The 57671-nt window shown below is 72.1% G+C and carries 50 protein-coding genes and 1 pseudogene (1 of these 51 running past the window's edge); 31 read left to right on the top strand and 20 right to left on the bottom strand.

What is annotated here, in order from left to right; all coding sequences use genetic code 11:
- Positions 1–417, bottom strand: partial view of a ribonuclease HI gene (rnhA, locus tag AB0I91_RS33840; protein WP_498782453.1) — the 5' portion only. It extends 69 nt beyond the left edge of the window; the window shows 417 of its 486 coding nt (coding positions 1–417); it begins with the start codon at positions 415–417; its stop codon lies beyond the left edge, outside the window.
- 85 nt (positions 418–502) lie between these two features.
- On the opposite strand from rnhA, the gene AB0I91_RS33835 reads away from it, so the two are divergent.
- The 3 genes from AB0I91_RS33835 to AB0I91_RS33825 all read left to right on the top strand — a co-directional run bounded on the left by AB0I91_RS33835 (position 503) and on the right by AB0I91_RS33825 (position 2126).
- Complete coding sequence (locus AB0I91_RS33835) at positions 503–1333, top strand: class I SAM-dependent methyltransferase (protein ID WP_498782455.1); 831 nt, start codon at positions 503–505, stop codon at positions 1331–1333.
- A gap of 78 nt (positions 1334–1411) precedes the next feature.
- Positions 1412–1810 (top strand): hypothetical protein, encoded by a 399-nt coding sequence (locus tag AB0I91_RS33830; RefSeq protein WP_499640587.1) that lies wholly within the window; start codon positions 1412–1414, stop codon positions 1808–1810.
- A gap of 37 nt (positions 1811–1847) precedes the next feature.
- Positions 1848–2126: a DUF7336 domain-containing protein gene (locus AB0I91_RS33825; RefSeq protein WP_499640586.1), complete on the top strand. Its 279-nt coding sequence runs from the start codon at positions 1848–1850 to the stop codon at positions 2124–2126.
- Between the two features lie 290 nt (positions 2127–2416).
- Here AB0I91_RS33825 and AB0I91_RS33820 read toward each other — a convergent pair whose 3' ends face one another.
- Positions 2417–3514 carry a beta family protein gene (locus AB0I91_RS33820; RefSeq protein ID WP_498782461.1) on the bottom strand — a complete coding sequence of 366 codons (1098 nt, stop codon included), beginning with the start codon at positions 3512–3514 and terminating at the stop codon, positions 2417–2419.
- A gap of 240 nt (positions 3515–3754) precedes the next feature.
- Between AB0I91_RS33820 and AB0I91_RS33815 the strand changes: the two genes are divergently transcribed.
- A complete protein-coding gene (locus AB0I91_RS33815) occupies positions 3755–4576 on the top strand; it encodes a DUF4365 domain-containing protein (protein WP_499640584.1) in 822 nt (273 codons plus the stop codon).
- 61 nt (positions 4577–4637) lie between these two features.
- Here the strand turns inward: AB0I91_RS33815 and AB0I91_RS33810 are convergent, their stop codons facing one another.
- Positions 4638–5315, bottom strand: a complete 678-nt coding sequence (locus tag AB0I91_RS33810) for an MBL fold metallo-hydrolase (protein WP_498782465.1) — start codon at positions 5313–5315, stop codon at positions 4638–4640.
- 117 nt (positions 5316–5432) lie between these two features.
- Between AB0I91_RS33810 and AB0I91_RS33805 the strand changes: the two are divergent.
- A pseudogene (locus AB0I91_RS33805) lies at positions 5433–6371 on the top strand (acyltransferase family protein); the annotation flags it as partial.
- A 101-nt stretch (positions 6372–6472) separates the two neighbouring features.
- On the opposite strand, the gene AB0I91_RS33800 reads toward AB0I91_RS33805, so the two are convergent.
- Entirely contained in the window at positions 6473–7264 is a 792-nt protein-coding gene (locus AB0I91_RS33800; protein ID WP_498782467.1) for a maleylpyruvate isomerase family mycothiol-dependent enzyme, read from the bottom strand.
- 247 nt (positions 7265–7511) lie between these two features.
- On the opposite strand from AB0I91_RS33800, the gene uvrA reads away from it, so the two are divergent.
- Positions 7512–10385 carry an excinuclease ABC subunit UvrA gene (gene uvrA, locus AB0I91_RS33795; protein WP_498782469.1) on the top strand — a complete coding sequence of 958 codons (2874 nt, stop codon included), beginning with the start codon at positions 7512–7514 and terminating at the stop codon, positions 10383–10385.
- 300 nt (positions 10386–10685) lie between these two features.
- Positions 10686–11207: an SRPBCC family protein gene (locus AB0I91_RS33790; protein WP_499614346.1), complete on the top strand. Its 522-nt coding sequence runs from the start codon at positions 10686–10688 to the stop codon at positions 11205–11207.
- 138 nt (positions 11208–11345) lie between these two features.
- Here AB0I91_RS33790 and AB0I91_RS33785 read toward each other — a convergent pair whose 3' ends face one another.
- The 7 genes from AB0I91_RS33785 to AB0I91_RS33755 form a co-directional block, all read right to left on the bottom strand.
- Complete coding sequence (locus AB0I91_RS33785; RefSeq protein ID WP_499640582.1) at positions 11346–12719, bottom strand: hypothetical protein; 1374 nt, start codon at positions 12717–12719, stop codon at positions 11346–11348.
- Positions 12716–14089: a hypothetical protein gene (locus AB0I91_RS33780; RefSeq protein ID WP_498782475.1), complete on the bottom strand. Its 1374-nt coding sequence runs from the start codon at positions 14087–14089 to the stop codon at positions 12716–12718. The genes AB0I91_RS33785 and AB0I91_RS33780 overlap by 4 nt, the downstream gene beginning before the upstream one ends.
- 5 nt (positions 14090–14094) lie before the next feature.
- On the bottom strand, positions 14095–14745 hold the full coding sequence (locus tag AB0I91_RS33775; RefSeq protein WP_498782477.1) for a hypothetical protein: 651 nt from the start codon (positions 14743–14745) through the stop codon (positions 14095–14097).
- A complete protein-coding gene (locus tag AB0I91_RS33770) occupies positions 14742–15353 on the bottom strand; it encodes a response regulator transcription factor (protein ID WP_498782479.1) in 612 nt (203 codons plus the stop codon). The genes AB0I91_RS33775 and AB0I91_RS33770 overlap by 4 nt, the downstream gene beginning before the upstream one ends.
- Positions 15354–15738: 385 nt before the next feature.
- Positions 15739–17133 (bottom strand): GntP family permease, encoded by a 1395-nt coding sequence (locus AB0I91_RS33765; protein WP_499614338.1) that lies wholly within the window; start codon positions 17131–17133, stop codon positions 15739–15741.
- Complete coding sequence (locus AB0I91_RS33760; RefSeq protein ID WP_499640581.1) at positions 17130–18719, bottom strand: N-acyl-D-amino-acid deacylase family protein; 1590 nt, start codon at positions 18717–18719, stop codon at positions 17130–17132. Before AB0I91_RS33760 ends, AB0I91_RS33765 begins: the two co-directional genes overlap by 4 nt.
- 10 nt (positions 18720–18729) lie before the next feature.
- Positions 18730–19983 carry an amino acid deaminase gene (locus tag AB0I91_RS33755; RefSeq protein ID WP_499640580.1) on the bottom strand — a complete coding sequence of 418 codons (1254 nt, stop codon included), beginning with the start codon at positions 19981–19983 and terminating at the stop codon, positions 18730–18732.
- Between the two features lie 102 nt (positions 19984–20085).
- Here AB0I91_RS33755 and AB0I91_RS33750 point away from each other — a divergent pair, with 102 nt between their 5' ends.
- The 3 genes from AB0I91_RS33750 to AB0I91_RS33740 are packed head-to-tail and all read left to right on the top strand — an operon-like array spanning position 20086 to position 22213.
- Positions 20086–21054, top strand: coding sequence for a sugar kinase (locus AB0I91_RS33750; RefSeq protein ID WP_499640579.1), 969 nt, complete (start codon positions 20086–20088; stop codon positions 21052–21054).
- A complete protein-coding gene (locus AB0I91_RS33745) occupies positions 21051–21800 on the top strand; it encodes an IclR family transcriptional regulator (RefSeq protein WP_498782489.1) in 750 nt (249 codons plus the stop codon). The genes AB0I91_RS33750 and AB0I91_RS33745 overlap by 4 nt, the downstream gene beginning before the upstream one ends.
- A 29-nt stretch (positions 21801–21829) precedes the next feature.
- Positions 21830–22213 (top strand): RidA family protein, encoded by a 384-nt coding sequence (locus tag AB0I91_RS33740; RefSeq protein ID WP_498782491.1) that lies wholly within the window; start codon positions 21830–21832, stop codon positions 22211–22213.
- Positions 22214–22645: 432 nt separating this feature from the next.
- Here the strand turns inward: AB0I91_RS33740 and AB0I91_RS33735 are convergent, their stop codons facing one another.
- On the bottom strand, positions 22646–24922 hold the full coding sequence (locus tag AB0I91_RS33735) for an ATP-binding protein (protein ID WP_498782545.1): 2277 nt from the start codon (positions 24920–24922) through the stop codon (positions 22646–22648).
- Positions 24923–25029: 107 nt separating this feature from the next.
- Between AB0I91_RS33735 and AB0I91_RS33730 the strand changes: the two genes are divergently transcribed.
- On the top strand, positions 25030–25626 hold the full coding sequence (locus AB0I91_RS33730) for a hypothetical protein (RefSeq protein WP_499640578.1): 597 nt from the start codon (positions 25030–25032) through the stop codon (positions 25624–25626).
- Positions 25627–25663: 37 nt separating this feature from the next.
- Here AB0I91_RS33730 and AB0I91_RS33725 read toward each other — a convergent pair whose 3' ends face one another.
- Positions 25664–27193 carry a S8 family serine peptidase gene (locus tag AB0I91_RS33725; RefSeq protein ID WP_499640577.1) on the bottom strand — a complete coding sequence of 510 codons (1530 nt, stop codon included), beginning with the start codon at positions 27191–27193 and terminating at the stop codon, positions 25664–25666.
- A 245-nt stretch (positions 27194–27438) separates the two neighbouring features.
- On the opposite strand from AB0I91_RS33725, the gene AB0I91_RS33720 reads away from it, so the two are divergent.
- Positions 27439–29670 (top strand): ATP-binding protein, encoded by a 2232-nt coding sequence (locus tag AB0I91_RS33720; RefSeq protein WP_499640575.1) that lies wholly within the window; start codon positions 27439–27441, stop codon positions 29668–29670.
- Between the two features lie 4 nt (positions 29671–29674).
- Here the strand turns inward: AB0I91_RS33720 and AB0I91_RS33715 are convergent, their stop codons facing one another.
- On the bottom strand, positions 29675–30025 hold the full coding sequence (locus tag AB0I91_RS33715; protein WP_053722440.1) for a DUF1844 domain-containing protein: 351 nt from the start codon (positions 30023–30025) through the stop codon (positions 29675–29677).
- Positions 30026–30292: 267 nt separating this feature from the next.
- On the opposite strand from AB0I91_RS33715, the gene infC reads away from it, so the two are divergent.
- The 4 genes from infC (at position 30293) to AB0I91_RS33695 (ending at position 32500) form a co-directional block, all read left to right on the top strand.
- Entirely contained in the window at positions 30293–30898 is a 606-nt protein-coding gene (infC, locus tag AB0I91_RS33710) for a translation initiation factor IF-3 (protein ID WP_498782499.1), read from the top strand.
- A gap of 73 nt (positions 30899–30971) precedes the next feature.
- Positions 30972–31166, top strand: a complete 195-nt coding sequence (rpmI, locus tag AB0I91_RS33705) for a 50S ribosomal protein L35 (RefSeq protein WP_123746324.1) — start codon at positions 30972–30974, stop codon at positions 31164–31166.
- A gap of 99 nt (positions 31167–31265) precedes the next feature.
- The gene (rplT, locus tag AB0I91_RS33700) at positions 31266–31655 is read left to right on the top strand and encodes a 50S ribosomal protein L20 (protein ID WP_073892005.1); all 390 of its coding nucleotides are present in this window, start codon (positions 31266–31268) and stop codon (positions 31653–31655) included.
- The gene (locus AB0I91_RS33695; RefSeq protein WP_498782546.1) at positions 31652–32500 is read left to right on the top strand and encodes a TrmH family RNA methyltransferase; all 849 of its coding nucleotides are present in this window, start codon (positions 31652–31654) and stop codon (positions 32498–32500) included. Before rplT ends, AB0I91_RS33695 begins: the two co-directional genes overlap by 4 nt.
- 533 nt (positions 32501–33033) lie before the next feature.
- Here the strand turns inward: AB0I91_RS33695 and AB0I91_RS33690 are convergent.
- On the bottom strand, positions 33034–35835 hold the full coding sequence (locus tag AB0I91_RS33690; protein ID WP_499640573.1) for a hypothetical protein: 2802 nt from the start codon (positions 35833–35835) through the stop codon (positions 33034–33036).
- A complete protein-coding gene (locus AB0I91_RS33685; protein WP_499640571.1) occupies positions 35832–37601 on the bottom strand; it encodes an HSP90 family protein in 1770 nt (589 codons plus the stop codon). The genes AB0I91_RS33690 and AB0I91_RS33685 overlap by 4 nt, the downstream gene beginning before the upstream one ends.
- Positions 37602–38090: 489 nt before the next feature.
- On the opposite strand from AB0I91_RS33685, the gene pheS reads away from it, so the two are divergent.
- From pheS to sthA, 4 genes are all read left to right on the top strand, one after another.
- On the top strand, positions 38091–39158 hold the full coding sequence (pheS, locus tag AB0I91_RS33680) for a phenylalanine--tRNA ligase subunit alpha (protein WP_498782505.1): 1068 nt from the start codon (positions 38091–38093) through the stop codon (positions 39156–39158).
- A gap of 3 nt (positions 39159–39161) precedes the next feature.
- Entirely contained in the window at positions 39162–41639 is a 2478-nt protein-coding gene (pheT, locus tag AB0I91_RS33675; RefSeq protein ID WP_498782507.1) for a phenylalanine--tRNA ligase subunit beta, read from the top strand.
- Between the two features lie 306 nt (positions 41640–41945).
- The gene (locus tag AB0I91_RS33670; RefSeq protein ID WP_498782509.1) at positions 41946–42437 is read left to right on the top strand and encodes a hypothetical protein; all 492 of its coding nucleotides are present in this window, start codon (positions 41946–41948) and stop codon (positions 42435–42437) included.
- A gap of 55 nt (positions 42438–42492) precedes the next feature.
- A complete protein-coding gene (gene sthA, locus AB0I91_RS33665; protein WP_498782511.1) occupies positions 42493–43920 on the top strand; it encodes a Si-specific NAD(P)(+) transhydrogenase in 1428 nt (475 codons plus the stop codon).
- Here the strand turns inward: sthA and AB0I91_RS33660 are convergent, their stop codons facing one another.
- On the bottom strand, positions 43921–44550 hold the full coding sequence (locus AB0I91_RS33660; protein WP_499640569.1) for an HAD family hydrolase: 630 nt from the start codon (positions 44548–44550) through the stop codon (positions 43921–43923). It lies immediately after the preceding gene.
- Between the two features lie 118 nt (positions 44551–44668).
- On the opposite strand from AB0I91_RS33660, the gene AB0I91_RS33655 reads away from it, so the two are divergent.
- Positions 44669–45862 (top strand): cytochrome P450, encoded by a 1194-nt coding sequence (locus tag AB0I91_RS33655; RefSeq protein WP_498782515.1) that lies wholly within the window; start codon positions 44669–44671, stop codon positions 45860–45862.
- On the opposite strand, the gene AB0I91_RS33650 is transcribed toward AB0I91_RS33655, so the two are convergent.
- A complete protein-coding gene (locus AB0I91_RS33650; RefSeq protein ID WP_498782517.1) occupies positions 45808–46251 on the bottom strand; it encodes a hypothetical protein in 444 nt (147 codons plus the stop codon). The two genes, AB0I91_RS33655 and AB0I91_RS33650, sit on opposite strands and share 55 nt — an antisense overlap.
- Before the next feature lie 111 nt (positions 46252–46362).
- Between AB0I91_RS33650 and argC the strand changes: the two genes are divergently transcribed.
- The 9 genes from argC to AB0I91_RS33605 are packed head-to-tail and all read left to right on the top strand — an operon-like array spanning position 46363 to position 54486.
- A complete protein-coding gene (gene argC / locus AB0I91_RS33645) occupies positions 46363–47379 on the top strand; it encodes an N-acetyl-gamma-glutamyl-phosphate reductase (RefSeq protein ID WP_499614306.1) in 1017 nt (338 codons plus the stop codon).
- Positions 47376–48572, top strand: coding sequence for a bifunctional glutamate N-acetyltransferase/amino-acid acetyltransferase ArgJ (gene argJ / locus AB0I91_RS33640; protein WP_498782521.1), 1197 nt, complete (start codon positions 47376–47378; stop codon positions 48570–48572). Before argC ends, argJ begins: the two co-directional genes overlap by 4 nt.
- Positions 48569–49456: an acetylglutamate kinase gene (gene argB / locus AB0I91_RS33635; protein WP_498782523.1), complete on the top strand. Its 888-nt coding sequence runs from the start codon at positions 48569–48571 to the stop codon at positions 49454–49456. The genes argJ and argB overlap by 4 nt, the downstream gene beginning before the upstream one ends.
- Entirely contained in the window at positions 49453–50640 is a 1188-nt protein-coding gene (locus tag AB0I91_RS33630) for an acetylornithine transaminase (RefSeq protein WP_498782525.1), read from the top strand. Before argB ends, AB0I91_RS33630 begins: the two co-directional genes overlap by 4 nt.
- Complete coding sequence (argF, locus tag AB0I91_RS33625; RefSeq protein WP_498782527.1) at positions 50640–51566, top strand: ornithine carbamoyltransferase; 927 nt, start codon at positions 50640–50642, stop codon at positions 51564–51566. The genes AB0I91_RS33630 and argF overlap by 1 nt, the downstream gene beginning before the upstream one ends.
- Positions 51563–52069, top strand: a complete 507-nt coding sequence (locus tag AB0I91_RS33620) for an arginine repressor (protein ID WP_498782529.1) — start codon at positions 51563–51565, stop codon at positions 52067–52069. The genes argF and AB0I91_RS33620 overlap by 4 nt, the downstream gene beginning before the upstream one ends.
- Positions 52062–52469: a hypothetical protein gene (locus AB0I91_RS33615; protein WP_498782531.1), complete on the top strand. Its 408-nt coding sequence runs from the start codon at positions 52062–52064 to the stop codon at positions 52467–52469. The genes AB0I91_RS33620 and AB0I91_RS33615 overlap by 8 nt, the downstream gene beginning before the upstream one ends.
- Before the next feature lie 12 nt (positions 52470–52481).
- Positions 52482–53873 carry an argininosuccinate lyase gene (gene argH / locus AB0I91_RS33610; protein ID WP_498782533.1) on the top strand — a complete coding sequence of 464 codons (1392 nt, stop codon included), beginning with the start codon at positions 52482–52484 and terminating at the stop codon, positions 53871–53873.
- Positions 53857–54486 carry a DNA-3-methyladenine glycosylase gene (locus AB0I91_RS33605; protein WP_498782535.1) on the top strand — a complete coding sequence of 210 codons (630 nt, stop codon included), beginning with the start codon at positions 53857–53859 and terminating at the stop codon, positions 54484–54486. The genes argH and AB0I91_RS33605 overlap by 17 nt, the downstream gene beginning before the upstream one ends.
- 145 nt (positions 54487–54631) lie before the next feature.
- On the opposite strand, the gene AB0I91_RS33600 is transcribed toward AB0I91_RS33605, so the two are convergent.
- Complete coding sequence (locus tag AB0I91_RS33600; RefSeq protein WP_498782537.1) at positions 54632–55153, bottom strand: EF-hand domain-containing protein; 522 nt, start codon at positions 55151–55153, stop codon at positions 54632–54634.
- A gap of 156 nt (positions 55154–55309) precedes the next feature.
- The gene (locus tag AB0I91_RS33595; protein WP_499614293.1) at positions 55310–55768 is read right to left on the bottom strand and encodes a hypothetical protein; all 459 of its coding nucleotides are present in this window, start codon (positions 55766–55768) and stop codon (positions 55310–55312) included.
- 93 nt (positions 55769–55861) lie between these two features.
- Here AB0I91_RS33595 and tyrS point away from each other — a divergent pair, with 93 nt between their 5' ends.
- On the top strand, positions 55862–57136 hold the full coding sequence (gene tyrS / locus AB0I91_RS33590; protein WP_498782541.1) for a tyrosine--tRNA ligase: 1275 nt from the start codon (positions 55862–55864) through the stop codon (positions 57134–57136).
- The last annotated feature ends 535 nt before the right edge of the window (positions 57137–57671 follow it).

The following is a 57671-nucleotide window of genomic DNA, read 5'->3' as shown; positions in this document are numbered from 1 at the left end:
GACCGCCAGCCGGTCCGCGCGTTCGTTCTCCGGGTGCCCGGCGTGGCCCTTCACCCAGTGCCACTCGACCTCGTGGGGCGTGGTGGCGGCGTCGAGGCGCTGCCACAGGTCGACGTTCTTGACCGGCTGCCTGCCCGAGGTCAGCCAGCCGTTGGCCTTCCACTTGGTCATCCACGACAGCACGCCGTTGCGGACGTACGTGCTGTCGGTGTAGATCCGCACCACCGACGGCCGCTTCAAGGTCTCCAACGCGCGGATCGGCGCCATCAGCTCCATGCGGTTGTTGGTGGTGGCCGACGACTCCCCGCCGAACAGGTCGCGCTCGTGCGACCCGTACCGCAGCACCGCGCCCCACCCGCCCGGTCCGGGGTTGCCGCTGCACGCGCCGTCGGTGTAGATCTCCACCACCTGCTCCATGCGGGGAACATACCGACCGGTTCGAGCAGGCCGGGACACGGCTTGTGCGGCGGGACGTCACCCGGGAGGTGGTGGTCGTTCCGCCGTGAGCGCAATCGCTTTCGCCCGGACGACGGCCGTGGGCACGCTGTCCGGCATGGCGCAGGGATTCCGGGGTGACGTGGCCGAGTTCTACCACCGCTACCGGCGGGGGTACCCGCCGGCGGTGTTCGACGCGGTGGTCGAGGTGTTCGGGCTGACACCGGACGACGTCGCGGTGGACCTCGGCTGCGGCACGGGCCAGGTGACCGTGCCGCTGGCGGCCCGGGTCCGCGCCGTGATCGGCGTCGACCCGGAGCCGGACATGCTGGCGCACGGCCGCCGCGCGGGGGAGGAGCGGGACGCCGCGAACCTGGCGTGGGTGGTCGGGACGGACGCGGACGTGCCCGCGTTGCGCGCGGTGCTCGGCGACGGGTCGGTCGGCGTGGTCACGATCGGCCAGGCGCTGCACTGGATGCGGCACGACGAGCTGTTCCGGGCGGTGCACCCGCTGGTCAGGCCCGGCGGTGGGGTGGCGGTGCTGACCAACGGCACGCCCCTGTGGTTGCAGGACGAGGACTGGTCGCGGGCGTTGCGCGAGTGCCTGGAGCAGTGGCTGGGCACGCCCGCCGGCAGCGCGTGCGGCACCGACGAGGAGAGCCAGGCGCGGTACCGGGAAAGCCTGGCCGCGGCCGGGTTCCGGGTCGACGTGCGCGGCGTCGACTACACCGACACCCTGGACCTGGAGTCCATTGTGGGCGGTGTCCTCTCGGCGCTGCCCGTCGACCGGCTGCCCGCGGACCGCGAGGCGTTCACCGACCTGGTCCGCGACGCGTTGGAGCCGCACGCGCCGTTCACCGAACACGTCCGCGTCACCGTGCTGACCGGGCGGCGGTGACCTGGTCGGCGGTGACCTGGTCGGCGGGACCCGCGGATCCCCACCTCGATCCCGCCGCTCGCACCTAGGCTCGGCGGGGTGGACGAACCGAGCAGCCCCGTGGCCGGGATGACGATCAGCGTGCGGACCCGCCGGGACGTCGTGGTGGTCGACCCGGAGCGGTTCCTGGCCGCCGCGCGGGCGGCCTACCGGGAGCTGAACCCGGGCCTCACCGACGCCGAGGTGGCCGAGGCGGTCGCCGACGTCACCGACGCCGCGTACGCGTTGATCGACCGCGACGGCGACCTCGTCCCCGATCCCGCCCACGCCGGGCGCCCGCCACTGCCCGGCGTTCGCGTCCCGGACCGCCCGGACGGCCTGTCACCCGCCGGCCGCGTCCAGGAGCTCGTCCTGGACGAGCCGCAGCCGTTGCAGGACTACGGCTGCTTCCTCCCGGAGGACGTGTTCGCCCGCCCCACCGCGGCCCACGACGAGTAGCCACGCGCCCGGGGCTCGTCCTCGTACAGTCGGGTGCGTGGAAGTCTTCCTGCTCTGGCACGTCCGCCACGCCCGGAACCTCGACGGCTCCCCGGTCGAGCACGTCGACGAGGACGGCGAGCTGACCTGGGACGAGTGGGACGGCGACAACCTGAAGTTGTTGGGCGTCTACTCGACGGAGAGCCGCGCCCAGGAGCGGATCGAGCGCGCGAAGTCGACGCCCGGCTTCGCCGACGAGCCGGACTGCTTCCTGGTCGACCCGCACGAGATCGACCAGGACGCGTGGACCGATGGGTTCATCACGATCGTCGAGTGACCACGGGCGGGGCCGCCGCCAGTCCCCGGAAGTCCCCGCAGTCACGGTGTCCTTCGCCTTGGCCTCGACGCCGACCGCATTGCCGATCTTGGGAGCGGTGCGGGGCGCTCCCCCTGTGACTCCGTCCGCGAGACGAGGCCGCCGGGCGAGCAGGCAGCCGCGTCCCGCGGACGGGCAGTACACCTGGTCTGGTCACAAGCGTGCCGTGTCGACTCCGCTCGGGCCGGGCAACCATGCGTGTCCTTCTGGCCAAGTGGTCAAGCACGGGCCGTCAGCCCTCAAGGCCGGCATCAGAGGTCGGATGGCGCCCGGCGCGTCACGTGCTCGATGTGGTGCGACGTGGCGATGGCTATCCAGCGGGGTACGGTGCCCGCGGTTCTCCCGCCCCCTCGCCTGCAACGGGTCAGCTCGTGGTCACCCCACGAGAAGTCCCTGCCGGCGAACTCCGGCCGTGCCAGCAGCTCCTCCGCCAAGGCGGTGAAGGCCTCGACGGCGGCACCCTGCACCGGCTTGCCGTCTTCCCGGGCGAGCTGTCTGCGCAGCGCGACCACGGAACCCGGAGCCGTGTAGTAGAGGTACGGGTTGACGGTTCTCGGGCCGGGGTCCCCGCCTTTGGGTGGCACCGGGTGAACCACGCCGTAGTCCCCGTAGTTCACCGCCCCGCCCACCTGCTCGGCGACCGCATGCCACAGAGGCACTTCGGGGCGATGACGGGTAGTTGTGGCGAAGCTGTTCCGGTTGGCCGGGATCGAACCGGCCAGCAACGTCGTCGTCGACGGCCCGATGCCGTCGACGACAGTGCCGATCAGCCGTGCGGTCCGTGTCACATGGGCGGGCTGCACGGTCTCGATGAAGCCGAGGTCGATCACAGCGTGCAGCTGCCCCGCCTCGACACCGGTCCGGCTGACGACGCGCCGGAGCCGGGCGACGATCTCTGCCGGCGGGGTGGCGACCCCGCGCACCCGCACCACGACGTCCCGCGGCCGGTGCTGCCGGAGCAGGGAGATCGTCCTGAGCTCGTCGTCCGTCGCCGAGTCGCCAACGACTGGGGTCAACGCGGTGACGTCGAGCGCCAGAAGCCCGAGTTCGTCGTGCAGCGTGTTCTCGATCTGCTTGTCGAGGAACTCCAACGGGCCGCCCGGCTGCCGGGCCAGCGAACTGGTCGCGCTGAGCAGGTGCGCGTCGATCCACAGCGGATTGTCGTGCGCCGCAGCGTCCACCGCGGCTCTGACGAGCGCGGGCAGGAGTTGCCCTCTTTCCGCTACTCCGACGGAGTCCAGCAATTCCACGAGGATCGCCGGTCGTGACCCGGGGCTCGCCGGAAGGTGGAGGAGCGCGTCGAGTTCGCCCTTTTTGCTCTTCAACGCGACCAGTGGGGTGAAGGTCATCGCGCGACTCCCTGCCGAACAGTGCCTGTGGTCGCAAGCCGGGCAACTTCGATCCTGGGAGTTCGACCGGTCCGCTGACGCCCGCCGATCGGGTGATCTTCAGCTCCGCTCTCGCGCCGAGAGGCCCGGTGACCCGTGCGGGATCCAGGCCACCGCATAAGTGCGGTCAAGCTACGTGCCCGGCGATGGCGGCGGTGCGGTGGTGGCCCGGTTTTCCGGAGGTCGTGGTATTCGTGGTGCATGGCAAGCGTGAGTCCCGACCGCCGAACAGGGCGTGTGGGATTGAACCGGGTGACGGCGTTGTTCGAACGGCATCACCACATCGTGCAGCCGATCGACGGTTCCAACGACTTCGGCGTAGACCTTTACGTCACCTTCGTGTCGGATTTCAAGACCACGGGTGACACGATCGCGGTGCAGGTCAAGGCCGGAAAATCCTACCGCTCCGCAGGCGGTTACCGGGTGCGGGTCGGCGAGCACCGCGACGACTGGTCCAAGCCGAACATCCCGGTGGTCTGCGTTGTCCACGATCCTGAAGCCGACACCCTCCACTGGGCGAACGCCACCGCGCAGTTGCGAAACGCGAGTCGATTCGGCGATGAACTCAAATCGATCCGGGTTCCCCGTGAGTCGGTGCTGGCCGACGACACGTTACCCGAATTCGTCGACGAACTCCGCCTCCACCTCTCCTCGCGCACCGATCTCATTCACGCCCTGGCCGATCACGTCGGTGCCAGTGTGGAGTCCACCGACTACGTGGCCCATTTCATCAACGAGTTCGGCGATCTTCTCTTCTTCCAGCAGCAACTCGGCGTGCCGTGGGCGGTGTTGCGCCACAGCAGGGGAGGAGGGGTCACTCTCTTCGTCGAGAATCCAGATTCCCTGGCCATAACCGACTACGGCGAGGCGGCCTGGGTGGAGGGAGGCAGGATGGTGGACGACTTCTTGGAACACCATGACACCCCTGGCCGTGTGGTCTTGACCGTGGACGAGCGGATGTGGATGCGATTGTGCGCGACCGCGAGCGCGTGGTGGCGCAAAGCGCCGGCGCGGAAGGGCTGAGCGAAGCAGGTCGTGCGGGTGGACGGGCTGCTCGTTCTCACCGAACAGCCCGTCTGCCGGCTCACCAACCTCGCGCGCGCCACTCGTCCAGGTGAGGTCGCTCACGCCCCAGGGTGGTGTCGTCGCCGTGACCTGGGTAGACCCACGTGTCGTCGGGCAGCTCGGCGAAGATCCGGGTCTCCACGTCGTCGATCAGCGAAGTGAAGGTTTCGGGCGACGTGGTTTTGCCGACCCCTCCCGGGAACAGCGAGTCCCCGGTGAAGAGGTGGGGGTGGCCGGTTGGGTCGCGGTACAGCAGGGCGATCGAGCCCGGCGTGTGGCCGCGCAGGTGGATCACCGTCAACGGGACCTCGCCGACGTGCACCGTGTCGCCGTGCCCCACCAGCACGTCCGGCGGGATCGGCAGCACCTCCGCGTCCGCCTCGTGCGCGATGGTGTTGGAGCCGTTCGCGCCCGCGACCGCGCCGAGGGCGCCCCAGTGGTCCTGGTGCCGGTGCGTGGTCACGACCGTCTTCAGCCTCGGCCGCTGCACGTCGTGGCCGACCACGTCCGACAGCCGCTCCGGGTCGGCCGCCGCGTCGATGAGCAGACCCTCGTTCGTCGCGCGGCAGACCAGCAGGTACGCGTTGTTGTCCATCGGGCCGACCGAGACCTTGGTGATGGTCAGCGCGTCGAGGGTGCGCCGTGCCGCCGGGCCGCCCGGCGACACGTGCCCCTGGTAGTCCTCTAGTACGTCCACAATGGCCGACCGTATCCGACCCGGCACCCTTCAGGGCTCCCACAGGTCGACCCCATAGGGTTGGTAACGGTCACCGCCGCTCCCGGCGATAACGTCTGATTAGGGTTCTTCTTCCTCGTGCCTACCAAACGTCGGATCAACTGGGACGTCCTGCGCATCCTCGCCGTGCTGTGCGTGCTCCTCCAGCACGCCACCCGCGTCGGCCCGGCCAACCACCCCGAGCTCAGCCGGCCGTCGTTCGTGTTCGGCTTCGAGTTCGGCGCGAGCACGCTCGTGGTGATCTCCGCCTTCTTCGCCTGCGCCTCGCTGGCCAAGGGCGAACCCGGCCGCTTCCTGCACAACCGCCTGGCCCGCCTGCTGCCCGCCTACCTGGTCGCCGTCGTGGGCACCTACACCGTGCTGCGCCACCTCGCACCGGACGGCTGGAGCGAGCTCGAACCGCGCGACCTGCTCGTCAACGTCCTCATGCTCCAGAGCTGGTTCCCGGAGGCACGCCTGGTCGACGCCGCCTACTGGACCCTCCCGATCCAGGTCACGGGCTTCATCGCGGGCGCCCTGCTGGTGTCGCGGATCCGCGGCCGGGCGGTCAAGCCGCTGCTCTGGGTCCTCATCGTCGTCCCCCTGGTCATCCGGGACTGGACCGCCGACCCCGGCCTCGTCCACGCCCTGTACAACGGCCTCGGCGCCCAGCGCGCGCAGCTGTTCGCCATCGGCGTCGCCATCTGGCTGTGGTCCAAGGGGCGCCTCGGCGACCGGCACCTGTTCGCCCTGCTCACGGCGACCCTCCTGGTGCAGGTCGGGCACAGCGGCGACCTCGCGTCGACCATCGGCTTCGGCGTCCTGCTGATCGGCGTGTGCGCCGCGGCGGGCGGCCCGGACTGGGACATCGCCCCCGTGCGCCTGCTCTCCCGGCCGATCAAGTGGCTCGCGGGCATCTCCTACGGCGTGTACCTGGTCCACCAGGAGCTCGGCTACCTCGTCATGGCCAAGGTCTCACCCCACGGCGGGCCGTGGGTCGAACTGGCGTTCTTCACCGGCTCGGCCGTCTTCCTCGGCTGGCTGCTCACCAAGTTCGTCGAACGCCCGGCGCACCGCGCCCTGACGGCGAGCCGGCCGACCCTCGCCGGCCTGCTGCTCACCGCCCGGCTGCACGCCGCTCAGAGCCACTTGGGCAGCGTCGGCGCCGTCCCGTTCAGCCGGGCGCCGCTGTGGCGGCCCGTCAGCCACGCCAGCACGTCCGCCGCCGCCCCGCCGACCGCGGGCGACGTGGCGCTGTCCGCGGTCAGCTCCCAGCCGCGCTGACGGCCGTCCGGGAACACCGCCTCCACCCGCACCGACGGCGTGTCCGCCCGGTCGGCGTACTGGCCGACGGCCTCCTCGAGGAAGTGCTCCAGCAGCTCCGGCGGCAGGTCGGCGAACCCGACGCCCCGGTCGAGGTCGACCAGGTGGAACCACACCTCGCGCAGCCGCAGCCACGGCACCCGGTGCGCCAGGAACGGACCCGACGTCGGGTGCACCACCTCCGCCTCCCACGCCGTGGCCGGCAGCTCGCGGGCGGCCGTGGCGAACCGCTGGCACGCCGCGTCCAGGTCGGCCCGCAGCAGCTGCGGCAGCCGTCCCGCGCCCTCGGCGATGTCCGCGTCGCGGTCCACCGCGCTCGGGTACATCTGGTGCTCGACGCCCGTCTTCGCCCACATGAGCAGGTTGACCAGGGCGTCGGCGTTGCGTGCGAGGTGCGTCACCACGTGCGCCCGGCTCCAGCCCGGCAGCAGGCTCGGACCGCGCAGCGCCGAGAGGTCCAGGGCCGCGACGACCTCGTACAACGCGCCTGTCGCCCGTTCGACCTCGGCGAGCCCGGCGACCGCGTCCTGGACCGCGGCCGACTGCTCGCGGGGCGCGGGTACGCTCGTCTGGGCGGATCGGACCTGGGCGGCATCAGCGAAGCTCATGGGCACCTCATCCCGGCGTTTGCGGCCGAACGGCCTATCACCCCAGCGTAGGGGCGTTCACTACCGACCGGTAGAGCCGTTGGCGCACGATCGTGGGAGTGTGCCCGTCACGATTTGTCGGTACCCGGCCCTAGCATGGTTGACGCCCTCCCCGACAGGGCCGACGCGGTGGCCGGGCCGACGCGGTGGTCCGATACGCTTTTCGAACGTCTGTTCGGGGGAAGGTCAAGAACCGAAGGGAACCGTTGTGGCCGACCGGCTTGTCGTTCGCGGGGCGCGCGAGCACAACCTGCGAGGGGTGGACCTCGACCTGCCGAGGGACAGCCTCATCGTGTTCACCGGGCTGTCCGGCTCGGGCAAGTCCAGCCTCGCCTTCGACACGATCTTCGCCGAGGGCCAGCGCCGCTACGTCGAATCGCTCTCGGCCTACGCGCGGCAGTTCCTCGGTCAGATGGACAAGCCGGACGTCGACTTCATCGAGGGCCTCTCGCCCGCGGTGTCGATCGACCAGAAGTCGACCAGCCGCAACCCGCGGTCGACCGTGGGCACCATCACCGAGGTCTACGACTACCTGCGGCTGCTCTACGCCCGCGCCGGCAAGGCGCACTGCCCCACGTGCGGCGAGGCGATCAGCAAGCAGACGCCCCAGCAGATCGTGGACCAGGTGCTGGCCATGGAGTCGGGCACCAAGTTCCAGGTGCTCGCGCCGGTCATCCGCGGCCGCAAGGGCGAGTACCTCGACCTGTTCTCCACCCTGCAGTCGCAGGGCTACTCGCGCGCCAAGGTCGACGGCGTCGTCCACGCCCTCGCCGAGGTGCCGAAGCTGAAGAAGCAGGAGAAGCACGACATCGCGGTCGTCATCGACCGGCTGAGCGTGAAGGCGAGCTCCAAGCAGCGGCTGACCGACTCGGTGGAGACGGCGCTGCGCCTGGCCGACGGCCTGGTCGAGCTGGAGTTCGTGGACGTCCCGGAGCACGACCCGGGCCGGGTGCGCGGCTTCTCCGAGAACCTGGCCTGCCCGAACGGCCACGCGCTGGCGATCGAGGACTTGGAGCCGCGGTCGTTCTCGTTCAACTCGCCCTACGGCGCCTGCCCGGCGTGCACCGGCATCGGCGTGCGCAAGGAGGTCGACCCCGAGCTGGTCGTGCCGGACGACGAGCTGTCGCTGGCCGAGGGCGCGATCGCGCCGTGGGCGTCCGGCCAGACCGCCGAGTACTTCACCCGGCTGCTGGAGTCGCTCGGCCTCGCGATCGGGTTCCGGATGGACACGCCGTGGCGGCAGCTGCCCGCCAAGGTGCAGAAGGCCGTGCTGCACGGCGTCGACGAGCAGGTCAACGTCCGCTACAAGAACCGCTACGGCCGTGAGCGCTCCTACTACGCCAACTACGAGGGCGTGATCCCGTTCCTGGAACGGCGGCAGGAGCAGACCGAGTCCGAGTACATGCGGGAGAAGTACGAGGGCTACATGCGGGAGGTGCCGTGCCCGACGTGCCAGGGCACGCGCCTCAAGCCGGAGATCCTGGCCGTCACGCTGCACCACGGGCGCAAGGGCGACAAGTCCATCGCCGAGGTGTGCGCGATGTCGGTGGCGGAGTGCTCGGAGTTCCTCGACGGGCTCAAGCTCGGCAAGCGCGAGTCGATGATCGCGGGCGCGGTGCTCAAGGAGATCCAGGCCCGGCTGCACTTCCTGCTCGACGTCGGCCTCAACTACCTGTCACTGGACCGTGCGTCCGGCACTCTTTCGGGTGGAGAAGCTCAGCGGATCAGGTTGGCGACGCAGATCGGCTCCGGGCTCGTCGGCGTGCTGTACGTGCTGGACGAGCCCTCGATCGGGTTGCACCAGCGTGACAACCACAAGCTGATCGAGACCCTCGTCCGGCTGCGCGACCTCGGCAACACGCTGATCGTGGTCGAGCACGACGAGGACACCATCCGCACCTCCGACTGGGTGGTCGACATCGGCCCCGGCGCGGGCGAGCACGGCGGCAAGGTCGTGCACAGCGGCCCGTACCGGGAGCTGCTGAAGAACAAGGAGTCGATCACCGGCGCGTACCTGGCGGGGCGCAAGGAGATCCCCATGCCCGCCACCCGCCGCAAGGTCGACAAGAAGCGGCAGCTCACCGTGGTCGGCGCGCGGGAGCACAACCTGCGCGGCATCGACGTGTCGTTCCCGCTCGGCTGCCTGGTCTCGGTCACCGGCGTGTCCGGTTCCGGCAAGTCCACGCTGGTCAACGACATCCTGGCGACCGTGCTGGCGAACAAGCTCAACGGCGCGCGGCAGGTGCCGGGCAGGCACACGCGGGTGCGCGGGCTGGACCAGGTCGACAAGCTGGTGCAGGTCGACCAGTCGCCGATCGGCCGCACCCCGCGGTCCAACCCGGCCACCTACACGGGTGTGTTCGACCACATCCGCAAGCTGTTCGCGGCCACCACCGAGGCGAAGGTGCGCGGCTACCAGCCGGGTCGGTTCTCGTTCAACGTCAAGGGCGGGCGCTGCGAGGCGTGCGCGGGCGACGGCACGATCAAGATCGAGATGAACTTCCTGCCGGACGTCTACGTGCCGTGCGAGGTGTGCAAGGGCGCCCGGTACAACCGCGAGACGCTGGAAGTGCACTACAAGGGCAAGACGATCTCCGAGGTCCTCGACATGCCGATCGAGGAGGCGGCGACGTTCTTCGAGCCGATCAACGCGATCCACCGGCACCTGCGCACGCTGGTCGACGTCGGCTTGGGGTACGTGCGGCTGGGGCAGCCCGCGCCCACGTTGTCCGGTGGTGAGGCGCAGCGGGTGAAGCTGGCGGCGGAGCTGCAGAAGCGTTCGACGGGCAAGACGGTGTACATCCTCGACGAGCCGACCACGGGGCTGCACTTCGAGGACATCCGCAAGCTGCTCGGCGTGATCAACGGGTTGGTCGACAAGGGCAACACGGTGATCGTGATCGAGCACAACCTCGACGTGATCAAGACGTCGGACTGGCTGGTCGACATGGGCCCCGAGGGTGGGTCCGGCGGCGGCACCGTGGTGGCCGAGGGCACCCCGGAGCAGGTCGCCGACGTGCCGGACAGCTACACCGGCCAATTCCTGCGCGAAGCCCTACCAGCCACCGCCGCCGTCGGCTGACCAGTCGGCCCCCGACCCGCCGGGCATCCGGCCAAGATCACCCGAAGGCGTGACGGCCTCCGGGTATGAATGGAAAGCCGGTCGGCGTTGCCGGAAATGATAGGGAGGCGCGGCGGCCCCGGTCACATCACCATCCCGGTGTCCGCGGGCCGTCACCCACCCAACCGGTCCACGTGACCATGGCCACCATGCCGCTCGACCGTGGCGGGCGTCCTCCCGCTGAACCGTGGCGTCCACCCGCTGAACCAAGGCGCCACGCCGCAGAACACCAGGGCGCTCTGCTACGGAACTATGGGCGTCATGCCGCTGAACACGTACCGCTTCCGCAGCGTCTGGTCGGTGGACAGCACACCCGAGCGGACCTTCGACGTCCTCGCCGACCTGGGCAGCTACCCGCGGTGGTGGCCGCAGGTGCGCGCGGCCCGCCGCGTCGCCGACGACGTGGCCGAGCTCCGGTGCCGCTCGGCCCTGCCGTACGACCTGGTGTTCCAGGCGCGCCACAACGCCCGGGAGCCGGCGGCGGGTCTGCTGCGCGCGGACCTCGTCGGCGACCTCGACGGCACGGCGAGCTGGCGGATCTTCGCCGAGGGCACCGGTTCGCGCCTGGTCTACGACCAGGAGGTGGTGGTGCGCAAACCGCTGCTGCGCCGCCTGGCCCTCCTCGCCCGGCCGCTGCTCTTGGCCAACCACGAGGTGATGATGCGCAGCGGCCAACGGGGTCTGCGCACCTACCTGGCCGGGTTCCAGGCGGCGTTGGGGCAGGCGGCGGGTCAGGCGACCGGGCAGGCGGCGGGTCAGGCGGCGACGGGCGGTCAGGCCTGAAGGGGCGGGCACGGTCAGGTCTGAGCGGTCGGGTTTGGTCAGGCTTGAAGGGCTGGGTTCGGTCAGGCCCAAGGGGTGGGCTCGGTCAGGTGTGAAGGGCGGGGGCGGGGGCCCAGGTAGGCCCGAGGGCGTGCTCGGTCAGGTCTGAGGGTCGTCGGGCCACGGCAGCCGCGGGTCGGGGTCGGGGCAGCGCGGTAGGACCTCGCTCAGGTAGCCGACCAGCTGGGGGTCGGGCATCGAGATGTGGTCGTCCGCGGCGGTGGCGCCGGTCAGGCGGAACGGGCCGAACCTCAGCTCAGGGCCGTTGGGGGCGGCGAGGCGGTCGGCCCACGACCCGCCGTCGCTCCACTCGATCTCCACCTTGCGGGCGAGCACGGCGGCGGTCGGCAGCAGCGGCATCACGCCGGTCGGCACGAGCGACCCGACGAGGTCGCCGCCGGTGGAGATCCGGACGCCGTAAGTCCCGCTCGCCCGCGACCACCGCCAGGCGCGGCTGTGCAGCACCAGCGGGTCCAGCCACGGCCGGGCGATCTCGACCCGGCGCAGTTCACAGGTCAGCCGGAACCGGGTCGGCACGGCGGTCGGCAGCCGCAGGCCGCCGTCGAACTCCGCGGTGGACGCCTGGTGGAAGCCGCCGCGGGCGGGGGCGGGCCCGTCGCCGCACCGACAGCGGCACGGTTCCAGCCCGGCCCCGCCGGAGCGGTCCTGGTGGGCGAAGTCGAGCTCGTCGAACGTGAAGTCGGACCACCCGTCGTCGGTGAACCACTCCCGGTACGGGGGCGCGGTGTCGACGTGCTGGTAGTGGCCGCCCACGCCGTAGGGCCGGGTCCACTGCCCGAAGCGCTCACCCAGCCGCTGCCAGAACAACGCCGGCTCCAGCGCGTCGTACTGGTCGATCGTGGCGAACGCGAGGTCGACGCCGTCCCGGTCCCCGTCCACCCGCCACCGCTCCACGGCCCGGTCGAGCGCCTTGCGCAGCCGGGGCGGCACCTTCCGGCCGCCGTTGCGCTCGGTGGCCAGCGCCTGCTCGTAGGCGGCCGACGCCTCCAGGTACGCCAGTCGGCACGCCAGGTACCGCTCGTACCGCGCGGTCGGCGCGCCGTCGGGCTGGAAGACGAGTGCGCGGGCCGCCGCCAGGTCCTGCCGCTGCCGTTCGGTCAGGTGCGTCAACGGCGGCTCCTTGCCGTTCAGCACGGCCTCGTAGACCTCCGTGACGTTCGCCGCGCCGCGCTGCACCACCCACGAGCACGCCAGCGTCGGGTTCAGCAGGTTCGACAGCACGTACTGCGTGCCCGGGTCGTCCGGGTCGAGGTTCTGCTTGACGTACTGGCCGGGCACCATGAGCGACAGCAGGGCGCCGCTGCGCTCGGCCACGGTCTGGGCGGCGGAGAAACCGGTCGCGAGCTTGCTGTACAGCTGGGCGAACAGCTCCGCGTCGAAGTCCTCCGGCGTGAGGTCGAACGGCCCGGTGCGGTACCGGGCCGTTCGGTCGTGCCGGCGTGCCGTGGTCACGGGTTGGGCCACTTCAGCGTCGGGTCGGGGTCGGGCGACTTGGGCAGCACCTCGCACACGAACGCCACGATCTGCACGTCCGGCGCGCTGATCTGGTTGTTCGCGATGACGCCGGTCTGGCTGCCGCTGTGGTCGGCCATGTTGAACCGGCCCGAGATGCTGAACGGACCGATGCCGACCGACGCCTTCGCCTTGATGGCGGTGTTCATCTGCTTGACGATCGTGTCGGTGAAGTTGCCCTTGACCAGCAGGTCCTTCGACAGGATCGCGGCGGTCGGGATGACCGTCATGGTGCCGGTCGGCGCGACGTCGGAGGCGATGTCCGCGCCGGTGGAGAACTGGCTGCCGTACGTCGGCGTGCCGGGCGCCCACCGCCACGCGCGGCTGGACAGCACCAGGGGGTTCATCCACGGGCGGTCCAGGCTGACGCGCAGGAGCTTGCAGCTGAACGCCAGCTCCGTCTGGGTCATCTTCGTGTACGACGAGTCCTTGCTGTAGTCGCCGTCGCCGGAGACCTTGAAGATGCCGAACGTGCCGTCCAGGCTGCCGGACACGCCGATGGCCTGGGACTCCTGCTGGTTGTCCATGTCCTTCTGGTCGAAGGAGAACGAGGTCCAGCCGTGCTCGCCGAACCACGACTTGTACGGCGGTGACACGCCGACGGGCTGGAACGGGCTGCCCAGCCCGGCGTCCTGGGCGCCCGTCTCGAACCGCTCGGTCAGCTTGTACCAGAACGTCTCCGGCTCCAGCGCCTCGTAGCGGGCGATGATCGCCGTGGCCGAGTCGACGGCGGAGCGGTGGCCGAGGCGCTGCCAGTCCTGGAGGGCCGCGGTGACCTTCCGCTTCAGGGACGGCGGGACGGGCGGGCCGCCGTCCTTGTAGTCCGCGTACGCGCTGTCGTAGGCCGTGATCGCGACCTCGTAGGCATCCCGGTACTTCTCGTAGACGTCCTCGTACTTCTCCGCGGTCTTGGTCGCGGCGTCGAGCTGCTTCAGCTGCTCGGGGGTGAGGTGCACCTCCGGTGCTTCCTTGTACTCGAGGACGGACCGGTAGTTGTTGTCGACCGAGCTCGCCGCGGGCTTGTACACCCAGCTGAACTGGGGGACGCGGCTGAGCAGCACGGACAGCGCGTACCAGTCGTCGAGGTCGTGCGCCGGGTTGAGGTCGGCGGGCACGTACTGGCCGGGGTTGAGGATCGCGAGCAGGAACTGCGGGTCCTGGCGCGCGGCGGTGGGGGAGTAGCGCGGTGGCAGCGGTTCGCCGAGCTCGGCGGCCAGTTCCGCGTCGCCCTGCTCGTCGGGCGTCACGCCGAGCGCGAGCGCCATCTTGGAGTACAGCTTGGTGAAGAGGGCGGCGTTCCAGTCGGTCACGACCCTCACCTCCCCGCCGTCGCGGGCTGCGCGGGCACGAACGGCAGCGCGCCGGCCACCTCGGGCACGCCGAGCCCTTCGGGGCTCAGCCAGCCCTGCGCGGTGCGGACGGCCACCAGGCAGGCCACTTCGCCGACGTGGACCGCGCTGAAGATGCGGTGCCCGTCGATCTGGATGCCCAGCACGTCCTGGTAGCTCGGCTGGCTGAACGGCATGGCGAGCATGACCCGGTTCGAGCCCGCGTACGCGGGGCTGACGGACTGCTGGAGCTTGTCGAGGTCGTCGATCACCCCGGGGACGAACGCGGCGCGGTTGTGCCACGACTCGGCCTTGAGCTCGACGATCACCTGCGCGTCCGGCGCGGCGGTCGTGTTGAGCAGCAGGTCGCACCGCTGCCGGGTGTTGGTGTAGACGGGCTGTTCCCGCAGGATCTCGGCGGTGGGCGCGGCCGTGAGGATGGACGCGGTCAGGTCGACCTGGATCCAGCCCTCCCACCCGCCCTTGACGGGCCAGTTGTACTTGAATTGGCCATCGCGCTGCCGGGCCCACCCCTGAATTGCTCCGATGAATTGCAGCACGTCGATGTGGGACATCATGCGCCTCCCAGTGGTCTCGATGTCCACTTCAGGTTGCGCGGCGCCGGCGGCGGTGGTCATCCACAATTTTGATGAAATCGCCGCCACGGGTGGCGCGGGTCGAAGTCGGGGCCGCAGCGGTGGGCGGTGGCCGCGGCGGCGGTCTGCGAGCGGACGTCGAGCTTGCGCAGGACCGCGGCGATCTGGCTGCGCACGGTGGCCACCGAGACCGACAGGTCGCGGGCGATGTCCTCGGCGCGGTAGCCCGCCGCGATGCCCGCCAGCACCCCCGCTTCGCGCTCGGTCAGCGTGCTGATGCGACGTGCCTCGTCGAGCCTCGCCCGCAGGCCGGCCAGTGCCAGGTCGCGTTCCGCGGCCGTGGGCGAGGCCGCCCGCAAGGCGTCGTGCAGGGCTTTGAGCAGGCATTCGTAGGGAAGGGCGGCGTCGACGGCCCGCGCGCCGCGGGCGACGTGGCCGATCAGGTCCTCGACGGCGCGGATGTCGCCCACCGCCACCACGACCCCGGCCCACCTGCCCTCGGCGGTGGGCAGGCGACCAGACTCGTCCTCCACGAGCACGACGCGGCGGGGGTTCGGCGGGCCCGGCGGCTCGGCCAGGCGGGGTCGCCAGCCGAGCAGCCGCAGGCCGCTGGCGAGCGCCTCGGCGAGCGCGTGCCCCTTGCCGAGCACCAGCACGTCCGCGTCGGGCGGCTGCTCGAAACGGGCGCCCCCGGTTATTCCGGGACCGTCGTCCGAAATGGTGGGCGGAGCCGAACAGCCACGTATCGGGAACAATGGGAAATCGCCCCCATCCCGAACCGGTGAACCGTTTCCAGCGATATTACCTCCGGTCGCGCATAGCGCGTCGCAATTCATCCCACCGGTTCAACGGGCCCTCCGGCGGCCACTCGGATGGCCGCACGGCGTACCGGCCGCCGGGGTGCGGTGTAGGCCGTTCGGACCAGTGGGTCACTCGGCGGGACCAGCGCCGCCACCTCCGCCGGCCGTGCCCGCCCGCGGTCCGCCTGGGTGGCTGCCAGGTCGCCCCCGGGAGGTTCACCACGCACCCCGCCGGCTACACCACCAGGCTCAGCAGGGCGGCCACCACGAACCCGACCACGGACAGGATGGTCTCCAGCACGGTCCACGTCTGGAGCGTCTCCTTCACCGACAGGCCGAAGTAGCGCGACACGATCCAGAACCCGCCGTCGTTGACGTGCGAGGCGATGATCGAGCCCGCGGCGATCGACATGACCACCAGCGCCAGCTGCGGCTGCGAGTAGTCCAGGTCGGCCACGACGGGCACGACGATGCCGGTCGTGGTCACGATCGCCACGGTGGCCGAGCCCTGCGCGATGCGCATGCCGCAGCTGATCACGTACGACAGCGCGATCACCGGCAGCCCGACGTCGGCCAGCGACGTGGCCAGCACCTTGCCGACACCCGTCGCGGACAGCACCGCGCCGAAGAACCCGCCCGCGCCGACCACCAGGAGGATCATCGCCACCGGCCGCAACGACGCGGCGGACAGCTCGGTCACCTGCTCGCGCGTCATGCCCCGGCGGAAGCCCAGCAGCCAGAACGCCAGCAGCACGGCGATCGTCAACGCCACCGCGGGCGTGCCGAAGAACGTGAACACGCCCAGCACGGTGGAGCCCTTGGGCAGCAGGATGCTGCCGAACGTGCCCGCCAGGATCAGCACCAGCGGCACCGCGATGATCCCCAGCACCAGCGACAGCGGCGGCTCGCCCTTGGCCTGCTCGCCGCGCGCCGTCTCCGCGGCGGCCAGCATCTCCTCCGGCACGGGCACGTGCAGCCGCTTGCCCATCCACGCGGAGAACAGCACGCCGCCGATGAACCACGACGGCAGCGCCACGGCCAGCGCCATGACGATGATCCAGCCGAGTTCCACGCCGAGCATGCCCGCCGCCGCGACGGGACCGGGGTGCGGCGGCATGAACGCGTGCGTCACCGACAGCCCGGCCAGCAGCGGCATGGCGTACAGCACGATCGACCGGCCGCTGCGCTTCGCGGCCACGTAGACCAGCGGAGCGAGCACGAAGATGCCGATGTCGAAGAACACCGGCACGCCGAAGATCAGCCCGGACAGGCCCATGGCGAGCGGGGCGCGGTTCTCGCCGAACGCCCGCAGCAGGGACCGGGTCAGCACCTCCGCGCCGCCGGAGGCCTCCAGGATCGAGCCGAGCAGCGTGCCGAGGCCGATGATCGCGGCGACGTGGCCGAGGATGCCGCCGAAACCCTTCTCCACCAAGGAGTCCGACGCCTTCTGCGCCGAGCCGACCAGCGTCTCCACGGGCAGGCCCGCGGCGAGCGCGACCAGCAGGCCGACCACGAGCAGCGCGATGAACGGCTCGACCTTCCACCTGATGATCATCGCCAGGAGGAGGGCGATGCCGATCGCGGACAGCGTCAGCAGCCCTCCCGTGCTGTGCTGCAACCAGTCGATCACGGGCGGCTCCGGTGGTGTCGCAGGGAACGTCCGGGCAGGGCGTCGGTCCGCCCGCCCTCGTCGAGCACGGGCACCCCGTTGACGACGACGTGGGTGATGCCCGCGGCGGCCTGCCGGGGTTCGGTGAACGTCGCGGTGTCGGCGATCGCGTCGGGGTCGAACAGGACGAGGTCGGCGGCGTGCCCCTCGCGGACGAGTCCCCGGTCGGCGAGCCGGAGCCGCCGCGCGGCCCGCCCGGTCAGGTGGGCCACGCACTCCTCCAGGCCCAGCACGCCGAGTTCGCGCACGTACCGGGCGAGGTAGCGGGGGAACGTGCCCCACGCGCGCGGGTGCGGCCGGTCGCCGACCAGCAGGCCGTCGCTGCCGCCGGTGTGCGCGGGGTGCCGCATGATCGCGCGGACGTTGTCCTCGTGGCCGACGTGCATCAGGCACGAGGTGCCCAGCCGTTCGGAGAGCAGCACGTCGAAGTACAGCTCGGCGGGCGGCCGGCCCGCCCGGCGCGCCGACTCGGCGACCGAGTGCCCGACCAGGTGGGCGTTCTCGGCCTTGCGCACACCGTTGACCTCGATGGCGGACCAGTCGACAGGCACGCCGTGGCAGCCGTCGGAGCCGGTCTCCTCGACCTCGACCCGGATCCGCTCGCGGGTGCCCGGATCGGCCAGCCGGGCCAGGGTGGCCTCCGGTCCGCCCTCGCCCGCCCAGCTGGGCAGCAGCGCCGACAGGTACGTCGCGCCGGGCAGGTACGGGTAGGTGTCGAGGGTGATGTCCGCGCCGTCCGCGATCGCCCGGTCCAGCAGGTCCAGCAGCTCGCCCGCCCGACCCCGGTTGACCTCGAAGTTCATCGTGGCGTGCGCGAGGTGCAGCGGGCAGCCGGCGTCACGCGACACGCGCACCATCTCCGCGTACGCCTCCAGCGCGCCCGCGCCGTAGCTGCGGTGGTGCGGGCTGTAGAACCCGCCGTGCGCGCCGACGACCCGGCACAGCTCGGTCAGCTCGGCGGTGTCGGCGTACATGCCGGGCGTGTAGGTCAGGCCGGACGACATGCCCATCGCGCCCTCGCGCAACGACCGCGCCAGCACCTCCCGCATCCGGTCCAGCTCGGCGTCGGTGGCGGGCCGGTCCTCGTAGCCGACGCACAGCATCCGCAGCGTGCCCTGCGGCACGAGGTAGGCGGCGTTGACCGCGATGCCCCGGTCGAGGCGGTCCAGGTACTCGCCGACGGAGCGCCAGCCCCAGTCGAAGCCGGGCGGGTCGTCGTTCCACCCGGCCAGCTGCGCGCGCAGCACGGCCAGCACGTCGTCGTCCACGGGCGCGTAGGACAGCCCGTCCTGGCCGAGGACCTCGGTGGTGACGCCCTGCGACACCTTGGCCAGGTGGTCGGGGTCGGCCAGCACCTGGACGTCGGAGTGGGAGTGCATGTCGATGAAGCCGGGCGCGAGGACCCGGCCGTCGGCGTCGATCACCCGCCGCCCGTCGAGCCGGTCGCCGATCGCGGCGATCCGCCCGTCGCGCACGCCCACGTCCGCCCGGTAGGAGGGCGCGCCGGTGCCGTCCACCACCCGTGCGCCCCTGAAGACGATGTCCACGCCGAATCCCCTAGAAGTAGGTGCGGATCAGGTCGACCACGGTGGTGCCCTCGACCACCGGGATCAGCGGCCACTTGTCGAACACCGTGCAGGGGTGGGACAGGCCGAGGCCCACCCAGTCGCCGACCTCGACGTCGTCGCCGGACAGCCGCACGAACGCGTGCTGGTCGTTGAGCGCGGTGACCTCGGCGGAGAACGGCCGCTCGACGCCGTCCAGGCCGCGCCGGACCTGCGGCTCGGGCAGGCCCTCGTCGAACGACGCGTCCCGCTTGCCCAGCGTCAGCAGCGCCAGGTCGGGCTGCGGACGTGAGGTGACCTGCGCCCACGCGCGCAACGCGCTGCGGAACGGTTGCGCGCCGGGCGTGCGGCCCAGGGGCGAGATGCCGCGGTAGAACCCGTCGTCGTGGGTGATGTACGCGCCGCTGCGCAGCACCGGCCGCACCGGGAACGGCCACGGCTCGGTGAGCTTCGCCGCCACCTGGTCGAAGTACGCGCTGCCACCGGCGGTGACGATCGGCTCGTCCACCCCGAACAGGTCCCGCGCGGCGATCGCCAGCTCGCGCAACGAGGTCAGGTAACCGTCCACGACGGACCGCGCGGCCGGTGACGCGTCGTGCGCCAGCGCGCCCTCGTAGCCGCCGACGCCGGCCAGGCGCAGCGCGGGGCTCGCGGCGGCGGCCCTGGCCACCTCCAGCGCGGTGGCCAGGTCCCGCGCGCCGGTCCGCCCGCCGCGCGCCCCGAGCTCGACCAGCACGTCGACCGGCCGTTCGACCGCGCCCAGCGCCTCGGTCATCCGCGCCACGCCCGCGACGGAATCGACCCAGCAGGTGAACTCGAACGTGTCGTCGGCGGCCAGTTCCGCGGCCAGCCACCGCAGCCCGGCGGGGTCGACGAGCTGGTTGGCCAGCACCACCCGCGCCACCCCGAACGCCCGGTAGACCCTCAGCTGGCTGGTGTTGGCCGCGGTGATCCCCCACGCGCCGTGGGCCAACTGGCGCGCGAACAGCTGCGGGGCCATGGTCGTCTTGCCGTGCGGGGCCAGCAGCACGCCGTGGTCGGCGCACCAGCGGGCCATGGTGGCGAGGTTGTGCTCCAGCGCGGCGGCGTCCAGCACGACCAGGGGTCCGACGAACCCGTCGGCGAACAGGTCGAGCCGGCGGGCGGCCACGTCGCCGATCGTGGCGCCGAACGCGTCGGCGGGCAGGCCCTTGAACCGCCAGTCGACCCGCTCGTCGCGGATGGCGGCCACAGCGTCGAGATCCACGTCTCCCGCTCCTAACGTTGCGCATTTTGCAACGGCTATTGCGCGATGTGATGCTGGAGTGTGTAACATTCGGTCACCGCCGCCGTCAATCAAGGAGTTCGGATGCGGTTCGACCTGCCGGGCGGCGTGGTGTGCCTGGGCGAGACCATGGCGGTGCTGGTGCCCGCCGAACCCGGTCCGGTGCGCGCGGCGCGCACGTGGACCCGGGCGATCGGCGGCGCCGAGTCCAACGTGGCCATCCACCTGGCCCGGCTCGGCGTGCGCAGCCGCTGGGTGAGCGCGGTGGGCGACGACGCGTTCGGCGGGGCGGTCCTCGACGCGGTCGGCGGCGCTGGCGTGGACGTCACCGGCGTGCGCGTCGACCCCGACCGGCCGACCGGCCTCTACGTCAAGGAAGCCGACGCCGCCGGCAGCCCCGTGCGGTACTACCGGCGCGGCTCGGCGGCGTCCGCGATGGGACCGGCCACGCTGGACCGGCTGCGGTGGGACGACGTCGCGCTGGTGCACGTCAGCGGCATCACCGCGGCGCTCTCGGACAGCTGCCTCGAGCTGCTGCGCGCCGTCCTGCGCCGGCCGCGGTCCGCGCCGGTGTCGTTCGACCTGAACTGGCGGCCCGCGCTGTGGCACGACCGCGACCCGGCCGTGCTGCGGGAACTCGCCGACGCGGCCGACATCGTGCTCGCCGGCGCCGACGAGGCGCACGCCGTGTGGGGGACCGGCGACCCGGCGGCGCTGCGGGCGTTGCTGCCCGGCCCGACGACGCTCGTGGTCAAGCACGGCGCACGCGGCGCGACCGTGGTCGAGGGCGGCGCGTCGACGTTCCAGCCGGGCCTGCGGGTGGACGTGGTGGAACCCGTCGGCGCGGGCGACGCGTTCGCCGCCGGCTACCTCGCCGCGCACCTCGCCGGCGAGCCACCGGCGCGCCGACTGCGCGCCGGGCACCTCCTGGCCGCCTCCGCGCTGCTCACCAGGGAGGATGTCGGCGAGTCGCTGCCGCCCGCGGTGACCGTGCCACTGCTGGACGCCGATTCCCGCACGTGGGCCGCCGCACACCTGAGGAGACGTCGATGAGCCAAAGCCTGGACCGGGCGCTGACCCTGGTGGGGGAACTGGCCACCGGGCCCAAGACGCTGGACGAGCTGTCGGGCGTCATCGAGGTGCACAAGTCGACCACCATGAGGCTGCTGCGCACGCTGGAGTCGCACCGGTTCGTGCAGCGCGAGGGCGTGCACCACTACCGGCTGGGCACCGCCCTGTTCGACCTGGCCAACCGGGCGCTGGAGGAGCGGGACGTGCGGCGCAGCGCCGAGAACGCCCTGCGCGAGCTCAACGCCCGCACCGGCTACACCGTCCACCTGGCCTCCTACGAGGACGGCGAGGTCATCTACATCGACAAGTACGACAGCACCCACCCGATGCGGATGTACTCGCGCATCGGCAGACGGGCCCCGCTGCACTGCACCGCCGTGGCCAAGGTGCTGCTGTCGGACCTGCCCGAGCCGCGCCGCCGCGAGGTCGCCCGGTCCATCGACTACGTGCCGCTGACCGCGAACACCATCACCACGCCGGACGCGTACCTGGCCGAGCTGGACCGCGTCCGCGCCGCCGGCTACGCCGTCGACAACGCCGAGCACGAGGACTTCATCCACTGCGTCGCCGCGCCCATCCGCGGCGCCCGCGGCGAGGTCGTCGCCGCGGTGTCGATGTCCGTGCCCAAGGTGCTGCTGGACTTCGACGGGCTGCTCGGCCACCTGCCCGACCTGCTCGCCACCGCGCGGGCCGCCTCCGTCGAGTGCGGCTGGACGCCGCGCGACTGAAGACCCACCAGGAAGGAAACGCACAACCCATGGCGAAGACCGAGATCAGGACCGCCGACGCGCCCACCCCCGTGGCCGCGTTCTCCCAGGGCGTCCGCAAGGGACCCGTGCTGCAGGTGGCGGGCCAGGTCGCGTTCGACCCGGCCACCGGCGCCGTCGTCGGCGACACCGTGGCCGAGCAGACCAGGCAGGCGATGCGCAACGTGATCGCCGTGCTGGCGGCCGGCGGCGCGACCCTCGCCGACGTGGTGATGCTGCGCGTCTACCTCACCGACACCGCGCACTTCGCCGAGATGAACGCCGCCTACGGCGAGTTCGTCACCGAGGAGCCGTTCCCCGCCCGCACCACCGTCTACGTCGGCCTGCCCGACAAGCTGCTGGTCGAGATCGACGCCCTCGCGGTGGTCGAGTAGCCGTCACGGAGCCGGGGCGTCCGGGGGCAGCTTCGCCTGCGCCACGTCCGCCCCGCTCAGCTTCGCCCCCTCAAGTCCGAACCGGTCAGGCCGACGTCACGCAGACCGGCGCCGGCAACGCCCTCCGCACGACCTTGCGCAGCCGCGTCCTCTGTTCCGCGTCCTCTGTTCCGCGCTCCTGATCTTCCGCGACCAGTCAGGGTCGACATCCCTCATGCGGGACACACCGCCAGTCCCGCCGAAAAGTGCCCGAATGGGCGACCAACGGCCCCGGCAGTTGCCCGAACGGGCGATCGCGCGTACTTCTGCCGGTTGTTCTGCGTGGTGTCGGGCGCGCGCGGGCGATTGACTGGCCACAACCCCAAGAGCACGTCAGGGAAGGACCCGGCGATGGCTAGGAACGCATCACCGATCGGCTGATCGACAGCGGCCTCACAGAGCAGCGGCCTGGTCGCGGGACACCCCAGCCGCGACCGGGTCGCCCAGGTCGTCGAGCACGTCGGCCAACGCGCCGAGCACGACCGCCAGCCGGTGGTGCCGGTGATCCGACGCCAGCGCCGCCGCCCGCGTCAGCTCCACCCGCGCGCCCTCCGGATCGCCGAGCCGGTGCAACGCCAACCCGCGCAGGTAGTGGGCGTCGCACAGGCTCGGCGGCGCGGTCGCCGAGCGCAACAGCTCCAACGCCTCGTCCGCCGCCGCCAGCACCTCCGGCCACCGCTGCAACCGACCCAGCGTGTCCGCCGTGCGCACCAGCAGCGTCGCCGACATCTCGCTCGCCATCACCGGCGCCAGGTCCAGCTTCCCCGCCCGCACGTTCGCCAGCAGCTCCCGGTGCACCCGCACCGCGTCCTCGTACCGCGCCAACCCGTCGAGCACCAACCCCAGGCACGACAACGAGATCTGCTCACCCAGCGGGAACCCCGCCTGCCGGAACAACTCCTGCGCCCGCACCGCGCTGACCTGCGCCTCCTCCAACCGCCCGGTCCGCAGCTCCGACACCGACCGGTAGTGCACCGCCCAGCCCTGCTCCGTCACGTCACCCGCCGCCACCGACGCGCGCCACGCCTCGTCGTACAACGCCAACGCCTCCGGGTACCGGCGCATCAGCACCGACAGCGTCCACGTCAGGAAGTTCAGCTGCACGGCCTCGTCGCGCACGCTGCCCAACGCCCGCGCCGCCGCCACCCCCGCGGTGAACACCTCGACCCACGTCTCGGCCCGCCCGCGCTGGTCGGAGTACCAGTGCATCGCGGTGGCCAGCCGCAGCACCTCCGCGGGCAACCCGTTCGAGGCCGCCCACCGCATCGCGCCCAACCAGTTCGCGGCCTCCGCGGTCAGCCACGCGTCCGCGTCCTCCTGGCTGCCCAACGGCCCCGACGGCGTCGTGCGCGCGTCCGGGCCGAAGAACCCGGCCGCCGCCACCGCCGTGCCCAGCAGCCAGTCCGCCATCCGCCGCCGCCCCTGCGCCACCACCGGCGCCGGCTCCTCGTCGAGCAGCCGTTCACCGGCGAACACCCGGATCAGGTCGTGGAACACGTACCGACCGGGCACCTCCGCGGTGTCCAGCAGGCTCATGTCCACCAACTCCTCCAACGTGTCCTCGGCCGCGAACCGGTCCACGTCGGCCAGCACCGCGGCCAGGTCCGGCCCGAAGTCCGCGCCCGGCACCAGCGACAACCGGCGGAACAACACCGCCGCCTTCTCGCCGAGCTGCCGGTAGGACATCTCGAACGCCGTCCGCACCTGCAGGTCGCCCGCCGTCAACGCCGACAACCGCCGCCGCTCGTCCACCAGCTGCCCGGCCAGGTGCCCGATCGTCCACTTCGGACGACTCGCGAGCCGGTTGCCCGCGATCCGCAGCGCCAGCGGCAGGTGACCGCACAGCTTCGCCACCCGCGCCGTCGCCACCGGCTCCGCACCCACCCTCGCCCGCCCCGCGATCGCGCCGAGCAGGTCGAACGACTCGACCGGGTCCAGCACGTCCAACCCCAGCCGGTGACCCGCCTCCAACCCGCCGAGCACCAACCGGGACGTCACCAGCACCAACGACCCCGACCCCGTCGCCAACAACGGCCGCACCTGCGCCTCGTCGGACGCGTTGTCCAGCACCAGCAACGTCGACCGCTCCCGCAACCGCGCCCGGTACAGGTCCGAGCGCTCCGCCTCGCCCGCCGGGATCTCCTTCTCCGGCACGCCCAGCGCCACCAGCATCCGGTGCACGACCTCCGACGGGTGCACCGGCCGCACGTCCATCCCGCGCAGGTTGAAGAAGAAGCACCCGTCCGCGAAACGAGACGCCAACCGGTACGCCGCCCGCACCGCCAACGCCGTCTTCCCCGCGCCCGGCGGACCGTGCACCACGACCAACGACGTGGTCCGCGTCCCCTCCGCCACCGCCGCCAACTCGGCCAGCTCGACCTCGCGACCCGTCAGGTCGGCCACGTCCGGCGGCAACGCCGACGGCGTCGCGGGCGACGGCGCGCGCCGCGCCCGACCCTCCTTGGCCGCGTCCAGCAACTCCCGGATCTCGTGCTCCGCCAACGAGAGCACACCGGCCAGCGCCTCCACCGTGCGCCGCTGGGGCCCCTTCGCGCGACCGCGCTCCATGTCGCTGATCGCCCGCACGCTGACCCCGGAACCCTCCGCCAGCTCCTCCTGCGTCAACCGGACCCGCAACCGGTGTGCGCGCAGCAGCTCACCGAACGTCATCCCCACGCTTGCGACAGTAGTGCCACCCGCCGCGACACCGACCCGCGGTCGCGGCGACGACCGTCACGTCGGTTTCCGGTAACGCCCGGGTGGTAAGACCACACCTCATGAAGTGGTACGCGGATCGTTCGCCCCGACTGGTGTGGCAAGTGGTCGCCGACCTGCTCGCGGTCGCCTGGACCTGGTTCTGGGTGGACGTCGCCACGGCGGTGGGCGACGCGGTCCGCGCGCTGCGCGCGCCCGGCGACGGCCTGACCACCGCCGGGCAGGGCCTGAGCGACACGTTCGGCGACGCCGCCGCCAAGGCCCGCGAGGTGCCCCTGGTCGGCGGGAAGCTCGCCGACGCGCTCGAACGCGGCCGCTCCGCCGGCGGCACGCTGACCGACGCGGGCCAGGCCCAGGTGGCGGCCGTCGAGTCCACCGCGCTGTGGCTCACCACCGCGCTCATCGCCATCCCGCTGGCGTTCGTGCTGATCACGTGGCTGCCGCTGCGGCTGCGGTTCGCCCGACGGGCCGCGGTGGCGCGGCGGCTGCGCGACCAGGGACGGCTCGACCTGCTCGCGCTGCACGCGCTGACCACCCTGTCGCTGCACGACCTGGCGACGTTCCCCGGCGACCCGGTCGAGGGCTGGCGGCGGCAGGACCCCGAGGTCATCGAGGCGCTGGCCGCCCGGCGGCTGCGGGCCAGCGGCGTCCGGCCGTGACGCCGGGGCCCGCTCCGACCCCGGCGTCACGTCGCGATCACGCCATCCGGTGCCAGAAGACCTGGCCCGTCGGACCGTAGAGCACCACGTTCGAGTCGTTCTGCACGATCAGCCGGTCGGCCGCCGTGCCGTGCGTGTTCGTGTGCCACACCGGCTGACCGGCCTCCGTGTAGATCACCAGGTTGCCGTCGTGCTGGAGGACCACGTACGCCGCGCCCGTGCTGTGCGTGTTCGTGTGCCACAGCGCCTGACCGGCCGCCGTGTACAGCACCAGGTTGCCGTCACCCTGCATGACCAGCGTGAACCGGCCGTCCTGGGACACCTTGGCCTGCCCCGCCCGCAGGCCCTCGCCCCGGACCAGCGTGTCGGCGCCCGGCTGCGGCGGCGGCGCGGAACCGGTGAACAGCAGCGCGTTCGGCGAGCCCGTGCCCGGGTTGCCCACCTTGTTCGGCGTCGCGGCGGACACCAAGGCGTCCCGGACCTGCTGCGGCGACGCGCCCGGATTACCCGCGAGAACCAGCGCGGCGGCGCCCGCCACGTGCGGCGACGCCATCGACGTCCCGCTGATCGTGTTCGTGGCGGTGTCACCCGTGCTCCACGCCGACGTGATGCCCACGCCCGGCGCGAACACGTCCGTGCACGTGCCCCAGTTCGAGAACGTCGCCCTCGCGTCGGAGCTGTCCGAGGCGTTGACCGTGATCGCCTCCGCCACCCGGGCGGGTGAGTACGAGCACGCGTTGGCGTTCGAGTTGCCCGACGCGACGGCGTACGTGACGCCCGACGCGATGGACCGGCGCACGGCCGCGTCCAGCGTGTCGTTCGCGCCGCCGCCGAGGCTCATGTTCGCCACGGCCGGCTTCAGCGCGTTCGCCGTGACCCAGTCCACCCCGGCGACGACGCCCGCGATCGTGCCCGAACCGGAGCACGTGAGCACCTTCACGCCGTGCAGCCGGACGGCCTTCGCCACACCGTGCGCCGCGCCGCCGACCGTGCCCGCGACGTGCGTGCCGTGACCGTTGCAGTCCGTGTTGTTGCCGTCACCGGTGGTGTTGGCGTCGAAGGTCGCCCGGCCGCCGAAGTCCGCGTGCGTGGCGCGGATGCCGGTGTCGATGATGTAGGCGTGCACGTTGCCCGCCGTGGTCGCGTAGCCGTAGTTCGCGTTCAGGGGCAGGTCGCGCTGGTCGACGCGGTCCAGGCCCCACGACGGCGGGTTCGGTTGGTCGGCCAGGGCCTCCACCCGCTGGTCCTGCGCGACGTAGGCCACCGCCGGGTCGGCCGCCAACCGCTTCGCCGCCCGTTCGCTCATGGTCGCCGCGAAACCGTTCAACGCCGACCGGTACCGGTGGGTGACGTGGGCGCCCACCTTCGCCGCCAGCACGTCCGCGCCGGCGCCGTCCTCCAACACCACGATGTAGCTGCCCGGAACGGCCGTCGGGCCACCGGCGTCGCGGATCTGCGGCTCGGCGGCCTGCGCGGGCGCCACGCCCAACACCGCCGCCAACACCACCGACGCACCGACACCGACCGCTCGGACTGATCGAATCCAGGGCGCGCGTAACTCTCCCATGTGGGGTTCTCCCTCGTGCAGGGTCGAGGATCAGGAGTTCGCGCGAACCCCTCCGACCCTGGCACGCCCACGTGCCGAACCTCCACCTCCCCGCAAAGCAACCCTTCGGCATCGGGCAGCGGACACGCAATCGTGCGGGGAACGGCACCGACCAACGGGTGAAACCCCACCGCCGGCGGCCGTGCCGCCCGCCCGACTGCGCGACCCTCAGGTGACTCACGCGGCGATCCGGAGGTGTCGCAGCCGTGGTGCGCCAACCCGAGCCGACGGTGCGGAACACGTCGACCGCCGACACCATCGGCACCGTCGTCCAGGTCGGCGTGGTGAAGGGCGGCATCAGCGTCCACCACCCGCATCCACTACCCGTCCCCCGGAACCTCCCGCCCCGCACGCCCACCTTCACCGACCGCCACGACGACCTCGCCCGGATCTGTGCCGACACCATTGGTACACCGCCCGTGCTCGTGGTGGACGGCATGCCCGGCGTCGGCAAGAGCGCCCTGGTGGTGCACGCCGCGCACGAACTGGCCCAGCGCTACCCGGACGGTCAGGTGTACCTCGACATGCGCGGCTACACCGCCGGGCAGTCACCGCTGAGCACCGGTGAAGCGCTCGGCATCCTGTTGGAGACGCTCCACGTGCCGCCCCGCACCATCCCCCGATCACTCGAAGCCAGGGTGGCGCTGTGGCGCTCGTTGCTCGCTCCCCGGAAGCTCCTGATCGTCCTGGACAACGTCGTGCGCTTCGCCGACGCCAGACCGCTGCTGCCCGGAACGGGGATGTCCCGGTGCCTGGTCACCAGCCGACGGAGGATCGGTGTCGCGGACGGCGTGACCACGCTCTCCCTCCGCACCCTGCCCGTGCGGGAAGCGGCCGACCTCTTCGCGAAGTGCGCCGGACTCCCTCCGACCCCGGCGATCCGACCCGACACCCTCCACCTGGTCCGCAACTGCGGCCACCTCCCGTTGGCGATCACCATCGCCGCCGCCTGGCTCCGCAAGCACTCCGCCTGGAGCGTCGCGGAACTCGACACCAAACTCACCGACGCGGTCGCCGTGCTCGGACTTCAGGAGGAGGACGCTCACGTGGCCACGGCGTTCCAGCTGTCGTACCGGGACCTCACGCCACCTGCGCAGGAGCTGTTCCGCGCACTGGCCTTGCACCCTGGACCCGACATCTCCGCGCACTCGGCCGCCGCGCTGCGCTCGCTCGACCACGCCACCGCGCAGCGACTCCTCGACCACCTCTTCGACCGCCACCTGCTCGAAGAACACCGACCGGGCCGTTACCGGATGCACGACCTCGTCCGCGAGTTCGCCCGCGAGCTCGGCCGAGAGCACGACGACGAGGCCGACCGCGCTCTGTCCGTCCGCCGTCTCCTCGAAGACCTCTTCCGCAGGGCACAGGCAGCAGCACGACTCATCCCCACACCGATCAGCACACCTCGGGACGACACGCCCGAAGACGACGGGCGGCGTCACGCGGAGCCGACCGACTACTCCAGTGCCATCCAGTGGTTCAGGTCGGAGCTGCCCAACCTGGTCTCCTGCGTGCGCTACGCGTCGGCCCACGACGTGAAGCCCTACGCCTGGTCGATCGTCGCCGAGATCGGGCATGTCCTGTGCATCTGCGGAGACAGTGAGGAAGTGCCGGCAATCCACACGGCCGCGATCGAGGCGGCCGAGGCGCACGGTGAGCTGTCGGCACAGCGCGGCATGTTGCTCAACCTCGGCACGGTCCACCTCCAACAAGGCGACTACCCGGCCGCGCGAGCGGCGCTCACCCGGGCGCTCCGGATCTCGTCCGACGCCCACGACCAGCGGGGCATCGCCCTGTCGTTCACCTACCTCGGTGGCGCGAGCCAACAAGAGGGGAACTACGCCGATGCGTCCGCCCACCTGGAGCGGGCGCGCAGGATCTTCGTGGAACTGGGCGACCTCCACGGAGAAGCCGAGGCGCTCGGTCGGATCGGGGTCGTGCACCTCCAACAGGGCGAACGGACAGCCGCCCTCGCGTCCTTGCAACGCGCCTTTGCCCTGTTCGCGCAGGTGGGCGACCGACGAGGGGTGGCCGGCGCACTGGTCCACATCGGCGTCGTCCACTACCGGCTCACCGGCGACGTCCCGGCGGCCCTGCGCCACCTGGGCGAAGCCCTCCTCGTCAACCGCGAACTCGGCGACCGCTACGACGAGGCCTGGACGCGTTCGGGCATCGGCATCGCCCACCGGGTCGCGGGTGAGCCGGAAGAGGCGCTGACACACCTCGACCAGGCCTTGCGGTCGCACCGTGAGATCGGCGACCGCCAAGGCGAGGCCACCGCCCTCGTGCACCTCGGCGCGGTGCAGCGGCAGCTCGGCAACGCCGACGTCGCCCGGGAGCTGCTCGAGGAGGCGCTGGACCTGGCCAGGGCGATCGGCAACCGCCGCGAAGAGGCCAACGCGCTCGCCGAAATGGGCGAACCGGGGCCCGGGGAATGAGCTGTCAGTACACGGGGCCGGTGTACTTCTCGCCGGGGCCCTGGCCCGGCTCGTCCGGGTACGCCGACGCCTCGCGGAACGCCCGTTGCACGGACTGCAACCCCTCGCGCAGCGGCCCGGCGTGCGGGCCCAGGTACTCGGCGGACGCGGTGACCAGGCCGGCCAGCGCGGTGATCAGGCGGCGTGCCTCGTCGAGGTCGCGGCGGGGGCTGTGCTCGGGGTCTTCGTCGGCCAGGCCGAGGCGCTCGGCGGCGGAGGAGAGCAGCATGATCGCCGCCTTGCTGATCACCTCGACGCTGGGAACATCGGACAGGTCGCGGACGTTGTTCGAAGGCAGGTCGGTCACGGGAGCCATTCTCGCAACCGCCCCCGACCGGTCGCCGATTCGGGGGTTGACAAGGCCATCTGCTACTATTCTCCGCGCGACCAGTCCCCACACGTGTGGGGACGGCAAGTGGAGCCCCGCTCCCACCCGAGTCTGCCGCTTCGTGCAGGTGGCCGGGTCCGGTCCATCGAAGGGTCGACTGCGCCCTTCGTTGTGCGATCGGTAGGAAGCGGGCCTCACACCGGGCAGGTGTGGGGCCTCTTGTCTTTGGCGCACAACGAGTCACAAAGGACGTGAATGACAAGTCCCTCGAACCGAGGTGCTCCGGTGAGCACCGAGCCGCGCATCAACGACCGCATCCGCGTGCCCGAGGTTCGTCTGGTCGGGCCGAACGGCGAGCAGGTCGGGATCGTTCGCATCGAGGACGCGCTCCGACTCGCCCAGGAATCGGATCTCGACCTCGTCGAGGTCGCCGCACAGGCTCGGCCGCCGGTCTGCAAGCTCATGGACTACGGCAAGTTCAAGTACGAGAGCGCGCAGAAGGCCCGTGAATCGCGCCGCAACCAGCAGCTGACGGTCATCAAGGAGCAGAAGCTCCGGCCGAAGATCGACCCGCACGACTACCTGACGAAGAAGGGCCACGTGGCCCGCTTCCTGTCGCACGGGAACAAGGTCAAGGTGACCATCATGTTCCGCGGCCGTGAGCAGTCCCGGCCGGAACTGGGTTACCGACTGCTGCAGAGGCTCGCCGAGGACGTCGCCGAGCTGGGGTTCGTCGAGTCGAACCCGAAGCAGGACGGCCGCAACATGATCATGGTGTTGGCGCCGCACAAGACCACGAAGACCCGTCCGATCAAGAACGACAGCGCCGACGAGGCGACGGACGAGTCTGTCGAAGAGTGATCTCCCGGCCTCCGGGCCGGGAGCAAGCATGGCCGCCCCCATCCCCGGTGGCTGCACGAGACTGAGGACGGAAATGCCCAAGAACAAGAGCCACAGCGGGACCTCCAAGCGCGTGAAGGTCACCGGCAGCGGCAAGCTCGTCCGCGAGAAGGCCGGCAAGCGCCACCTGCTGGAGAAGAAGTCCAGCAAGCTGACGCGTCGTCTCGCCGGCACGACCGAGGTCGCGAAGAACGACGTGCCGCGGCTGAAGAAGCTGCTCGGCCTCTGAACGTCCGAGGCCGTCCGAGCCTCCGAGGCCTAAGACCTTCACCCCCTTGAACACCGGGGTCGGCCCCCACCGGCCCCACGAGATCGACAGGATGGACCCGTGGCACGCGTCAAAAGGGCAGTGAACGCCCAGAAGAAGCGCCGTACCACCCTTGAGCTCGCCAGCGGCTACCGCGGCCAGCGTTCGAGGCTGTACCGCAAGGCCAAGGAGCAGGTGCTCCACTCGCTCAACTACGCCTACCGGGACCGCCGCGCCCGCAAGGGTGACTTCCGGAAGCTGTGGATCCAGCGCATCAACGCCGGTGTCCGCGCCAACGGCATGACGTACAACCGCTTCATCCAGGGCCTGCGGCTCGCCGGCATCGAGGTGGACCGCAAGATCCTCGCCGAGCTGGCCGTCAGCGACCCCGGCGCGTTCACCGCGCTGGTCGAGGCCGCTCGCGCCGCCCTGCCGAGCGACGTGAACGCGCCCGTCGAGGACAAGGCCTGAGCGCGGACGATCGCGCACCACGACCCGGGGATGCTCCGTTCACCGAACGGACACCCCGGGTCGTTGCCGCTAAGCGGCTGACCAGGCGTTCCGGCCGTGATCGCGCCGAACGGTTCCTCGCCGAGGGCGCGCAGGCCGTGCGCGAGGCCCTGGCCTGGGCGGCAGCCGGGCGCGGCCGGGTGCACGAACTCTTCGTCACCGCCGACGCCACCACCCGCAACGGTTCGCTGGTGCACGCCGCGGTCGACGCCGGCGTGCCCGTCAGCCCCGTGACCGACAAGGCCGCCGCTGCGCTGTCGGAGACCGTGACGCCGCAGGGCATCGTCGCCGTGTGCTCGTTGGTCGACGTGCCGGTGGCGGAGGCGCTCTCGCCGGGCGTGCGGCTGGTGGCCGTGCTGCACGGCGTGGCGGACCCCGGCAACGCCGGGACGGTGGTGCGCGTGGCCGACGCGGCGGGCGCCGACGCGGTGATCTTCGCGGGCGACGCGGTCGACCCGCACAACGGCAAGTGCGTGCGCGCGTCCACGGGCAGCGTGTTCCACCTGCCGATCGCGCGGGTGCGGGACGCGGATGCGGCGTTCGCGGCGTGCCGGGAGGCGGGGCTGCGGCTGGTCGCGGCGGACGGGTACGCGCCGGAGGACCTGGTGACGGCCGACCTGCGCGGTGATCTCGCGGCGCCGACCGGGTGGGTCTTCGGCAGCGAGGCGCACGGGTTGCCGGACGAGGTCGTGGCGAGCTTGGACGCTTCGCTGAAGGTGCCGATCTACGGCGAGGCGGAGAGCCTCAACCTCGCGACCGCCGCAGCGGTGTGCCTCTACGCTTCCGCTCGCGCTCAGCGGGTCTGACGAGACGGCTCGGCTGACTGCTCGCGGGACGGCTCGGCTGACTGGTCTGCGGTTCTGTTCGGTGGTGTTGCTCGGTGGTTCTGCCGGCTGCCGGCTGCCGGCTCAGCGGAGCTGCGGGCGTTGACTGCCGGGCAGGGGTGCGGGTCGGCGGGCGTTGACTGCCGGGCACGGGCACGGGCAGGGGTGCGGGTCGGCGGGTCTGCTGGCTGACTGCCGGGGTGAGGGTTGCCAGCGGCCGGCGATGGCTCGGCGGTCTCACGCGGCGCGGCGCGGCTGGCTCGGTGGGGTCGGCTGGCGACGGTTCGGTGTGGCCGGTGACTGGTGGCTGGTGGTGGTGAGGCCGGTGGTGGGTGGTTGGGGCACGTGGTGCTGGTGCCTTGGCCGGCCTCCTTCTTGTTCTAGGCGACGCGCGAGTTCGATTTTGGTTCTCGCCAGAACGGTGATTCGCTCGATCTGGTGATCATGGTTGACATTTGTGCCGAAGCGGCGGCGGCGTGCTGACCAGCGGGTTTGGTGGTCAGCACGCCGAATCGTCAGGTGTCCAGGCGGGTGGTGAGGGTGCGGAGTAGGGGGTCTCCCGAGGTCGGTTTGGACTGGGTTCGGAGAGCTTGCTCGAGCACGTTCGCGATGTCGCCGAGGATCTGCGGCGGGGTCTCGTCGGTCAGCAGGGTGCCGGCCCGGCGGGCTTCGGCTTCCGCGTTGGCCGCATCTCCGGACTCCAGGAGGAACCTCGCGCCCCGGGCCACCAGGAACGTCTGCCAGTCCGAGTCGCCCAGTTGGGCGGCCAGCTCCTCGGCGATGCCGTTCTGCTCGATCGCCGCCGCGTGTTCACCCGCCTGGACGTGCAGGAACGCCCGGATCGCGGCGATCCGCGCGGTCAGGTGGGTGCGGTGGTCGGGGTCCTCGACGGCGGGCAGGAGTTGTTCCGCCTCGGTCAGGGTGGTGGCGCACTCGGCGGCCTCTTCGTTCGGCAGCGCGGCGGCGGCCTCGACCAGGGAGCCCGCGGCTTCGGCCGGTTCCGACACCTCCTGCCACGCGGCCGCGGCGCCCTGGTAGGCGGACGCGGCTTCCAGCGGCAGGTCGAGGCGGCGCAGGACGCCCGCCAGGACGTCCAAGACCATGGCACGCCGCCACGGCTCGTCGGCCGGCACGAGTCCCAGGGCCACTTCCAGGTGACGGCGGGCGGCCTCGGTCTCGTCCAGCCGGGCGCACACCTGACCCAGCCGGTAGCGGACGGGGACGACGATGTCCGGGTCCACCTCGCCGCCGTCGATCACGCGCACGGCCTCTTCCAGGGCTTCGGCGGCCTCGACGAAACGGCCCGCCTTCAGGTAGCCGCCGGCCAGCGCGTAGCACGCCTTCGCCACGTCGTCCGGCACACCGACCTCGTGCCCGATCGCGACCGCCTCACGCAGTTCGGCCAGGTGCTCGGCCTCCAGCCCCAGCCGTTCGACCGACGCCACCCGCTGCCGGTGCGCCTCGGCCGTCCACGGTCCGCGCGGCGTGCTGAACGCGCCGACGAACTCGGCGGCGACGCGCACCGCGTCCTCCTCGCCGCGCACGGTCTGGATCTTCAGCAGCAGGCGCAGCGCGTCGAACCGCACCGAGGCCGTCGGCGCGTCCGACAGCACGGCCACGACCTCGGCGTGCGCCTCGTCCAGGCGACCGGTGCCGGCCAGGTGCTGGGCCCGGTCGCAGCGCGCCCGCGCCACCAGCTCCGGGACCTCGGCCCGCGCCAGCTCCAACGCCTCCGCGGTCAACGCGTCCAGCTCGTCGGTCTCGTCCTCGTCCGCCAGCAGGTCCGCGAGCAGCAGCCTGGTCAGCACCCGCGTGTACGGGGTGCCCGCGACCTCAGCCTCGGCCAGGCACGTGCGCGCCGCCGCGATGGCCTCGGCCGGCCCGTCGTCCTCGGCGCGCAGCCCCGCGCCACGCGCCCGGAACCGGTTGGCCAGGTCGTGCTCGCCGCACGTGACCAGCCGCTCGACCGCGACGTCCAGCTCGGCCAGCACCTCCGCCTTCGGCCGCACGTGCGCGCTCACGATCGCCCGCCGCGCCGCGACCAGCGCGCCCAACGTCTCGGGCAGCAACGGGTCCATGTCCTCCGGCAACGACCTCAGCAGCCGCATGCCGGTGATGAACTCGCCGCTGTCGAACGCGTCGCACAGCTGTTGCGCCAGCTCGACGGGGTCGGCGACCGCCACCGGGTCGTCCTCGTCCACCACGGGAGCGGGCGTGGACGCGACCGGCACCGCCAGCGCCACGGGGATCGTGTCCGACGCGGCCAGCGTCCGCCGGATGCGGGTGCTCACCGCGTCACTGCCGTTGCGCTCGTCGAACTTCGCCGCGATCTCCAGCGCCTGCGCCTGGAGCAGCTCGCGCAGCTCCGGCGCGGTCAGCACGGTCGTCCGCCCGTCCCGCGGCACGGCGAACTCCTCGTCCGCGGACACCCGGCTGAGCAGCAGCGCCGCGCCCGCTGCGAAGTGCATGGCCCGTGACGGGCTGGTGGAGTGGTGCACCCGGTGCAGGTGGCCGCGCAGCAGCTCCACGCCGCGCCGCACGTTGCCCGACGTCGCGCAGAACTCCAGGTGGTCGTCCAGGTAGCCGCCGACCAGGTCGTCGCGCACCAGCCGGTACGCCACCACGTGCGCCTGCCGGGCCCGGTCCACGTCGCCGAGCGCCACGAACGCGGGCGTCAACGTGGTCAGGATGCCCTGCGGCTGGGTGGCGCAGCCGGTGTCCTGCTCCAGCTGGTGCTCGGCGTGCGCGACGGCCTCGGCGTGCCTGCCCTGCCGGATCAGGTGCCCGGCCTGCTCCTCGACGACGCACGCCTCGCAGTCGCTCATCGGGCCGCGGTCCATCGCCAGGTACTTCGCGAAGTGCTCCCGGTACGCCTCGTCGTCGCCGACGTGCGCGGCCACGTCGGCCCGCGCGCCGTGCACCGGCTGCATCGAGTACCCGAGCCGCTGGTAGCGCTCGGCGAGCTGGTCGACGAACGACCCGATCTGCGCCAGCGTGAACCTCGGGTCCGCGATCAGGCCGCTGACGATCCACTTGTGCGCCCAGTCGTAGCTGTGCGTCTCCCACTCGTCGAACGCCGTGGGGTCGCGCTGCTCGGCCGTGCCGCACCACGCGAACGGGGCCAGCATCAGGTCATAGCGGCCGAGGTCGTAGGCCGAGCGGATCAACGCGATCCGGCAGCTCACGGCCAGCGGCAGGTGGTCGAGGGCGTCCGCGGCACGGGCCGCGCGCTCCAGCGCCTCGTGCCGCGCCATGCCCTCGGGCATGTGGTAGGCCTCGACGAACTGCCGCTCGGCGGCTTCCTTCTCCTCGTTCACAGGTGATCCCCCACAGCGCGGTCCAGCAGTTCCAGGAACGAGCGGTTCAGCGCCGCGGTGTCCTTCGGGCGCATCGGACGCCGTGCCTGCAGCAGTGCGTGCACGTACAGCGACTCCACGGTCAGCTCCACCAGCGCCGGGTCGGTCAGCTGCGCCAGCCGCCGCACCAGCGGGTTGCGGCAGTTGAGCACCAGCCGCTGCGCCGCGTCCGACGTCGACTCGACCAGGCTGCCCAGCAGCTCCGCCCACAGCGGGTCGGCCTGCTCGCCGACCTGCTGCGCGTCCCGCTTGCGCTCCGCTTCCACGTTCGTGACCAGCAGCGCGGGCAGCGAGCCCGGGTCGAAGTCGCGCGGCACGGCCTCGCAGTCGTGCCGCTCCAGCACGTCCTTGGCCAGGGTGAGCCGTTCGCGCAACGCGCGCTCCAGCTCGGCGTCCGGGTCGCCCAACGCGGCCAGCACCTCGCTCGGCGCGACCCGGCGGGCGGCGGTGGGTCCGTCCAGGGCGACCAGCCGCTCCATGATCTCCGCGTCGTAGGCGTAGCCCGCGTTGACCAGGCCCATGCCCTGCGCGTGCGCGACCGGCGCGAGCTGGCGGAACTCGTCCACGTCCGGCACGTGCGCGATGGCGCCGTGCTTGCGGCGGAACTGGCGCAGCGACTGCGGGCCGTCGGTGGTCTCGAACGGCAGCCACCGCTCGACCAGCCGCAGCATCTCGTCGTCGACCCTGGCCAGCGACTTGATGCCCAGGTGGTGCGCGTCGAGCAGGGCCCGGGTGCGGTCGGGGTCGGTCGCGTCGAGCCGGACCAGCCAGTCGCGGACCTGGCGGCCCAGCTCCTCGCGCACGGCCAGCAGCGTCTCGTCCTGGTAGAGCGACTCGCGGCTCGCGGTCGGCCGCAGCGACGTGGAGTCGACCACGCAGCGCACGAAGTAGGCCCACTCCGGCAGCAGGCCTTCGATGGAGTCGCCGACGAGCATCCGCTTGAGGTACACGCGGTGGGACTGGCGGGCGCCGGGGTGCACGCCGCTCGGCAGCACGTAGGCGACGCCGCGCAGGCCGACCGTGGGCACCTCGACCGGGATCGCGTCGAACGGGCGCACGCCGAGGACCTTCTCGCCGTACGCCAGCGCGTCCTCGACCCACGGCAGCTCGCCGTGCGTGACGACCTCGTCGCCGACCCGGACCGTCACCGGCAGCAGCGCGCCGTACTCGGTGACGAGCGCCTTCACCACGTCGTGCTCGAGCCAGTGCTCGGAGTCGCGGTGGGGCACCAGCTCGATGGTGGTGCCGACCGGGATCGCGGAGTCCGCGCCGTCGGTGGAGTCGACGACCTCCACCTCGTAGTTGCCCGCCGCGTCGGCCGTCCACCGCACCGCGGGGCCGCCCTTGACCGAGCGGCTGACGAGCCGGATGCGCTCGGCGACCAGGAACGCCGACAGCAGGCCGACGCCGAACTGGCCGAGGAAGCCCTGGCGGGCGAAGCCCAGGTCGTCGCGCTTGGACGTGCGGCCGAGCGTGGACAGCAGGTCGTGCACCTCGCGCTCGGTGAGGCCGATGCCGGTGTCGGTGATGCGGAGGGTGCCGCCGGAGGACCCGACCGGCTCGATCACGACCTCGCCCGGCGCGTCCGGTTGCAGCGCGCGGCGGGCGGTGATCGCGTCCACCGCGTTCTGCAGCAGCTCGCGCGCGTACACGCGGGGGCTGCTGTAGAGGTGGTGGCTGAGCAGGTCGATGATCCCGCGCAGGTCGACACCGAAGGTGTGTGCCATGGGAGTGGAGTTCACCTCGGGTCAGGTCACGGGGGAGGGACGATTCTAAGGGCGTGCCGGCGGCTTGTGACCCGGTTTTCCGCTGATCGCCCGCCGGGGTCCTGCTCGCGGGGTCAAGACTGCCACGGCCCACCGACAATTCCCGGAACCGAAGGGGCGGTCGGCCACACGCCCGGGCCGGCGCGGGTGGGCACGGCGCGGGGTGGGCACGGCGGGTGGGGGCCGTCGCGACCAGTCGTGCGGTCACCCTGGCCGAGCCGGGCCTCCATCCGGTCGAACGACCCCGGGTCGTGAGCCGTCACGTGGCGCATCGGCCGGCACCGGGCTCCCGGCGCGGCGGCCCGCGGTGAGCGCGACGTCACGTGACGCGGCCCCGGCGGGCGGCGGTGGACCCCCGGTTCGGCCGATCACCTAGGATCGACCCGCCGCTCCGCATGCCGTGCGGAGGGCTGACCACCAGTTGTCCGTGACGGGAGCTGTCCACCAACCATGTCCGGAGCCAACGACCCGTACGACCCCAAGCAGGTCGCGGCGCTCTCCCCGGAAGCGCTCGCCGCGGCGGTCGAGCAGGCTCGTGAGGCGTTCGCGAAGGCGGCCGACCTCGACGAGCTCGCCGCCGTGAAGCCGAGCCACCTGGGCGACCGCTCGCCGGTCCTGCTGGCCCGCCGCGAGATCGGCGCGCTGCCACCGGCCGCGAAGGCGGAGGCGGGCAAGCGGGTGAACGAGGCGCAGAACGCGGTCAAGGTCGCGTTCGAGGAGCGCCGCGCCCGGCTGCAGGCCGAGCGCGACGACCGGGTGCTGCGCGAGGAGGCGGTCGACGTCACGCTGCCGTGGGACCGCGTGCCCCGCGGCGCCCGCCACCCGATCTCCACCCTCGCCGAGCGCATCGGCGACGTCTTCGTGGCCATGGGCTACGAGGTCGCCGAGGGCCCGGAGCTGGAGACCGAGTGGTTCAACTTCGACGCGTTGAACTTCGGCAAGGACCACCCGGCGCGCTCCATGCAGGACACGTTCTACGTGGCGCCCGCCGACTCCGGCCTGGTCCTGCGCACGCACACCAGCCCGGTGCAGGCCCGCACCCTGCTCGACCGCGAGCTGCCCGTGTACGTGGTGTGCCCCGGCCGCACGTTCCGCACCGACGAGCTGGACGCCACCCACACCCCCGTCTTCCACCAGGTCGAAGGCCTGGCCGTGGACAAGGGCCTGACCATGGCGCACCTGAAGGGCACGCTCGACGCGTTCGCCCGCGCCATGTTCGGCGAGGACTCCAAGACCCGCCTGCGCCCCAGCTTCTTCCCCTTCACCGAGCCGTCCGCCGAGGTGGACGTCTGGTTCCCGGAGCGCAAGGGCGGCGCGGGCTGGGTCGAGTGGGGCGGCTGCGGCATGGTCAACCCCAACGTGCTGCGCAACTGCGGCGTCGACCCCGACGTGTACTCGGGGTTCGCGTTCGGCATGGGCCTGGAGCGCACGCTGCAGTTCCGCAACGGCCTGCCCGACATGCGGGACATGGTCGAAGGCGATGTCCGCTTCACCCAGCCATTCGGAACGGAGGCCTGACCGGTGCGCATTCCGGTTACCTGGCTGGTCGAGAACCTCGAGTTCGCCGAGACGCCCACGCCCGAGCAGCTCGCCGAGGCGTTCGTCCGGATCGGCATCGAGGTCGAGGACGTCCACAAGCTCGACTCCGTCACCGGCCCGCTCGTCGCGGGTCGCGTGGTGGAGATCGAGGAGCTGACCGAGTTCAAGAAGCCGATCCGCTACTGCCAGGTCGAGGTCGGCCCGGACCAGGTCAACGGCATCGTCTGCGGCGCGTCGAACTTCCAGGAGGGCGACACCGTCGTGGTGGCGCTGCCCGGCGCGGTGCTGCCCGGCGACTTCACCATCTCGGCGCGCAAGACCTACGGCAAGACCAGCAACGGCATGATCTGCTCGGCCCGCGAGCTGGGCCTCGGCGACGACCACGCGGGGATCATGGTGCTGCCCAGCGGCACCGCGCAGCCCGGTGACGACGCGCTGGAGCTGCTCGGCCTGGGCGACACGGTGATCGAGGTCGCGCCGACGCCCGACCGCGGCTACGCGTTCTCCGTGCGCGGCCTGGCCCGCGAGATCGCGTGCGCGTTCGACGTGCCCTACCGCGACCCCGGCACCGCCGAGGTGCCCGAGGGCGAGGGCGAGGTCCTGCCGGTCGCGATCGAGGACGAGGGCGCGTGCTCCCGGTTCGTGGCCCGCCGCGTCAGCGGTGTCGACCCGACCGCGCCGACGCCGTGGTGGATGCGCCGCCGGCTGATGCTGGCGGGCATCCGGTCGATCTCCCTGCCGGTGGACGTCACCAACTACGTGATGCTGGAGCTGGGCCAGCCGCTGCACGCGTTCGACGCGGCGTCGGTCAAGGGCGGCCTGGTGGTGCGGCGCGCGGTGGCCGGCGAGAAGCTGACCACGCTGGACGAGCAGGTCCGCGCCCTGGACCCGGACGACATCGTGATCGCCGACGACACCGGCGTGATCTCGCTGGCCGGCGTGATGGGCGGCGCGAGCACCGAGGTGTCCGCGACCAGCTCGGACATCCTGCTGGAAGCGGCTAACTGGGACCCGGCGTCCATCGCGCGCACGGTGCGCAGGCACAAGCTGCCCAGCGAGGCGGCGAAGCGGTTCGAGCGCACGGTGGACCCGGCGCTGGCGCCGGTCGCACTGGAGCGCGCGGCACGGCTGCTGGACATGTTCGGCGACGGCAGCATCAAGCCCGGCCGCACGGACGTGGGCGTCCCCGCGCAGCCCAAGCCGGTGTCGATGCCGATCAACCTGCCCGACAAGGTCGCCGGGGTGAACTACGCCCGCGGCGTGACCGCGCGCCGGCTCGGCCAGATCGGCTGCCTGGTCGAGGTCACCACGGGCGACGACGGCGCGACCATGGTCACCGCGATCCCGCCGACGTGGCGCTCGGACCTGACCCAGCCCGCCGACCTGGTGGAGGAGGTGCTGCGGCTGGAGGGCTACGACACGATCCCGTCCACGCTGCCGCCCGCGCCCGCCGGTCGCGGGTTGACCGAGCAGCAGCGCCGTCGCCGCACGGTGTCGCGCGCGTTGGCGGAGAGCGGTTTCGTCGAGGTCAAGCCGTTCCCGTTCGTGGCGCCGTCGGTGTTCGACGAGCTGGGCCTGCCCGAGGGCGACGTGCGCCGCAACACGGTGAGCGTGCTGAACCCGCTGGAGTCGGACAAGCACGCGCTGGCCACCACGCTGGTGCCGGGGCTGCTGGAGACGGTGCAGCGGAACCTGGCGCGCGGCCAGAAGGACGTCGCGCTCTACACGATCGCCCAGGTGACGTTGCCGCGCACGCAGCAGGTGCCGGTGCCGCAGGTCGGCGTGGGCGAGCGGCCGTCGGACGCGCAGGTGGCGTCGTTGCTGGCGGCGCTGCCGCAGCAGCCGGTGCACGTGGCGGCCGTGCTGGCGGGCCACCGCGAGCGGGCCGGCTGGTGGGGCAAGGGCAGGCAGGCGGACTGGGCGGACGCGGTGCAGGCCGCGCGGCTGGTCGGCCAGGCCTACGGGGTGGAGCTGACCGTGGTCGCCTCCGACCTCGCGCCGTGGCACCCCGGCCGGTGCGCCGAGCTGCGCGTCGGCGACTGGCCCGTGGGCCACGCGGGCGAGCTGCACCCGAAGGTCGTGGAGGCGCTGGGGCTGCCGAAGCGGACCGTGGCGATGGAGCTGGACCTCGACGCGCTGCCGTTGAGCGACAACCGGCCCGCGCCGGTGGTGTCGGCGTACCCGCCGGTGCTGCTGGACGTGGCCGTGGTCGTGCCCGCGGACGTGCCCGCCGAGCAGGTGGCGCGGGTGCTGCGCGGCGGCGGTGGGGCGTTGCTGGAGGACATCCGGCTGTTCGACGTCTACACCGGTGACCAGGTCGGCGAGGGCAAGCGGTCGCTGGCGTACTCGCTGCGGTTCCGGGCGCCGGACCGCACGCTGACCGTGGAGGAGGCGACGGCGGCGCGTGACGCGGCCGTGGCCGCCGCGGCGGAGCGCTTCGGCGCCGTGCTGAGAGGCTGAGGCCGGTGTCCCGGATCCGCACCACTGCGGGTCCGGGACTACGCCGCACGGGTGAATCACCCGGTGGCGGATACCGGAGAACGTGCAGTTCACGCGCGGTCGCGTGACGTGTCAAGAGGTCCAAAGGCCTTTCTTTCCGGGCCGGCCAGGTCCTTGCGCACAGGTTGAACGTTCTCCAAGATTGGCTTCGCGGCCCGCTGGGCCGAGGGGCGAAGCGATGAACCGCCGGGCGAGTCTGGTCGCCGGTCCGACGGGGAGCTAGCGGCGAACCCACCGCCTGGAGCAGCAATCGAGTGAGGTTGCCTCATGCGCAGCTTGGGCCCGCGGATGGAAGTCGCCGTCGCCATGACCATCCTCGGCGTGGGTGCCGCCGTCGTGGCCGCCATGCACCTGACCTGGCCCGAACCCGAGCTGCCCGCGATGGCGTACTCGGTGAGCGGCGGCGAGGTGTCCGACCTCCAACCCTTCGAGATCAACGACATCTCCGGCGGCGCGGTCGAGTTGACGCCGGGCAGCGAGGGCGCCCGCCTGGTGCGGCTGTCCAACCCGAACACCGTGGACATCGTGGTGCTGACGTTGCAGGCCGAGCCCGGCCAGCCGTTGGACGCCGCGCGGAACGGGGTGCCGGGCTGCCCGTCGAGCGTGCTGACGGTGGTGCCGATGGCGGAGCCGGTCACGATCCCGCCGGCGGGCGAGGTCGAGGTGGAGATGGTCGTGCGGATCGCGCACGACGTGCCGAGCGCGTGCACGGACCTGGTGTTCCCGCTGACCTACTCGGGCCGCGCGGCACGCGTGTAGGCGAGTCCGCCCGCCTTGCCACCGCGGAGCGGCGGTCTGTGCGACGCTTCGGCGTATGACTGCTGTGGGCGCGAGTGAGTACGACTACGACCTGCTGGTGATCGGCTCGGGCCCGGGCGGGCAGAAGGCCGCCATCGCGGGCGCCAAGCTCGGCAAGCGGGTCGCGATCGTCGACCGCGCCGACATGGTGGGCGGCGTGTGCGTGAACACCGGCACCATCCCGTCGAAGACGTTGCGCGAGGCGGTGATGTACCTGACCGGCCTGAGCCAGCGCGACCTGTACGGCGCGAGCTACCGCGTGAAGCAGGACATCACGATCAGCGACCTGCTCTCCCGCGCGCAGCACGTGATCGGCCGCGAGGTCCAGGTCGTGCGCGCGCAACTGCACCGCAACCAGGTCGACCTGCTCTCCGGCACCGCCCGGTTCGTCGACCCGCACACGGTCGCGGTGGACGGCGGGCACCGCGGCGAGCACCACCTCGTCACGGCCGGGCACGTCGTGATCGCCACCGGCACCCGTCCCGCCCGACCGGACCAGGTGGACTTCGACGAGGTCCGGGTGCTGGACTCCGACGAGGTGCTGGCGCTGGAGGAGATCCCGTCGTCCTTGGTGGTCGTGGGCGCGGGCGTGATCGGCATCGAGTACGCGTCGATGTTCGCCGCGCTGGGCACCCGGGTCACGGTGGTCGAGCAGCGCGACCGGATGCTCGACTTCTGCGACCCGGAGATCGTGGAGTCGCTGAAGTTCCACCTGCGCGACCTGGCGGTGACGTTCCGGTTCGGCGAGAAGGTCGTCAACGTCGACGTGTCCGACTCCGGCACGGTCACCACGCTGGCCAGCGGCAAGCGCATCCCGGCCGCCGCGGTGATGTACTCGGCGGGCAGGCAGGGCAACACCGAGGCGCTGGACCTGGACAAGGCGGGCCTGGAAGCGGACCACCGCGGCCGGCTGAGCGTGGACGAGCACTACCGCACGCCCGTCGAGCACATCTACGCGGTCGGCGACGTGATCGGCTTCCCGGCGCTGGCCGCCACGTCGATGGACCAGGGCCGCCTCGCCGCCTACCACGCGTTCGGCGAGCGGGCGCGCGAGCTGTCCGCGTTGCAGCCCATCGGGATCTACACCATCCCCGAGATCTCCTACTGCGGCGCCACGGAGGCCGAGCTGACGTCGTCCGCGGTGCCGTACGAGGTGGGGCTGGCGCGGTACCGCGAGCTGGCCCGCGGCTCGATCGTCGGCGACGCCTACGGCATGCTCAAGCTGCTGGTGTCCACTGTGGACCGCAAGCTGCTCGGCGTGCACCTGTTCGGCACCGGCGCGACCGACCTCGTCCACATCGGGCAGGCGGTGATGGCGTGCGGCGGCACGGTGGACTACCTGGTGGACACCGTCTTCAACTACCCGACGCTGTCCGAGGCGTACAAGGTGGCCGCGCTGGACGCCACGAACAAGATGCGCGCGTTGGAGCGCTTCGGCTCCTGATCACGCGAGCAGGGCCGTGACGAGGTGCAGGCGGGCGTCCTCGACGTCCCGCAGCGGCGGCACGAGCAACGTCGGCAGGCCCGCTTCGACGCCCGCGCCGTCGTGCGTCGAGCGGTCGCCGACCATCAGCGTCTCCTCGGGCTCGGCGCCGAGCTCGCGCAGCGCGATGCGGAAGATCGCCGGGTCGGGCTTCACCACGCCGTGCTCGAAGGACAGCACGAACGAGTCGACCGGCAGGTCGCCGAACGCGGGCCGGATGTCGAAGTGGATGTCGCTGAGCACCCCGATCGGCACGCCGGCCGCGTGCAACGCCCGCAGCGTCGGCCCGGCGTCCACCGCGAACGGGGTGAACGCCGGGTCGGACTCCACCGCGTACAGCGAGTCGGCCAGCTCGGCGTCGAACCCGGCCGCCCGGAACGCCCCGTAGTACGTCTCCCGGTGCAGCGCGGCGTCCGCGTCGACACCGGGCACGTCCAACCCGGTCACGTCCAGCGACGCGATCACCTCGGCGGTCCGGCCGGTGTCGCGGCCGATCCGGCGCAACGCCTCCGCCACCCACCCGCGGAACGTGGGCGTGAGCACCAGCGTCCCCCGCCAGTCGAAGATCACGGCCCGCAGGCGTCCGGCCATCGACGCACGCTCCTTCTCATCACGATGGGTAGTCGGCACCTCACTCGTGTGAAGGCTCGCGCATCACCGCGCCGCGTCGCTACGTTTTTTCGCAGGACCCCCGAGGGTTGGAGACGGCATGGCCGCGGAGCCGACGACGCCCCTGATCTACCGCCGGGTGGGGGTCGACCCCCACCCCGACCTGACGGAGATCCGCGACGAGGGCGGGGTGCGCCGGATCGACTCGCCGGCGCTGGGCACGTCGGTGTGGGTGGTGACCCGCATCGAGGACGTCCGGCTGGTCTACAGCGACTCGCGGCGGTTCGGGATCTCGGCCCACCACCTGGTGCCGGGCGCGCCCGCGCTGACCGACGAGGAGCTGGCCGCCGTGCGGCCGGGCAACATGCTCGCGTTCGACCCGCCCGAGCACACCCGCCTGCGCCGGACGCTGGCCCCGGAGTTCACCGCCCGCCGGATGCGCCGGCTGGAACCGCGCATCCACGACATCGTGCGCGACCACCTCGACGCGATGGAGCGCAAGGGGCCGCCCGCCGACCTGGTGGCCGACTTCGCGCTGCCCGTGCCGGCGCTGGTGATCTGCGAGCTGCTCGGCGTGCCGTTCGAGGACCGCGACACCTTCCAGGACCGCTACACGAGGTACTTCGACGCGGCGCTGTCGTTCGAGGAACGGCTCGCCCTGCAGTACGAGACCAAGGCCTACCTGGCCGACCTGGTCGCGCGGGCCAGGGTCGAGCCGGGCGACGACCTGCTCGGCGTGCTCGCCCGCGACGAGGCCGCCGCCCTCGACGACCGCGAGATGGTCGGCATCGCGGACCTGCTGCTGCTGGCCGGCCACGAGACCACGGCCAACATGCTCGGCCTCGGCGTGCTCGCCCTGCTGCGCCACCCCGACCAGCTCCGGCTGCTGCGCGACGAGCCCGAACGCGCCGACGCGGCCGTGGAGGAGCTGCTGCGGTGGCTGACCGTCGTGCACACCGGCGTGCCGCGGATCACGACCGCCGAGGTGCGGCTCGGCGGTCACGCGCTCGGTCCCGGCGAGCTGATCCTCTGCTCGCTGCCCGCGGCCGACCGCGACCCCGGTCTCGTGCCGGACCCGGACGTGCTGGACATCACCCGTGACGCGGGCGGCCACGTCGCGTTCGGCCACGGCGTGCACCACTGCCTCGGCGCGCCGCTGGCCAGGATGGAGCTGCGGATCGCGTTCCCCGCGCTGGTGCGCCGGTTCCCCGGCCTGCGCCTGGTCGGGCCGGAACCCGACTACCGCACCCAGCGGGTCGTCCACGGCCTCGGGTCGCTGCCCGTGGCGTGGTGACGGCGGCGCGGCGAGCGCCCGAGGCCCGCGACGGCCGCGAGCGCGAAGCCGCCGAAGACCAGCCCGATGCCGAAGCCCGCGTCGCCGGGTCGTGCCGGCCTGCTCCCGGCGGCCGTGCGGTCGAGCGGGTCGTCGGCGGGGATCGGGGCGCCCGGGAACGGGTCGCGGCCCGGGAACCCGTCGGCGTGCGCCGAGCCGACGGCCGTCGGCGCGGAGTCGCACACCACGTCCAGCCCGATGACGGTCATGCCCACGATCGCGGTGAGCACGCCGACCCAGGCGAGCGCGTTGAGCCACGGCCGTGCGGCGAGCGGGCCCGGGTGGCCGTCGCGCGGACGTCGCGGGCCGGGTGAGAAGTGCCCCCGTGCGTGGTCGTGCGGATGGTGCATCACGATGAACCCCCCAGTTCCCGTACAGGAAAGCATGACACCGGGGAACGCGCCGCCGCATCAAGCGGAACCGATTTGAGTACCTTTGCATCAGCGTGCATACTTATCCGTATGACGGTACGGATCGCGGTCGCCGGGGCCAGCGGGTACGCCGGGGGCGAGGTGCTCCGCCTCCTGCTCGGTCACCCGGACGTGGAGATCGGCGCGCTCACCGCCGGCGGCAACGCGGGCTCCCCGCTGTTCGCCCACCAGCCACACCTGCTGCCGCTGGCCGACCGGGTGCTGGAGGAGACCACCGCCGACACCCTCAAGGGCCACGACGTCGTCTTCCTCGCCCTGCCGCACGGCCGCTCGGCCGAGGTCGCCGCGCAGCTGGGCGACGACGTGCTCGTCGTCGACTGCGGCGCGGACCACCGGCTCACCGACCCCGCCGCCTGGGACCGCTGGTACGGCGGCGCGCACGCGGGCAGCTGGCCGTACGGCCTGCCCGAGCTGCCCGGTCAGCGCGACGAGCTGCGCGGCGCCCGCCGCGTCGCCGTGCCCGGCTGCTACCCGACCGTGTCGTCGCTGGCCCTGGCGCCCGCGATGGGGCTGGTCGAGCCCGAGGTGACGGTGGTGGCCGTGTCCGGCACGTCCGGCGCGGGCAAGGCGCTCAAGCCCCACCTCCTCGGCTCCGAGGTGATGGGCTCGCTCAGCGCCTACGGCGTCGGCGGCGCGCACCGGCACACCCCGGAGATCACCCAGAACCTGTCCAAGGTCGCCGACGAGCCGGTCCGGGTCTCGTTCACCCCGGTGCTGGCGCCGTTGCCGAGGGGCATCCTGGCCACCTGCTCGGCGACGCTGAAGGACGGTGACGCGGACGTCCGCGCCGCCTACGAGAAGGCCTACGCCGACGAGCCGTTCGTGCACCTGCTGCCGGAAGGCCACTGGCCCACCACGGCCGCGGTGCTCGGCTCGAACGCCGTGCAGCTGCAGGTGGCCGTGGACCGCGACGTGAACCGGCTGGTCGTGGTCGCCGCGATCGACAACCTGGCGAAGGGCACCGCGGGCGCGGCCGTGCAGTGCATGAACCTGGCGCTCGGCCTGCCCGAGACCACCGGCCTGTCCACCGTGGGGGTGGCGCCGTGAACCACGGGACCGCGCACGGACCCCGGCGTGACAAGGGCGTGACCGGCCCCAAGGGCTTCAAGGCGGCGGGCGTCGCGGCCGGCATCAAGGAGTCCGGCGCGCTCGACCTGGCGCTGGTCGTCAACGAAGGGCCCGGCCAGGCCGCCGCGGGCGTCTTCACCACCAACCAGGTGAAGGCCGCGCCCGTGCTGTGGTCCCAGCAGGTGCTCAAGGAGCGCAAGCTCCACGCCGTCGTGCTGAACTCCGGCGGCGCGAACGCCTGCACCGGCCCCGAGGGCTTCCAGGACACCCACGCCACCGCCGAGAAGGTCGCCGAGGTGCTGGGCGTCGGCGCGATCGAGGTCGCGGTGTGCTCCACCGGCCTGATCGGCGAGCGCCTGCCGATGGACGAGCTCAAGGCCGGGGTCGAGCAGGCGGCCCGGGAGCTCGACGCCACCGACGGGTCGGGCCTGGCCGCCGCCACCGCCGTGATGACCACCGACTCCCACCCCAAGCAGTGCTGGCAGGATCACCCGGACGGGTGGTCGGTCGGCGGGTTCGCCAAGGGCGCGGGGATGCTCTCGCCGAACCTGGCCACGATGCTCAGCGTCATCACCACCGACGCGGTGATCGACGGCGACGCCCTGGACGCGGCCCTGCGCGCGGCCACCGCCAAGACCTACGACCGGCTCGACGTGGACGGCGGCACGTCCACCAACGACACCGTGCTGGTCCTCGCCTCCGGCGCCTCCGGCGTCACGCCGACCGCCGAGCAGTTCGCCGGCGTGCTCACCGCCGTGGCGGCAGACCTGGTCAAGCAGCTCCAAGGCGACGCGGAGGGCGCGACCAAGGAAGTCGCCATCACGGTCAACGGCGCGCTCACCGAGGCCGAGGCGGTCGTGGTCGCCAAGACCGTCGCCGAGGACAACCTGGTCAAGACCGCGCTGTTCGGCTCGGACCCCAACTGGGGCCGGATCGCGATGGCCGTGGGCCGCTCGCGGGCCACCGTCGACCAGCACAAGCTCGGCATCGCGATCAACGGCGTCACGCTGTTCGCGGACGGCCACCGGGCCGCCGACCGCGGTGAGGCCGACCTGTCCGGCCGCGACGTCGCCGTCGTGGTCGACCTGAACCTCGGCGACGGCACCGCCACCGTGCTCACCACGGACCTGTCGCACGGGTACGTCGAAGAGAACAGCGCGTACAGCTCATGATCACACCGCAGGTCAAGGCCGGGATCCTGATCGAGGCGCTGCCGTGGCTGCAGCGCTTCCGCGGCGCGATCGTGGTCGTCAAGTACGGCGGCAACGCCATGGTGGACGACGAGCTCAAGCGCGCGTTCGCGCAGGACATGGTGTTCCTCAAGCTCGCGGGCCTGCACCCGGTCGTGGTGCACGGCGGCGGGCCGCAGATCGCCGCGATGCTCAAGCGGCTCGGCATCGACAGCGAGTTCCGCGGCGGCCTGCGCGTGACCACGCCGGAGGCCATGGACGTGGTCCGGATGGTGCTGGTCGGCCAGGTGCAGCGCGAGCTGGTCGGCCTGATCAACTCCCACGGCCCGCTCGCGGTCGGCCTGTCCGGCGAGGACGCCCACCTGCTGACCGCCGCCCGACGACCGGCCATCGTGGACGGCGCGCCGGTCGACATCGGCCTGGTCGGCGACATCGTGGACGTCAACCCGGACGCGGTGCTCGACATCGTGCACGCGGGCCGCATCCCGGTCGTGTCCACGGTCGCGCCGGACGTCGACGGCGTGGTGCACAACGTCAACGCCGACACGGCGGCGGGCGCGGTGGCCGTGGCGCTGAAGGCCGAGAAGCTGGTCGTGCTCACCGACGTCGAGGGTTTGTACGCGGACTGGCCGGACAAGAGCTCGCTGCTGCACCGCGTGGACGCCGAGCGGCTGGAGAAGATGCTGCCGGACCTGGACAGCGGCATGGTGCCGAAGATGGAGGCCTGCCTGCGCGCGGTGCGCGGCGGCGTCCCCGAGGCGCACGTGATCGACGGCAGGCTGGCGCACTCGGTGTTGTTGGAGGTCTTCACCTCCGAGGGCGTCGGAACGATGGTGACCGAACGGACAGAGGCGGGCGGGGCATGAGCGAGAGCCGGAACCGGCAGCGGTGGCAGGCCGCGATGATGAACAACTACGGCACGCCCGGCCTGACCCTGACCCGAGGCGAGGGCGCGCACGTCTGGGACGCCGACGGCAACCGCTACCTGGACCTGCTGACCGGCATCGCGGTCAACGCGCTCGGCCACGCGCACCCGGCGATCGTGGCCGCCGTGACCGAGCAGGTCGCCAGGATCGGCCACACGTCCAACCTCTACATCAACGAGCCCGCGCTCGCGCTGGCCGAACGGCTGCTCGACCTGTCCGGTGTGGACGGTGACGGCCGGGTGCTGTTCTGCAACTCCGGCGCGGAGGCCAACGAGGCCGCGTTCAAGCTGAGCCGCCGCACGGGCCGCACCAAGGTCGTGGCCACCGACGGCGGCTTCCACGGCCGCACCATGGGCGCGCTGGCGCTGACCGGCCAGCCCAAGAAGCGCGAGCCGTTCGAGCCGCTGGTCCCCGGCGTCGTGCACGTCCCGTACGGCGACGTGGCCGCGCTGGAGGCCGCGATCGACGACGAGACCGCCGCGTTCATCGTGGAGCCGATCCAGGGCGAGAACGGCGTCGTCGTGCCGCCCGAGGGCTACCTCGAAGCGGCCCGCCGGATCACCACCGAGCACGGCGCGCTGCTCGTCCTCGACGAGGTGCAGACCGGCGTCGGCCGCCTGGGCACCTGGTTCGCGTTCCACCAGGTCGGGATCGTCCCCGACGTGATCACCCTGGCCAAGGGCCTCGGCGGCGGGCTGCCGCTCGGCGCGTGCATCGCGGTCGGCCCGGCCAAGGACCTGTTCGAACCCGGCCACCACGGCACCACGTTCGGCGGCAACCCGGTGTGCTGCGCCGCCGCGCTCGCGGTGCTCGACACGATCGCCGCCGACGGCCTGCTGGAGCACACCGCCGCGGTCGGCAAGGAGATCGCGACCGGGGTCGAGGCACTGGACCACCCGCTCATCTCCGGGGTGCGGGGCGCCGGCCTGCTGCTCGGCATCACGCTGCGCGAGGCGGTCTCGGCGAAGGCCGCGGCGGCCGCGCAGCGGGCCGGTTACCTGATCAACCCGATCCAGCCCGACGTCATCCGCCTGGCGCCGCCGCTGGTGCTGGACGAGGCGGACGCCCACCGACTGGTGGCCGACCTGCCCTCGTTCCTCCCCACCCCAGGCCAGGAGCCGTGATGGTGCGCCACTTCCTCCGTGACGACGACCTGACCCCGGACGAGCAGTCCGCGGTCCTCGACCTGGCCGACGGCTACAAGGCCGACCGGCTGACCGCCAAGCCGCTGGCCGGGCCCAAGTCCGTCGCGGTGATCTTCGAGAAGAACTCCACCCGCACCCGGCTGTCGTTCGAGGTCGGCATCGCCCAGCTCGGCGGCAACCCGGTGATCATCGACGGCCGGTCCATGCAGCTGGGCCGCGAGGAGACCATCGAGGACACCTCCCGGATCCTGTCCGGGTACGTGGACGCGGTGATCTGGCGGACGTTCGCGCAGAAGCGCATCGACGCGATGGCGTCGGTGTCCCGCATCCCGGTGATCAACGCGCTGACCGACGAGTTCCACCCGTGCCAGGTCCTGGCCGACCTGCAGACCATCCGGCGCGTGCACGGCAAGCTCGCCGGCCTCACCGTCACCTACCTCGGCGACGGCGCGAACAACATGTCCCACTCGATGCTGCTCGGCGGCGTCACGGCGGGAATGCACGTGCGGATCGCCGCGCCCGCGCTGTTCCAGCCGCTGCCGTGGGTGCTGGACGACGCGCGCAAGCGCGCCGCGGACACCGGCGGCTCGGTGACCGTGATCGAGGACCCGCGCGAGGCGGTGGACGGCGCGGACGTGCTGGTCACCGACACCTGGACGTCGATGGGCCAGGAGAACGACGGCCGCGACCGGATGCGCCCGTTCCGGCCCTACCAGCTCAACGCCGACCTCGTGGCCGCGACCGGCGTGACGACGACTGTGCTGCACTGCCTGCCCGCCCACCGCGGCCAGGAGATCACCGACGACGTGCTGGACGGCCCGGACAGCGCGGTGTGGGACGAGGCCGAGAACCGGCTGCACGCCCAGAAGGCGCTGCTCGTGTGGCTGCTGGAGCAGTCGCGATGACCCGGACCGCGCGGCAGGCCCGCATCGTCGAACTGGTCGCCCAACGCGCCATCCGCAGCCAGTCGGAACTGGCGAAGACGCTGGCGGTGGAAGGCATCGAGGTCACCCAGGCCACGTTGTCGCGCGACCTGGACGAGCTGGGCGCGGTCAAGCTGCGCGGACCCGACGGCGGCGCGCCCGTCTACGTCATCCCCGAGGACGGCAGCCCGGTCCGCGGCGTGCAGGGCGGCACGTCCCGCCTCACCAGGGTGCTCGGCGAACTGCTCGTGTCGGTCGACCACTCGGGCAACCTCGCCGTCCTGCGCACCCCGCCCGGCGCGGCCCAGTTCCTGGCCAGCGCGCTGGACCGGGCCGCGCTGCACGACATCGTCGGCACCATCGCCGGTGACGACACCATCCTCGCAGTGGCCCGCGAACCCCTCACCGGCGCGGACCTGGCCGCCAGGGTGACCGCGCTCGCCGCGGGCGACGACCAGGCGCAGCCGGGAGAACCCCATGAGTGAGTTCTCCTCCGGCGCCTCGGCCGTCGGCGAGAGCGCCACCGCGCCGCTGGCCGTCCGGGAGCCGAACCGGTCGGCGGGCGTGCGGGCCCGCGAGACGTCGACCACCGCTCGCCACCAGCCGCCGGAGGCCACCCCGACGCCCGACCTGATCCGCTTCGAGCGGCGGGCCGGGCGGCACTGGGGTGCACTGGTGCACGAAAGCCGGTGGTTCCCGCTGCCCGAGCAGGCGTTGGACAGCTTCACCGACACCACCCGGCGGCACGGGTCCGGCGACGTCCGGCCCGTGGCGCGCGGTGTCCGCGCGGTCGTCACCGACCGGCGCGGCGGGGAGTCGCCGTCCGACCCCGGCCCGGGCGCCGGGCAGCACCGGCTCCTGCCGGACAAGATCGCCGCGACGTAGGGATTCGATCACGTGAGTTCATTGTGGGGTGGCCGGTTCGCCGGAGGACCGGCGGAGGCGATGGCGCGGCTGTCCGCGTCGACGCACTTCGACTGGCGACTCGCCCCGTACGACATCAGGGGTTCCCGCGCGCACGCCCGCGTGCTGCACCGGGCCGGTCTGCTGACCGCCGACGAGCTGGCGCGCATGCTGGCGGCGCTGGACGCGCTGGAAGCCGACGTGGCGGCCGGGTCGTTCACCCCGACGCTGGCCGACGAGGACGTGCACACCGCGCTGGAGCGCGGCCTGATCGAGCGCGCCGGACCGGAGCTGGGCGGCAAGCTGCGCGCCGGCCGGTCCCGCAACGACCAGGTGGCCACGCTGTTCCGGATGTGGCTGCGCGACGCCGCCCAGCGGGTGTCGGCGGGCGTGCTCGACGTGGTCGAGGCGCTGGCCGACCAGGCGTCCGCGCACGCCACCGCCGTCATGCCCGGCCGCACGCACCTCCAGTCCGCCCAGCCCGTGCTGCTGGCGCACCACCTGCTCGCCCACGGCCAGGCGCTGCTGCGCGACGTCGACCGGCTGCGCGACTGGGACAAGCGGACCGCCGTGTCGCCCTACGGCTCGGGCGCGCTGGCCGGCTCGTCGCTGGGCCTCGACCCGGCCGCGGTGGCCGAGGAGCTGGGCTTCGACGGCCCGGTGGAGAACTCCATCGACGGCACCGCGTCGCGCGACTTCGCCGCCGAGATCGCGTTCGTGCTGGCCATGATCGGCGTCGACCTGTCGAGGATCGCCGAAGAGGTGATCATCTGGACCACGGCCGAGTTCCGCTTCGCCGTGCTCGACGACGCGTGGGCCACCGGCAGCTCGATCATGCCGCAGAAGAAGAACCCGGACGTCGCCGAGCTGACCAGGGGCAAGTCCGGCCGGCTCATCGGCAACCTGACCGGGCTGCTGGCCACGCTGAAGGCACAGCCGCTGGCCTACAACCGGGACCTCCAGGAGGACAAGGAGCCGCTGTTCGACTCGGTCGAGCAGCTGGAACTGCTGCTGCCCGCGCTGGCCGGGATGATCGCCACCACGCGGTTCGACACCGCGCGGATGGCCGAGCTGGCGCCCGCCGGGTTCACCCTGGCCACCGACATCGCCGAGTGGCTGGTGCGGCAGGGCGTGCCGTTCCGGGTGGCGCACGAGGCGGCGGGCGAGTGCGTCCGGGTCGCCGAGGGGCGCGGCGTGGGGCTGGAGGAGCTGACCGATGAGGAGTTCGCCACGATCTCTCCCGCGTTGACGCCCGAGGTGCGTAGCGTGTTGACCGTGGAAGGGTCCATCGCGTCACGGGACGCGCACGGCGGCACCGCGCCCGATCGGGTCGCCGAGCAGCTCAAGAGGTTGCGCGACAAGGTCTCCGTTGCCCGCAACGCCTAGGCAGCTCACCGAGCGGGAGCTCGCGGTCGACCCCGTCGACGCCGCGCGGCTCCTGCTCGGGAGCGTCATCGAGTCGACCACCGACGAGGGCGTGGTCGGGCTGCGGATCGTGGAGGTCGAGGCCTACCGGGGCGGCGACGACCCGGCGTCCCACTGCTACCGGGGCCGCACGCCGCGCAACGACGTGATGTTCGGCCCGGCCGGTCGGCTCTACGTGTACTTCGTCTACGGCATGCACTTCTGCGCGAACGTCGTCTCGCTGACCGACGGCGTGCCCGGCGCGGTGCTGCTGCGCGCCGGCGAGGTGGTGACCGGGTCGGCGCTGGCGCACGCCCGCCGCCCGACCGCGCGCAACGCCGCCGAACTGGCCAAGGGCCCGGCCCGGCTGACCGGCGTGCTCGGCCTCGACCGCGTGCACAACGGCGTGAACCTGACCGAGCCGGACGCGACCGTGCGGCTGCTGGCCGGCGAGCCGGTGGACGACGCCGACATCCGCACCGGCCCGCGCGTGGGCGTGGCCGTCGCGGTGGACGTGCCGTGGCGGTTCTGGATCGACTCGCCCGCCGTCAGCGCCTACCGCCGGGGCACCCGCCGGACGCGCGTCACCACCTGAGGCCGTTCGCCCGGGGACCCCGCCGGCCGGCGACCCGCTTCGGCCGCACCGACCCGGAGCCGCACCTCGACGCCGACCGGACGTTACGTTCGAGGCGACCTCGCGCCCGACCCCGCCGGTCCTGCCCCACGACCTGGTCGAGGTCCTAGACCTCGCCGAACACGTGGGCGCCGGGCGCGTCCGCGTCGTCGCCCGCCCAGAACTCCACCCAGTGCTGGACGAACTCGGACTTCGAGATCGAGCCGTCGCCGTCGAGGTCCAGCCGGGCGAAGACGGCGTCGGTCGGGGAGTCGTCGCCGGTCCAGGCGTGGATCATCCGGGCGTACTCGGGCGCGGACACCCGGCCGTCGCCGTCCTCGTCCACCGCCTCGAACATCGACTCCGCGGTGGCCACCACCAGGTCGAGCATGGTGCCGAGGTCCTTCACCACGGTCAGCACCTCGTCCACCGTGACCTTGTCGTCGCGGTCGTGGTCGGACGCCGCCCGCAGCGCGTCCCACCAGCCCATCATGATCTCCCGCAACCGATCCGGGTCGGCCGCGCCCCGGAGGTGCACCCACCGGTCCGTCAACGCCTCGAAATCGGCCCGCTCGAGGAACCCGTCGCCGTTCGAGTCCATCGCGGTGAACACGATGGAGGTCTTCTTCCGCTGCAAGTCGCTGGCCACGCAAGCAAACTTGGTCGGGGAACGCCACGAGGACAATTGACCAGCCGGGGCAAACCCCTGCGCGCCCGAGTGACATCACGGTGACGGTCGGTAGTGCCCGGTCCGGCGCAAGAAGACACGCCGCCCGACCGCCGTCACCCACACCGGCGGGGTGGTCTAGCGCACCGTGCGCCGGTACCAGACCCGGCGCTCGTGCGCGGGCAGCGCCACCCGGCTGATCACGCTGGTCAGCACCGCGCCGATCAGCAGCCACAGCAACGCGGCCAAGCCGTCGTTGAACAACGTCCGCACACCGGCGTTCGCGGGCGTGAACAGGTCGCGCAGGCCCAGCGACACCGCCGCCGACCACGAGTCGATCAGCTGCGCGAACCCGTTCGCCGGGTTGGCGCCGCCGATCACCAGGAAGATGTGGATCGCCAGCACGATCGCGAACAACCAGCACAGCACGTCGATCACGGCGCACACCACGCGCACGGCGCGCACCCGGCCGTCACCGCGCTCGACGACCTCCTCCTCCCGCGAGTAGGGGAGTTCCTCCCGGTACGCGGGCTCGGCCGGGGGCAGGTGCTCGGTGGGACGGTCGGCGGGACGTCTGTCGCGATTCGGGTAGGTCATCAGCCGTGGTCCTCTCACTAGAGCCCCTCGCCGACTACCCGCAGGCGGCACCGCCTCAAACTGCTTTGACCAGGTGGAGGAGAATGGCCGTCCGTGAGCGAGCACATCCTCGACGAGCTGTCCTGGCGCGGCCTGATCGCGCAGTCCACCGACCTCGACGCGCTGCGGAAGGACCTCGACGCCGGTCCGCTCACCCTCTATGCGGGGTTCGACCCGACCGCGCCCAGCCTGCACGCCGGCAACCTCGTCCCGCTGCTCATGCTGCGCCGCTTCCAGCGCGCCGGGCACCGGCCGATCGTCCTCGCGGGTGGCGCCACCGGCATGATCGGCGACCCGCGTGACAGCGCGGAGCGCGCGCTCAACCCGCTGGACACCGTCGCCGAGTGGGCCGGGCGCATCCGCGGCCAGCTGGAGCGGTTCGTCGAGTTCGACGACAGCCCCACGGGCGCGGTCGTGGTCAACAACCTGGACTGGACCGGGAACGTCTCGGTGCTGGAGTTCCTGCGCGACGTCGGCAAGCACTTCTCGATCAACGTCATGCTCGCCCGCGACACGGTCAAGCGCCGCCTCGACGGCGACGGCATGTCGTACACCGAGTTCAGCTACCTGCTCCTGCAGTCGCACGACTACCTCCAGCTCAACCGGAAGTACGGCACCAGGCTCCAGGTGGGCGGCTCCGACCAGTGGGGCAACATCATCGGCGGCGTCGACCTGGTCCGGAAGGTCGACGGGAAGTCCGTGCACGCGCTGACCGCGCCGCTGGTCACCGACGCCGAGGGCCGCAAGTTCGGCAAGTCCACCGGCGGCGGCAACGTGTGGCTCGACCCGCAGATGACCTCGCCGTACGCCTGGTACCAGTACTTCGTGAACGTGGGCGACGCCGACGTGCTCCGCTACCTGCGGCTGTTCACCTTCCTGTCCCAGGAGGAGATGGCCGAGCTGGAGCGGCAGACCACCGAGGCGCCGCACCTGCGCGCCGCGCAGAAGAAGCTGGCCGAGGAGTTCACCAACCTGGTGCACGGCGAGCACGAGACGCGGCAGGTCATCGCGGCGAGCCAGGCCCTGTTCGGCCGCGGCGAGCTGCGCGGGCTCGACCTGTCGACGCTGGTGGCCGCGATGGCCGAGGCGCCGACCGGCGAGGTCCGCCTGGCCGACGCGCCGACCATCGTCGACCTGCTGGTCAGCTCCGGGCTGGCGGACAGCAAGGGCGCGGCGCGGCGCACCGTGAAGGAGGGCGGCGCGTACGTGAACAACTCCAAGGTCACCGACGAGGAGTGGGTGCCCGCCAAGGAGGACCTGCTCCACGGCGAGTGGCTGGTCGTCCGGCGCGGCAAGCGCAACACAGCCGGCGTGCGGGTGCTCATCTGACCTGCGCGAACAGGCTTCGCGAGCGTGACGTCGAAGGCCGTCGGTCCCACCCGGACCGGCGGCCTTCGCCACGTTCGAGTGTGATCGCGGTCACACTGTTGCCGGTGGGCAGGGTCGGATAGCGTGGACTGGAGTGCGGCACGGGCTGCTGACCTGCGGTTTCAGCCTGTGGCGCGGTGCTGCGCCCCCGATTTGACCTCCGGTTCGGCTGCGTGTAACTTTCTCCATGTCAGCGCGGAACGGGCCGGGAACACCGGAACGGAGTGCGGCAGGTCACGAACCAAGCTCCCGCTAACGTGGTAGAGTGGGTGACCGCGGAACGGAAGACCCAGTCGAGGCTCGTCTGAGCCCAGCGACCAGGGCGTCTTGTTTCCCAACACAAGCTTTAGCTGAATCACAAGCCTCGGATCGAGCCGCTTCGCAGCGGTGAGTGATGATGTGCGCGTGTTCTTTGAGAACTCAACAGCGTGCCGAATAGCCAGTAAATTTATGAACCTCGTCAAGAGGTTTCCTTTGAGATTGTTACTGGACAACT

The organism is Actinosynnema sp. NPDC049800 (assembly GCF_040656635.1).
Taxonomy (GTDB): domain Bacteria; phylum Actinomycetota; class Actinomycetes; order Mycobacteriales; family Pseudonocardiaceae; genus Actinosynnema.
Note: the sequence above shows the minus strand (reverse complement) of the source record. Positions and strands in the feature narration are given on the sequence as shown.

What these genes read in the sequence shown, in the direction of transcription:
- rpmI (WP_123746324.1), top strand. Translation starts at nt 30,972, where the DNA reads ATGCCCAAGAACAAGAGCCACAGCGGGACCTCCAAGCGCGTGAAGGTC.
- AB0I91_RS33725 (WP_499640577.1), bottom strand. Translation starts at nt 27,193, where the DNA reads ATGGGAGAGTTACGCGCGCCCTGGATTCGATCAGTCCGAGCGGTCGGT.
- AB0I91_RS33750 (WP_499640579.1), top strand. Translation starts at nt 20,086, where the DNA reads ATGCGGTTCGACCTGCCGGGCGGCGTGGTGTGCCTGGGCGAGACCATG.
- AB0I91_RS33650 (WP_498782517.1), bottom strand. Translation starts at nt 46,251, where the DNA reads ATGCACCATCCGCACGACCACGCACGGGGGCACTTCTCACCCGGCCCG.
- AB0I91_RS33715 (WP_053722440.1), bottom strand. Translation starts at nt 30,025, where the DNA reads ATGGCTCCCGTGACCGACCTGCCTTCGAACAACGTCCGCGACCTGTCC.
- AB0I91_RS33620 (WP_498782529.1), top strand. Translation starts at nt 51,563, where the DNA reads ATGACCCGGACCGCGCGGCAGGCCCGCATCGTCGAACTGGTCGCCCAA.
- argC (WP_499614306.1), top strand. Translation starts at nt 46,363, where the DNA reads ATGACGGTACGGATCGCGGTCGCCGGGGCCAGCGGGTACGCCGGGGGC.
- AB0I91_RS33745 (WP_498782489.1), top strand. Translation starts at nt 21,051, where the DNA reads ATGAGCCAAAGCCTGGACCGGGCGCTGACCCTGGTGGGGGAACTGGCC.
- AB0I91_RS33820 (WP_498782461.1), bottom strand. Translation starts at nt 3,514, where the DNA reads ATGACCTTCACCCCACTGGTCGCGTTGAAGAGCAAAAAGGGCGAACTC.
- AB0I91_RS33615 (WP_498782531.1), top strand. Translation starts at nt 52,062, where the DNA reads ATGAGTGAGTTCTCCTCCGGCGCCTCGGCCGTCGGCGAGAGCGCCACC.
- infC (WP_498782499.1), top strand. Translation starts at nt 30,293, where the DNA reads ATGACAAGTCCCTCGAACCGAGGTGCTCCGGTGAGCACCGAGCCGCGC.
- AB0I91_RS33815 (WP_499640584.1), top strand. Translation starts at nt 3,755, where the DNA reads ATGGCAAGCGTGAGTCCCGACCGCCGAACAGGGCGTGTGGGATTGAAC.
- argF (WP_498782527.1), top strand. Translation starts at nt 50,640, where the DNA reads ATGGTGCGCCACTTCCTCCGTGACGACGACCTGACCCCGGACGAGCAG.
- AB0I91_RS33800 (WP_498782467.1), bottom strand. Translation starts at nt 7,264, where the DNA reads ATGAGCTTCGCTGATGCCGCCCAGGTCCGATCCGCCCAGACGAGCGTA.
- sthA (WP_498782511.1), top strand. Translation starts at nt 42,493, where the DNA reads ATGACTGCTGTGGGCGCGAGTGAGTACGACTACGACCTGCTGGTGATC.
- AB0I91_RS33685 (WP_499640571.1), bottom strand. Translation starts at nt 37,601, where the DNA reads ATGGCACACACCTTCGGTGTCGACCTGCGCGGGATCATCGACCTGCTC.
- pheS (WP_498782505.1), top strand. Translation starts at nt 38,091, where the DNA reads ATGTCCGGAGCCAACGACCCGTACGACCCCAAGCAGGTCGCGGCGCTC.
- AB0I91_RS33730 (WP_499640578.1), top strand. Translation starts at nt 25,030, where the DNA reads ATGAAGTGGTACGCGGATCGTTCGCCCCGACTGGTGTGGCAAGTGGTC.
- AB0I91_RS33595 (WP_499614293.1), bottom strand. Translation starts at nt 55,768, where the DNA reads ATGACCTACCCGAATCGCGACAGACGTCCCGCCGACCGTCCCACCGAG.
- AB0I91_RS33740 (WP_498782491.1), top strand. Translation starts at nt 21,830, where the DNA reads ATGGCGAAGACCGAGATCAGGACCGCCGACGCGCCCACCCCCGTGGCC.
- AB0I91_RS33735 (WP_498782545.1), bottom strand. Translation starts at nt 24,922, where the DNA reads ATGACGTTCGGTGAGCTGCTGCGCGCACACCGGTTGCGGGTCCGGTTG.
- AB0I91_RS33630 (WP_498782525.1), top strand. Translation starts at nt 49,453, where the DNA reads ATGAGCGAGAGCCGGAACCGGCAGCGGTGGCAGGCCGCGATGATGAAC.
- argB (WP_498782523.1), top strand. Translation starts at nt 48,569, where the DNA reads ATGATCACACCGCAGGTCAAGGCCGGGATCCTGATCGAGGCGCTGCCG.
- AB0I91_RS33790 (WP_499614346.1), top strand. Translation starts at nt 10,686, where the DNA reads ATGCCGCTGAACACGTACCGCTTCCGCAGCGTCTGGTCGGTGGACAGC.
- AB0I91_RS33775 (WP_498782477.1), bottom strand. Translation starts at nt 14,745, where the DNA reads ATGACCACCGCCGCCGGCGCCGCGCAACCTGAAGTGGACATCGAGACC.
- AB0I91_RS33655 (WP_498782515.1), top strand. Translation starts at nt 44,669, where the DNA reads ATGGCCGCGGAGCCGACGACGCCCCTGATCTACCGCCGGGTGGGGGTC.
- AB0I91_RS33660 (WP_499640569.1), bottom strand. Translation starts at nt 44,550, where the DNA reads ATGGCCGGACGCCTGCGGGCCGTGATCTTCGACTGGCGGGGGACGCTG.
- AB0I91_RS33670 (WP_498782509.1), top strand. Translation starts at nt 41,946, where the DNA reads ATGCGCAGCTTGGGCCCGCGGATGGAAGTCGCCGTCGCCATGACCATC.